This window comes from Motiliproteus sp. SC1-56, assembly GCF_017309075.1.
In the GTDB taxonomy this organism is placed as follows: domain Bacteria; phylum Pseudomonadota; class Gammaproteobacteria; order Pseudomonadales; family Balneatricaceae; genus Motiliproteus.
Window position 1 is genome coordinate 113470 of the sequence record NZ_JAEMGS010000006.1, and the last position, 57671, is coordinate 171140.

52 protein-coding genes and 2 pseudogenes (2 of these 54 only partly in view) are annotated in these 57671 nt (G+C 60.2%); 20 read left to right on the plus strand and 34 right to left on the minus strand.

What is annotated here, in order from left to right:
• Window positions 1-149 carry the final stretch of a phasin family protein gene (locus JGZ97_RS08355; protein WP_207062162.1) on the plus strand. Its footprint begins 205 nt before the window's first position, so the window shows 149 of its 354 coding nt (coding positions 206-354); the start codon falls outside the window, past its left edge; it ends in the stop codon at window positions 147-149.
• Between the two features lie 72 nt (window positions 150-221).
• Here JGZ97_RS08355 and JGZ97_RS08360 read toward each other — a convergent pair whose 3' ends face one another.
• The 3 genes from JGZ97_RS08360 to JGZ97_RS08370 form a co-directional block, all read right to left on the minus strand.
• Window positions 222-431, minus strand: coding sequence for a cold-shock protein (locus JGZ97_RS08360; RefSeq protein WP_207062163.1), 210 nt, complete (start codon window positions 429-431; stop codon window positions 222-224).
• Between the two features lie 199 nt (window positions 432-630).
• The gene (locus JGZ97_RS08365; RefSeq protein ID WP_207062164.1) at window positions 631-2295 is read right to left on the minus strand and encodes a diguanylate cyclase; all 1665 of its coding nucleotides are present in this window, start codon (window positions 2293-2295) and stop codon (window positions 631-633) included.
• Window positions 2296-3900: a diguanylate cyclase gene (locus JGZ97_RS08370; RefSeq protein WP_207062165.1), complete on the minus strand. Its 1605-nt coding sequence runs from the start codon at window positions 3898-3900 to the stop codon at window positions 2296-2298.
• A 300-nt stretch (window positions 3901-4200) separates the two neighbouring features.
• Between JGZ97_RS08370 and JGZ97_RS08375 the strand changes: the two genes are divergently transcribed.
• Window positions 4201-4686, plus strand: coding sequence for a cytochrome c (locus JGZ97_RS08375; protein WP_207062166.1), 486 nt, complete (start codon window positions 4201-4203; stop codon window positions 4684-4686).
• Between the two features lie 13 nt (window positions 4687-4699).
• Here JGZ97_RS08375 and JGZ97_RS08380 read toward each other — a convergent pair whose 3' ends face one another.
• The gene (locus JGZ97_RS08380; protein ID WP_207062167.1) at window positions 4700-6214 is read right to left on the minus strand and encodes a GIY-YIG nuclease family protein; all 1515 of its coding nucleotides are present in this window, start codon (window positions 6212-6214) and stop codon (window positions 4700-4702) included.
• Between the two features lie 318 nt (window positions 6215-6532).
• On the opposite strand from JGZ97_RS08380, the gene JGZ97_RS08385 reads away from it, so the two are divergent.
• The gene (locus JGZ97_RS08385; protein ID WP_207062168.1) at window positions 6533-7486 is read left to right on the plus strand and encodes a M23 family metallopeptidase; all 954 of its coding nucleotides are present in this window, start codon (window positions 6533-6535) and stop codon (window positions 7484-7486) included.
• Window positions 7487-7791: 305 nt separating this feature from the next.
• Entirely contained in the window at window positions 7792-8244 is a 453-nt protein-coding gene (locus JGZ97_RS08390) for a polymer-forming cytoskeletal protein (RefSeq protein WP_207062169.1), read from the plus strand.
• A 66-nt stretch (window positions 8245-8310) separates the two neighbouring features.
• Here the strand turns inward: JGZ97_RS08390 and rraA are convergent, their stop codons facing one another.
• Window positions 8311-8802: a ribonuclease E activity regulator RraA gene (gene rraA, locus JGZ97_RS08395; RefSeq protein ID WP_207062170.1), complete on the minus strand. Its 492-nt coding sequence runs from the start codon at window positions 8800-8802 to the stop codon at window positions 8311-8313.
• 159 nt (window positions 8803-8961) lie between these two features.
• Here rraA and JGZ97_RS08400 point away from each other — a divergent pair, with 159 nt between their 5' ends.
• Window positions 8962-11850: an EAL domain-containing protein gene (locus tag JGZ97_RS08400; RefSeq protein ID WP_207062171.1), complete on the plus strand. Its 2889-nt coding sequence runs from the start codon at window positions 8962-8964 to the stop codon at window positions 11848-11850.
• Between the two features lie 52 nt (window positions 11851-11902).
• Complete coding sequence (locus JGZ97_RS08405) at window positions 11903-12826, plus strand: TraB/GumN family protein (protein ID WP_207062172.1); 924 nt, start codon at window positions 11903-11905, stop codon at window positions 12824-12826.
• Here the strand turns inward: JGZ97_RS08405 and JGZ97_RS08410 are convergent.
• The 4 genes from JGZ97_RS08410 to JGZ97_RS08425 are packed head-to-tail and all read right to left on the minus strand — an operon-like array spanning window position 12765 to window position 15307.
• Complete coding sequence (locus tag JGZ97_RS08410; RefSeq protein ID WP_207062173.1) at window positions 12765-13424, minus strand: HAD family hydrolase; 660 nt, start codon at window positions 13422-13424, stop codon at window positions 12765-12767. The genes JGZ97_RS08405 and JGZ97_RS08410 overlap by 62 nt on opposite strands.
• Entirely contained in the window at window positions 13414-13815 is a 402-nt protein-coding gene (locus tag JGZ97_RS08415; RefSeq protein ID WP_207062174.1) for a phnA protein, read from the minus strand. Before JGZ97_RS08415 ends, JGZ97_RS08410 begins: the two co-directional genes overlap by 11 nt.
• Window positions 13816-13856: 41 nt before the next feature.
• On the minus strand, window positions 13857-14597 hold the full coding sequence (locus JGZ97_RS08420; protein WP_207062175.1) for an ABC transporter permease: 741 nt from the start codon (window positions 14595-14597) through the stop codon (window positions 13857-13859).
• 29 nt (window positions 14598-14626) lie between these two features.
• On the minus strand, window positions 14627-15307 hold the full coding sequence (locus JGZ97_RS08425) for a CoA pyrophosphatase (protein ID WP_207062176.1): 681 nt from the start codon (window positions 15305-15307) through the stop codon (window positions 14627-14629).
• Between the two features lie 155 nt (window positions 15308-15462).
• Here JGZ97_RS08425 and JGZ97_RS08430 point away from each other — a divergent pair, with 155 nt between their 5' ends.
• Together JGZ97_RS08430 and JGZ97_RS08435 are read left to right on the plus strand one after the other, a co-directional pair.
• Complete coding sequence (locus JGZ97_RS08430; protein WP_207062177.1) at window positions 15463-16170, plus strand: DUF445 domain-containing protein; 708 nt, start codon at window positions 15463-15465, stop codon at window positions 16168-16170.
• A 43-nt stretch (window positions 16171-16213) separates the two neighbouring features.
• Window positions 16214-16798 carry a hypothetical protein gene (locus JGZ97_RS08435; RefSeq protein WP_207062178.1) on the plus strand — a complete coding sequence of 195 codons (585 nt, stop codon included), beginning with the start codon at window positions 16214-16216 and terminating at the stop codon, window positions 16796-16798.
• On the opposite strand, the gene JGZ97_RS08440 is transcribed toward JGZ97_RS08435, so the two are convergent.
• The 10 genes from JGZ97_RS08440 to sdhC form a co-directional block, all read right to left on the minus strand.
• Window positions 16795-18456 carry a diguanylate cyclase gene (locus JGZ97_RS08440; protein WP_207062179.1) on the minus strand — a complete coding sequence of 554 codons (1662 nt, stop codon included), beginning with the start codon at window positions 18454-18456 and terminating at the stop codon, window positions 16795-16797. The two genes, JGZ97_RS08435 and JGZ97_RS08440, sit on opposite strands and share 4 nt — an antisense overlap.
• Before the next feature lie 254 nt (window positions 18457-18710).
• Window positions 18711-19583 (minus strand): succinate--CoA ligase subunit alpha, encoded by an 873-nt coding sequence (sucD, locus tag JGZ97_RS08445; protein WP_207062180.1) that lies wholly within the window; start codon window positions 19581-19583, stop codon window positions 18711-18713.
• A gap of 3 nt (window positions 19584-19586) precedes the next feature.
• On the minus strand, window positions 19587-20753 hold the full coding sequence (gene sucC / locus JGZ97_RS08450; protein WP_207062181.1) for an ADP-forming succinate--CoA ligase subunit beta: 1167 nt from the start codon (window positions 20751-20753) through the stop codon (window positions 19587-19589).
• A 120-nt stretch (window positions 20754-20873) separates the two neighbouring features.
• Window positions 20874-22310 (minus strand): dihydrolipoyl dehydrogenase, encoded by a 1437-nt coding sequence (lpdA, locus tag JGZ97_RS08455; RefSeq protein WP_207062182.1) that lies wholly within the window; start codon window positions 22308-22310, stop codon window positions 20874-20876.
• A gap of 40 nt (window positions 22311-22350) precedes the next feature.
• On the minus strand, window positions 22351-23553 hold the full coding sequence (gene odhB / locus JGZ97_RS08460) for a 2-oxoglutarate dehydrogenase complex dihydrolipoyllysine-residue succinyltransferase (RefSeq protein ID WP_207062183.1): 1203 nt from the start codon (window positions 23551-23553) through the stop codon (window positions 22351-22353).
• Window positions 23554-23597: 44 nt separating this feature from the next.
• Window positions 23598-26432, minus strand: a complete 2835-nt coding sequence (locus JGZ97_RS08465) for a 2-oxoglutarate dehydrogenase E1 component (protein WP_207062184.1) — start codon at window positions 26430-26432, stop codon at window positions 23598-23600.
• Window positions 26433-26807: 375 nt separating this feature from the next.
• Window positions 26808-27512 carry a succinate dehydrogenase iron-sulfur subunit gene (locus tag JGZ97_RS08470; RefSeq protein WP_207062185.1) on the minus strand — a complete coding sequence of 235 codons (705 nt, stop codon included), beginning with the start codon at window positions 27510-27512 and terminating at the stop codon, window positions 26808-26810.
• Window positions 27513-27524: 12 nt separating this feature from the next.
• Entirely contained in the window at window positions 27525-29297 is a 1773-nt protein-coding gene (gene sdhA, locus JGZ97_RS08475; RefSeq protein WP_207062186.1) for a succinate dehydrogenase flavoprotein subunit, read from the minus strand.
• A gap of 3 nt (window positions 29298-29300) precedes the next feature.
• Window positions 29301-29657 carry a succinate dehydrogenase, hydrophobic membrane anchor protein gene (gene sdhD / locus JGZ97_RS08480; RefSeq protein ID WP_207062187.1) on the minus strand — a complete coding sequence of 119 codons (357 nt, stop codon included), beginning with the start codon at window positions 29655-29657 and terminating at the stop codon, window positions 29301-29303.
• Window positions 29651-30028, minus strand: a complete 378-nt coding sequence (gene sdhC, locus JGZ97_RS08485; protein ID WP_207062188.1) for a succinate dehydrogenase, cytochrome b556 subunit — start codon at window positions 30026-30028, stop codon at window positions 29651-29653. Before sdhC ends, sdhD begins: the two co-directional genes overlap by 7 nt.
• Window positions 30029-30461: 433 nt before the next feature.
• Here sdhC and gltA point away from each other — a divergent pair, with 433 nt between their 5' ends.
• On the plus strand, window positions 30462-31739 hold the full coding sequence (gene gltA / locus JGZ97_RS08490) for a citrate synthase (protein ID WP_207062189.1): 1278 nt from the start codon (window positions 30462-30464) through the stop codon (window positions 31737-31739).
• A gap of 103 nt (window positions 31740-31842) precedes the next feature.
• Here the strand turns inward: gltA and nfuA are convergent, their stop codons facing one another.
• Complete coding sequence (nfuA, locus tag JGZ97_RS08495; protein WP_207062266.1) at window positions 31843-32436, minus strand: Fe-S biogenesis protein NfuA; 594 nt, start codon at window positions 32434-32436, stop codon at window positions 31843-31845.
• A 177-nt stretch (window positions 32437-32613) separates the two neighbouring features.
• On the opposite strand from nfuA, the gene JGZ97_RS08500 reads away from it, so the two are divergent.
• Complete coding sequence (locus tag JGZ97_RS08500) at window positions 32614-33948, plus strand: MATE family efflux transporter (protein WP_242521622.1); 1335 nt, start codon at window positions 32614-32616, stop codon at window positions 33946-33948.
• A 71-nt stretch (window positions 33949-34019) separates the two neighbouring features.
• Window positions 34020-35186: a cation:proton antiporter gene (locus JGZ97_RS08505; RefSeq protein ID WP_207062190.1), complete on the plus strand. Its 1167-nt coding sequence runs from the start codon at window positions 34020-34022 to the stop codon at window positions 35184-35186.
• 26 nt (window positions 35187-35212) lie between these two features.
• Here JGZ97_RS08505 and JGZ97_RS08510 read toward each other — a convergent pair whose 3' ends face one another.
• From JGZ97_RS08510 to JGZ97_RS18475, 10 genes and pseudogenes are all read right to left on the minus strand, one after another.
• On the minus strand, window positions 35213-36025 hold the full coding sequence (locus JGZ97_RS08510; RefSeq protein ID WP_207062191.1) for a DUF4922 domain-containing protein: 813 nt from the start codon (window positions 36023-36025) through the stop codon (window positions 35213-35215).
• Window positions 36022-36708 (minus strand): cache domain-containing protein, encoded by a 687-nt coding sequence (locus JGZ97_RS08515; protein WP_207062192.1) that lies wholly within the window; start codon window positions 36706-36708, stop codon window positions 36022-36024. The genes JGZ97_RS08510 and JGZ97_RS08515 overlap by 4 nt, the downstream gene beginning before the upstream one ends.
• A gap of 123 nt (window positions 36709-36831) precedes the next feature.
• Window positions 36832-37887: a hypothetical protein gene (locus tag JGZ97_RS08520; RefSeq protein ID WP_207062193.1), complete on the minus strand. Its 1056-nt coding sequence runs from the start codon at window positions 37885-37887 to the stop codon at window positions 36832-36834.
• Between the two features lie 206 nt (window positions 37888-38093).
• Window positions 38094-38888: a tetratricopeptide repeat protein gene (locus JGZ97_RS08525; RefSeq protein WP_207062194.1), complete on the minus strand. Its 795-nt coding sequence runs from the start codon at window positions 38886-38888 to the stop codon at window positions 38094-38096.
• A 226-nt stretch (window positions 38889-39114) separates the two neighbouring features.
• Complete coding sequence (gene serS, locus JGZ97_RS08530; protein WP_207062195.1) at window positions 39115-40386, minus strand: serine--tRNA ligase; 1272 nt, start codon at window positions 40384-40386, stop codon at window positions 39115-39117.
• Window positions 40387-40413: 27 nt separating this feature from the next.
• On the minus strand, window positions 40414-40788 hold the full coding sequence (gene crcB / locus JGZ97_RS08535) for a fluoride efflux transporter CrcB (RefSeq protein ID WP_207062196.1): 375 nt from the start codon (window positions 40786-40788) through the stop codon (window positions 40414-40416).
• Between the two features lie 9 nt (window positions 40789-40797).
• Window positions 40798-42147, minus strand: coding sequence for a replication-associated recombination protein A (locus JGZ97_RS08540; RefSeq protein ID WP_242521623.1), 1350 nt, complete (start codon window positions 42145-42147; stop codon window positions 40798-40800).
• A gap of 11 nt (window positions 42148-42158) precedes the next feature.
• Window positions 42159-42776, minus strand: a complete 618-nt coding sequence (gene lolA, locus JGZ97_RS08545) for an outer membrane lipoprotein chaperone LolA (protein WP_207062197.1) — start codon at window positions 42774-42776, stop codon at window positions 42159-42161.
• A gap of 40 nt (window positions 42777-42816) precedes the next feature.
• Window positions 42817-44316 (minus strand): annotated as a pseudogene (locus JGZ97_RS18470) (DNA translocase FtsK); the annotation flags it as partial.
• A gap of 423 nt (window positions 44317-44739) precedes the next feature.
• Window positions 44740-45315, minus strand: a pseudogene (locus JGZ97_RS18475) (DNA translocase FtsK 4TM domain-containing protein); the annotation flags it as partial.
• A 164-nt stretch (window positions 45316-45479) separates the two neighbouring features.
• Here JGZ97_RS18475 and trxB point away from each other — a divergent pair.
• The 4 genes from trxB to infA all read left to right on the plus strand — a co-directional run bounded on the left by trxB (window position 45480) and on the right by infA (window position 48214).
• Complete coding sequence (gene trxB, locus JGZ97_RS08555; protein ID WP_207062199.1) at window positions 45480-46436, plus strand: thioredoxin-disulfide reductase; 957 nt, start codon at window positions 45480-45482, stop codon at window positions 46434-46436.
• Window positions 46437-46464: 28 nt separating this feature from the next.
• On the plus strand, window positions 46465-47154 hold the full coding sequence (gene aat / locus JGZ97_RS08560) for a leucyl/phenylalanyl-tRNA--protein transferase (protein ID WP_207062200.1): 690 nt from the start codon (window positions 46465-46467) through the stop codon (window positions 47152-47154).
• Between the two features lie 26 nt (window positions 47155-47180).
• Window positions 47181-47891 (plus strand): arginyltransferase, encoded by a 711-nt coding sequence (locus JGZ97_RS08565; protein WP_207062201.1) that lies wholly within the window; start codon window positions 47181-47183, stop codon window positions 47889-47891.
• Between the two features lie 104 nt (window positions 47892-47995).
• Window positions 47996-48214, plus strand: coding sequence for a translation initiation factor IF-1 (gene infA, locus JGZ97_RS08570; protein ID WP_207062202.1), 219 nt, complete (start codon window positions 47996-47998; stop codon window positions 48212-48214).
• 41 nt (window positions 48215-48255) lie between these two features.
• On the opposite strand, the gene clpA is transcribed toward infA, so the two are convergent.
• Window positions 48256-50511 (minus strand): ATP-dependent Clp protease ATP-binding subunit ClpA, encoded by a 2256-nt coding sequence (gene clpA / locus JGZ97_RS08575; protein ID WP_207062203.1) that lies wholly within the window; start codon window positions 50509-50511, stop codon window positions 48256-48258.
• A gap of 26 nt (window positions 50512-50537) precedes the next feature.
• The gene (gene clpS, locus JGZ97_RS08580) at window positions 50538-50882 is read right to left on the minus strand and encodes an ATP-dependent Clp protease adapter ClpS (protein WP_207062204.1); all 345 of its coding nucleotides are present in this window, start codon (window positions 50880-50882) and stop codon (window positions 50538-50540) included.
• 267 nt (window positions 50883-51149) lie between these two features.
• Between clpS and cspD the strand changes: the two genes are divergently transcribed.
• Window positions 51150-51380, plus strand: coding sequence for a cold shock domain-containing protein CspD (gene cspD, locus JGZ97_RS08585; protein ID WP_207062205.1), 231 nt, complete (start codon window positions 51150-51152; stop codon window positions 51378-51380).
• Between the two features lie 116 nt (window positions 51381-51496).
• Here the strand turns inward: cspD and icd are convergent, their stop codons facing one another.
• Window positions 51497-52753: an NADP-dependent isocitrate dehydrogenase gene (gene icd / locus JGZ97_RS08590; RefSeq protein WP_207062206.1), complete on the minus strand. Its 1257-nt coding sequence runs from the start codon at window positions 52751-52753 to the stop codon at window positions 51497-51499.
• A 129-nt stretch (window positions 52754-52882) separates the two neighbouring features.
• Window positions 52883-53599, minus strand: a complete 717-nt coding sequence (locus JGZ97_RS08595; protein WP_207062207.1) for an SIMPL domain-containing protein — start codon at window positions 53597-53599, stop codon at window positions 52883-52885.
• A gap of 702 nt (window positions 53600-54301) precedes the next feature.
• On the opposite strand from JGZ97_RS08595, the gene JGZ97_RS08600 reads away from it, so the two are divergent.
• The 4 genes in view from JGZ97_RS08600 to JGZ97_RS08615 are tightly spaced (at most 33 nt apart) and all read left to right on the plus strand, a layout consistent with a single transcriptional unit that may run on beyond the window.
• Window positions 54302-55153 (plus strand): putative selenate ABC transporter substrate-binding protein, encoded by an 852-nt coding sequence (locus JGZ97_RS08600; protein ID WP_207062208.1) that lies wholly within the window; start codon window positions 54302-54304, stop codon window positions 55151-55153.
• 33 nt (window positions 55154-55186) lie between these two features.
• Window positions 55187-55852 (plus strand): ATP-binding cassette domain-containing protein, encoded by a 666-nt coding sequence (locus JGZ97_RS08605; protein ID WP_207062209.1) that lies wholly within the window; start codon window positions 55187-55189, stop codon window positions 55850-55852.
• Window positions 55849-57345 carry an ABC transporter permease subunit gene (locus JGZ97_RS08610; protein ID WP_207062210.1) on the plus strand — a complete coding sequence of 499 codons (1497 nt, stop codon included), beginning with the start codon at window positions 55849-55851 and terminating at the stop codon, window positions 57343-57345. The genes JGZ97_RS08605 and JGZ97_RS08610 overlap by 4 nt, the downstream gene beginning before the upstream one ends.
• A protein-coding gene (locus tag JGZ97_RS08615; RefSeq protein WP_207062211.1) for a methyltransferase crosses the window boundary here: on the plus strand, window positions 57342-57671 show its 5' portion. It continues 807 nt past the right edge of the window; only the first 330 of its 1137 coding nucleotides appear in the window; its start codon is at window positions 57342-57344; its stop codon lies off the right edge, out of view. Before JGZ97_RS08610 ends, JGZ97_RS08615 begins: the two co-directional genes overlap by 4 nt.

Sequence of the window (57671 nt, forward strand, 5' to 3'; positions counted from 1 at the left end):
AAATGGAAGCCAAGGTTCAGGAAACCGCGGAAAAGGAGCTCAGTGCGCTGGCCGAGGCCCGCGAAGCGATCACCAAGATCATGGAGGAGAGCTACCAGCATCACCGGCGCTTTTTTACCGAGCTTTACCCCAACCCGGACACCCTCTGAACGTCACTCGGAACAAAGCCCAAAAAAAAAGCAGGCTAAAGCCTGCTTTTTTATGAAATCAGAAGCTGACGCTTAAAGCGCAGTGACCTGATCTGCCTGGGGGCCTTTCTGGCCTTCCACTTCGACAAAGCTCACAGCCTGGCCTTCGTGGAGGGTGCGACGCCCTTCACCCACGATGGACCGAAAGTGGACAAAGAGGTCTTTACCGTTTTCACGCTCAATGAAGCCGTAGCCCTTTTCGTCGTTGAACCACTTAACGGTGCCATTTTGCTTTTCAGACATGCTTTTCTATCTCGCCTATTAGTTCACATTGCCCCGGAGCGTCCCGAGAGGTTTAGCTTAGGTATCGGAGGTGGGCAAGGGTACGACGGCAGGGTTCAATTGAACGGTCCACAGGTACACGGTTTGCACAACTTTAATACACTAACAGCTGAACTATACGCCCGGCTTCTTGGTTCCACAACTCGAATCGCCCTCTCATCTATTCCGGGTTGGCCGTAAAAACGCGGTTTCGTCCCTCTCCCTTGGCCTGATATAAGGCCCGGTCGGCCGCCTCGAGCAGCGCTCTCGCCTCGCCTTGCCCTGCGGACACACCGAAGCTGGCCGTCACGCTCAGGCCATCGACGTCAAGACCGGCGATACTGGCCCGCAGCTGTTCAGCGCCGGCTTTCGCCTCGACAATGCCTATCCCGGGCATGATGATCACGAACTCCTCACCGCCGTATCGACAGAAAACATCCACCGATCTCAGCCCCTCGCGAACCCTGGCCGCGACCTCGCAGAGTATGCGATCGCCCTGGTCATGCCCATGACGGTCGTTAAACTGCTTGAAATGGTCGACATCAAAAATCACCAGCGCCAGATCCCGCTGGTAGCGCCGGGCCAGCCGCAGCTCCTGCTCCAGCTGCTGGTCGAAATAACGCCGATTGTAAAGCCCGGTCAAGGGGTCGGTGCGGGACTCGTGCTCAAGTCGCGCCTGCAACACCGTCTCCTCTGTGATGTCACGAATCAATGCCGCCGACCCCAGGGTACGGCCGATGTCATCCCAGATGGTGGCCAACTGCACACTGAGCGTGCGCCGGTTATACTCGATCACGGCCGCCTCCGGCACTTGGGATCGGGCAGCGGCCAGACGCCCATCAATCCACTCAGGATCATCGAACAGGGTACTCAACCCCCCTTCACTGATCTGCGCCGCGCTCTTGCCCAGCAGCTGTTCGGCAGCGGGGTTTACCAGAACCACTTGACCGCGTTCATCCGTCGCCACCATGCCCTCTCTGGCGCCCAGGATGATCGTGGTCAACTTGTTCCGCTCCGCCTGCAGGCCGCTGTAGATTCCGGCCAGCCGCTGGGTCATCTGGTTGAAGCTGTCCACCATCATCGACAGCTCGGCGTGGGGCGGTCGTGATAGCTGCTGGAGAAAGTCCCCCTGCGATACCTGCCGCAGCGCCTGCGTGATCCCCCCCAGCGGGCGAACCAGGTTTTTAACCACGAAGAGCCGGATCACGGCTACGATCAGCAGCAGGATCACGGCCAGTAAAAGCAGCGACTGCAGGCGGCTCAACGCGATATCAGCGTCCACCCGGGCCAGCGAAGTGGTCAGTTTGATGACGCCCAACACCTGCTCCGCTGCGGGGTGGCACTCCTGGCAAACCGGCTCAGAGAAAATCGGCGACAACAGCGTATAAAGCCGCTCGCCATCGCCCCGCTCGTCATAGTACTCCGCTAGTTTGCCGCTGGAGAGAACCTCCCGGAGCTGGTTGCGGTGATTTTGAAGCCGTTCCCGGGGGTTCTCTTGCTCCCGCGGGTAGAACATCTCATAGCCGACCGCTTGATTGACGCGATCAATGGTCCGGTTGTCCGCGAACGCCTCGGAACCGTCCGGGCGCACAACCGCCAGGTCAACGACACCGGGCACCTCGTCAAGACTTTTGGCAAACACCGGTCCCACATCGCCGTACCCGGACAGCATCAGGGTTTTTAGCCCCTGGCGGGTGCTGTCCACCAGTTTCAACAGGGTCCGTTTGTTTTGCGCAAGCACATCCCGCTCTTCCCGCTCACTGTAAAAGCCCACGAGTGAGGCAAGGCCGATACCAACCACCGTACCTATCACCACCAGGACCTTGAGATCGATATGCCTGAACATCTACCCGCCCTGCCCACACTCGGCAAGTTCCACCCGGTCGCGTCCCCGCTCTTTGGCACGGTAGAGCGCCTGGTCAGCGCGATTGAGCAGCACCTCCCCCGAAGGACAACCCGAATCATGACAACTCACCACCCCGATACTGACGGTCACCGGCTCCCCTTCGATCTCTTCCCTGGCGATGGCCGTGCGCAGTCGTTCAGCCAGCGCAGAGGCGCCGGCGGCGTCGGTGCTGGGCAGCAGCACCACGAACTCTTCGCCCCCGTAACGGCAGCAGAAATCCACTTCGCGCATCGTCGCCTGGGTAATACGACCAACGACCTCAAGCACCCGATCGCCCGCGGCATGGCCGTAGCGATCGTTAAACTGCTTGAAGTAGTCAATATCGAACATCAGCAGCGACAGAGGATCCGCGTTACTGCTGGCGCGCGCCACTTCGTACTCCAGCTGCTGGGCCAATGCGCGGCGGTTATGCAGCCCGGTCAAGCCGTCGGTACGGGATAAGCGTTCGAGGCGGCGCTGCAGCTGTTGCTCGTGGGTGATATCGCGGATCAAAACCGAGCTGCCGATAGAGTCGCCGGCTTCGTTAACGATGGTGGTCAACGCCACGTTGAGAATCCGGTCACGGTACTCCACCACCTCAACCGTCTGCGCGGCGCCCGGCGCCCGCTCCCCGTCTAACGCGGCCCCGTCCAGAAGCCCCGCCAGCCCCTCCGCCCGGATACGCTCGGGGTCCTTATCCAGGATGCGACTCACCGCCGGGTTGGTCAGTATGATCGTCCCCGCCGGATCGGTGGCGACAATGCCCTCGCGCGCGGTAAGAATGATGGTGGCCAGCTTGTTCTGCTCGCTTTCCAGCGCCTGGTAGGTACGTTTCAGGTCCCCGATCATGTGATTGAAACTGGCCGCCACCCGGGCCAGCTCATCGTCTCCGAACACCGGCACCTGCCGAGACAGCTGGCCCCGGGCCACCGCCTGCATCGCTTCCGATACGCGAATGATGGGCCCGACGATCGAGCGCCTTACCAGGGTGATGGCGACCGTCAGAATCAACACCAGTGACACGACCAGAATCACCAGCGCATCCAGCCGGGTGCTACGAATATCCTGATTCACCGCATCCAGCGAAGTGGTGAGCTTGAGCACACCGCGAACACCATTTTGTTCTTCGTGGCACTTGTCACACTCCTTGGCGAAGCGGATCGGGGCGAGGAAGGTTAATTGCTCCCCGCCGAGGGCGTTCTGTTCGTAGAAGGAGACGATCGTGCGCTGCGCCAACGCCTGTTGCAGGTTAGGGTCATTCGGTGCCAGTACCGGCACCCGACGCGTCTGACCGCGCCGCAAAAACTCTTCATCACCGCGATAACGGTTTACCGCATCAATGGTCTTGTTATCGCGAAAGGCTTCGTCGCCGTTGACGCGCAGAATGCGAAAGTCGGAGACACCATCCACGGTCTTGAGGTTGTCGGCAAAACTCTGGGCGATATCTGCATACCCTGCCAACATCACCGATTTGAGACTGCTGATCACACTTTGGGTGACCTGGCGCATCGCCTCTTCGTTGTTGGTCTGGATGTTGAGCCGTTGCCGCTCGGAATAGAAAAGCATGAGGGCACTGAGCCCTGCGGTGACACAGAGGGCGAGGATGGCAACCAGTCTGAAGCCCACCCGGTTAGGGAGAAGCCCGGGTTTACCCGCTGTTTGGGTCTGCGATGCGGCGCCCGTCACACGGTACTCTCCACCTCATCTTCGTCAATAGAACCTCCCTACCTCTACCTAGCGTTCCGTTCTGTCCTTGCCGCGTAAATATGACTTATGTTAAGAGTCTATAGAATAATGCGCTATATAAAAACACTTCTTGCCGGCGCTAAACGACCGGCATAAACCCCATAATAGCGGAGTATTGTTATGGACTTACCGGTAAGTGGAAAAAAAGCCCTCAGCCTGGCGCTCGGCCTTTCACTGTTCACGTCCGGCTTGGCGGTGGCCGCCGAGTTTGATGGGAAAAGCCAGATCAAGCTGCGCCAGGGGTTTATGCAGACCCAGAAGCGCCAACTGGTCAAGCTCACCGCCGTCGCTAAAGGGGAGGCTGAATTCAACGACGCCGCCGTCCAGCGAGCCGCCAACATGCGCAATCTCGCGCTGATTATTCCCGACGTATTCGAGGTCCCGTCGGGGTTGGACCAATTTGAAGGCACCCGGGCGCTGCCCAAGATCTGGCAGCAACCCGACGAGGTGAAAAAGCGGATACGGCGCCTGCGGGCCGAGACCGCGCGCCTGGTGGAAGTAGCGCTAGAGAAAGACCCTGAGGCGCTCGCCCAGCAGCTCAAGCGAGTGGGCGGCGCCTGCAAGAATTGTCACGACAACTTCAGAAAACCCTTGAAGAAACCCTGAGAGTCTGTTGCCCTCACAGGCCGGAACGGATACTAAGGGTCTTACGCCCTCCTCGCCCCGCCTCGCTCAGGGCACTGCCAATGGCCCCCAGGGCTTTGGTTTTGCGCCGGTGGACGACGGCTTTCCGTCTGTCGGTTTTCTCCAGAACCCGAGGCGCTTCCCCATCCGATTTAGCGGGGGCCACCCAGGCCCTCACCGGGGTGCTCGCTTCCTCTTCGGCTGACGTTTCAACCCTTTGAGCGTCCAGCAAGGCCCCGAGGCCTTTCAATCCGTTGACCATGCGCGCCTCCTGGGCCGCCATCTCGTCGGCAGAGGGTTCATCGTCAGCGGAAGACGCGGGATGCGCCTGGGCTCCGCCCGTCGGTGCGATTTCAGGCGCTGACGCGGAAGCAGGCGCGGGCCTGGGCGCAGGCGCTGCCGCCGGCTTGTCTCCCGTTTTCTGCTCAGACACCGGTGACCGCCGGTGAGCCTCCCGGTTCGCCACCTTGCCAGCCCCCTGTGCTTTGAGCTGGCTCAACAACGCGGTAATTTCCGCCTGCAGGGCGTCAAAGCCACCCTGCTCATTGCTGCTTGCAGCCATTAGTTCGGCCAGTGCGGCCCCCTGCTCATGAAGCTGACGCTGCGCATTACCGAGCGCCCGATTTGCTTCGGCAGATGCAGCTAATGCCGCCTGCGCCTCCCGGGCCCGCTCCTCGGCAACACGCTGCTGCACATCAAGTGCCTTCAGGGCCTGCTCGGACGCTTTTAACGCGCTGCTCAACAGGGCCGTCTGCGAGGCGGCCTGCTGCCACTGCGCCGACAGCGCCTGGGCCTTGTCGAGGGTACGCACCAGCAGCCCGGCCCCGGCCGCCAGCAGCGCCTGGCTCTCGTCGTTTAAGGGGGTAGCGGCGACGGCTGCTGATTGTTCAGGAGCCACTTGTGCATCCTGGTTGTTGGGACGTGCCGGCTTGACACTGTCTTTTTCTACAGTGCCAAGAGCGGGTCCGGCTTGTTCAACCATAGCCCTGGGTTGCTCAACCATAGGCCTGGGTTGCTCATCCATAGGGCTGGGTTGCTCACCCATAGGACTGGGTTGCTCAACCTTGGATCGGGACTCAGTCGGCCTCTTCGCAGACTCTGCCACTGTGGTCGGTTTCTTCGCCGGGCGTTTGGTTTCTGCCTGTTGCTGGACACCGGCGCGCGGCTCGTCTTCAAGATCCTTCATCCAGGCACGGTCAATATCCGCCTGCCGGTGCCGTTTGACTACCGCATCGGTGCGGCCGAATTTGTAGCTGCGCAGCGAGCGGGCCTTGAGCTCCACGGTATGCAGCAGTTCGCGTTCACGCAGTTCGGAGATGTCCTCAGCAAAGTCCAGTTCGGTGATATCAAAGTTGGCCTCTCCATGCTCACGGATCTCCCGATAGAGGGGATAGTCGAGTCCCGCCTCAGCGGCTTGAATATAGAGCTCCCAGCGTTCAAAGATGTCGCTGCGGCATGAACCCACGTAGTTTTGCCCGGAAATTTTGCTGTGAATATTAAAAACGACCACGGGTGACCTTTGCGTTGATGAGTAACGAAGTGGAAAAACGCGCTAAAAAAAGAGGAAAGGTGGCTGATGCCATTTCGGCCTGCCAGTCACGATTAGACGGGACCTGAAACCGAAGGGCGTCCTGCGCTGTTAACGATGAAAGGCGCGCATTATACCGCCCTGAACGGCTATTTAAAGGCTTGACATGCGACCCATAATCCGACGCAGAAGCGATGCCCTACCGACGTATTGAGCAACGCGCACAAGGTGACACTTTTTACGCCTGGGGTATACTGGAACACCCGATGCAACGGCAACAACCGACAGCCCAAAGCGCCCGTGAAGAACCGCCTGATCCTGACACTGACCACCACCCGCGGCTCCCGCCAGTTCTCACTGGGCAAGGTGGGAAAATACCTGTTTGGTCTCTTTGTGCTGATGAGCCTGGCCAGTTTTTTTATCAGCAATGCGTTGCTGGTCAAGACATCGGAAGAGCTCACCAGTCTCACCCAGGATCACCAGCTCCTGGCCAACCTCTATACCGACGCCGTTGACAGCCGTGAATCGGTCCGTACGGAGCTGGACAAACTCGCCAACACCCTCAACGCGGTCCAGGCTGACCGGGCCAAAGTCACCGACGAGCGTGAGCGCTGGCGCCGCCCCCTCAGGGCCCTGGAGCTCGAACTGGGGCTGGAGCCCTCTACTCAGATGACCCTTGAGCGCGGCCGGGAGCTGCGGCGCATCGCCAACGAACGCCTGTTTATGCTCCGCGGGTTGCCCAATGGCTACCCCATCGAAGGGATCGCCCCGAGCGACCGTTTCGGCATGCGCAAGCACCCGGTGACCGGGGAACGCAAACATCACAACGGCATCGACTTCAGTGCCGACCGGGGCACTCCGGTCTACGCCACCGCTGACGGTGCCGTGGAGTACGCCGGTTACCACAAGTCCAGTGGCTACGGAAACCTGATCATCATCAACCACAACTTCGGTTTCAAAAGCTATTACGGCCACCTCAAAAAGCGCGAAGTCAACAGCGGCAGCCTGGTACGCAAAGGCCAGCTGATCGGCTACAGCGGCAATACCGGACTCTCCACCGGCCCCCACCTGCATTACGAAGTACGCTACCTGTTCAAACCCCTGGACCCCCAACCCTTTCTCGACTGGGGAATGGAAAATTACACTGCGATTTTTGAACAGGTGGAGGGCATCAGTTGGGATTCATTACGCCAGTTCGCCGCCCTCACCCTGCCTACGCCATCGCCCGAAGCGCCCTTGGCCGCGTCCCCATGAGCAGCCCCCTGTGGTGACAAGCGGGGTTCACTTTCCCTGCTATATTTTTGCTTTATAGGGTGATCAACCCGCCGTTTTCCTGGCAAGGCCAGTGAATCGCCCCGGCCGCGGGGATAAGGGATATTTGAAGCGGCCGAACGCACCCACAGCTGTTTTTCAGGGCGCCAATGGCCGGTTGCCGGCTGGCTCATTCTCGCGCTTGATCGTTCCCGGCGCCTTCCTTATCATCCCGGTGCCGCGGCATCAGCAAGGCTCTTGCCAGCGCTCACCGCAGCAGCGTTTTTTACCAGCCGATAGGTCTGCCTATGGGAATTCTCAAAAAGTCCAGAACCCCAAAGCCCCCCCGCAGCGCGGTGACGATCATCGCCCAAGGCAACAAGTTCAGTGGCGAAATGAACATCGTCGGCAAGCTGCACATCGACGGTCTGTTCGAAGGCACCATCGCCTCTCTGGACAGCATTTCCGTTGGTCGCCGAGGCGAGGTCCGCGGCCAGGTGAAAGCCCATGAGATAACGGTCTCGGGGCTTCTCGAGGGGGAAGTACACTGCCAGTGCATCACCATCGAAAACGGTGGGCGCGTCCATGGCGTGGTGCACAGCGAGGAGATGATCGTCGCCCGCAAGGGCAGTTTTCTTGGCGAGCGCCTGCTGCTTAACGAAACGCCCAGCCCGGAGGCGGAGCAAAGCGCCACCCCGGGCAATGAAGAGATCGCCAGGCTGCTCGATGACCTGCCCAGCTTTCGTGACGGCAAGCGCTAGGATGCCTCGGACCGGGGATAGACACGTTTGCTTTGGTGATTCGGCACACCCCCCAGGGACTCGCGTTTATTCGTTTTGCAACGAGAGCGGTTCCGCAGCCACCAGCATCCCGTTGTTATCTGCATACAGATAGTGCCCGGGCTCGAAGGTCACACCCCCAAAGGTAACGGCAACATTCAGATCGCCCAGCCCACGCTTCTCTGTTTTCATGGGATGGGCCGCAAGGGCCTTGACCCCGATATCGGTTTCCCCAAGCGCCTCCACATCCCGCACGCAACCCCAGATCACGATCCCTTCCCAGCCGTTGGCGGCGGCCTTTGCCGCCAGCATATCGCCCAACATGGCGCGGCGCAGGGAGCCCCCTGCATCCACCACCAGCACTTTGCCCGCTCCCGGCTCGCTTACCTGCTCGCGCACCAGTGAGTTATCCTCAAAAGCTTTTATGGTGACGATTTGGCCACCAAATACCCGCCTTGCGCCAAAGCTGGCGAATATCGGCGTCACCACGGCGACTTTATCGGCAAAACGGTCGCATAAATCGGGTAATAGATCCTGCATGCTACGCTCCTCTCGGGGTTCAAAGGGGATGATGCCGCCTGCACCTGGCCCTTGCACTACCACTTTAAGCTAGTCGAAGGAGGCGGGATTACGGTCCTGTAGGCGACGAGAACGGGTGAATCCGTTATGCTTTGTCTAACTCAAAGGGACCCCATTGCAATGCGCAACATACTGATCCTTTTAACGATATTGGCCCTGACAGCGGATGTTCTGATCGAGTGGCAGTTGAGCCGGCAATACCGCAACGAGCAGAAACTGCAGGTTGTCGAGCGTGCCAGCCGCGTGCGCGCTCAGCTGGAGGGCACCCTCAACTCCAACCTCTATCTGGTACAGGGGCTCGCGTCTGCCCTGGCAGTCAACCCACAGATGTCCCAAGAAGCGTTTCGCACGTTTGCCGCGGAGCTCTTCGGCTACGAGAACCAACTGAGAAACGTAGCCGCCGCCCCCGACCTGGTGATCCGCTATGTCTACCCGTTGCAGGGTAATGAAGGCGCCCTCGGGCTGGATTTTCGCCGCACACCAAGCCAGCGGGAGACCGCGCTGCGCGCCAAGGAGACCGGCAAGGTCGTGCTTGCCGGCCCCCTGGAACTGGCCCAGGGCGGGCGTGGCCTGATCGCCCGAATGCCGGTATTCACCACGGGTCCGGAAGGCTCCAAACGGTTCTGGGGGCTGGTCTCCGCGGTGCTGGATCTCGAGCAGCTCTACCCGCACACTGGACTGTGGGATGATGAACTGGCGCTGGCACTGCGGGGACGCGACGGCGACCGCGCGCGGGGGACGGTGTTTTTCGGGGAACCGGCCCTGTTTGCGGACGAGGCCGTACTGCTCGACATCTCTCTCCCGTCCGGCGCCTGGCAACTCGCGGCCAAGCCGAAAGAGGGCTGGAAGACGCTGCCTTCCGAGGTATGGTGGGTCCGGATCACCCTGTTGGCACTGCTGCTCCTGAGCGCCTGGTTGCTTTTGCAACGACACCAGCAGCAACGCGCCCTGCAACTGCGTAACGCCAAGTTTTCCGCCACCTTCAACGAATCGCCACTGGGCATGACCATTGCCCGGCTCCCCTCCACGCAGCTGCTCGAAACCAACGATGCCTTTACCGAACTGACCGGTCACTCCCGCCAGGCCTGCCTGGAGCGTCCTATCCACGAGGCACTGCAGGTCGACAAGCACCAGGACCTGCTGGCCGAAGCCCAACCCACCGGTCATCTCAAAGGCGTCGATTTAAAGGGCCGCAACCTCGCAGGCGAAGAGCGCTACTGGCGCTACTTCGCCTGTCGCTTCGAAACCCCTGAGGGGCCCCAGCTGTTGAGTCTGATTCAGGACATCACCCAGCAGACGCAGCTTCACCAGGAGCTGGAGCTGGCGCAGCAGGTGATCGAGAACACCAGCGACGGCGTAATGATCGCCGACGATCAATCCCGCATACTCAGCGTCAACCAAGCCTTTACTCACATTACCGGTTACAGCCGCGAAGAAGCCATTGGACAAAGCACCCGGCTGTGCAAGTCAGGGCGCCACGAAGAGACGTTTTATGCGGCCATGTGGCAGCAAATCATCTCCAAGGGACACTGGTCCGGAGAGATTTGGAATCGCCGCAAGAGCGGCGAAGTCTTCCCCTGCTGGCTTTCCATCAACCGTATCCGCCAGGCGGACGGCGATACCAGCCATTACATCGCCGTATTCTCCGATATCAGCCAGATCAAGCAGGCGGAAAAAGAGCTCACCCAGCTGGCCTATTATGACCCGCTCACCGCGCTGCCCAACCGCGCCCTGTTCCGGGACCGGCTGGCGCAGGAGATTGCCGCCACACGGCGACAACAGGGGCGCTTTGCACTCTTTTTTATCGATCTTGACCGCTTTAAGGATATCAACGACTCCCTGGGCCACAACCTGGGCGACCAGTTGCTCCACGAGATGGCCTGCCGCCTGGCTCGCCTGGTCCGTGAAACTGACACCGCCGCGCGCCTCGGAGGCGATGAGTTCACCTTGATCATGGCCGAGGTCAACCGCCTGGAAAGCGTCACCCAGATGGCCGAACGCCTGCTTTCAACCCTTGGACACCCCGTTTCGCTGGCAGGGCAGGAAGTACAGGTCGGCGCCAGCATCGGTATTGCGCTGTTCCCGGAGGACGGCGATAACAGCGAAAGTCTGATCCAGCACGCGGACATGGCCATGTACCAGGCAAAAAGCCAGGGGCGCAATAACTTTCAGTTTTACACCCACAGCCTCCAGGAGCAGGTGCTGCAGCGCATGGCGCTTGAGCGTGAACTGCGCTTAGCGATCCAGGAGCAACAATTCTGCCTCTACTATCAGCCACAACTGGACCTCAACAGTGGACAGGTGGTCGGCGCCGAGGCCCTGGTCCGCTGGATCCACCCGCACCGAGGCCTGGTCTCCCCGCTCGACTTTATTCCCCTGGCCGAAGAGAGCGGCCTGATCATCCCCCTCGGGCAGTGGATTCTAGAAGAAGCCTGCCGGCAAATGCGCCAGTGGCATACCGACGGCCTGGAGCATCTGCTGGTGGCGGTGAACCTGTCAGCCCGCCAGTTCAGCAGCCCTGAGTTGTTGGACCAGGTACTGCAGGCGCTGCAAGACAGCGGTCTTCCCCCACAGTCACTGGAGTTGGAATTGACTGAAAGCATGCTGGTCGAAGATTCGAAAGGGGCGGCTGCCACCCTGAATCAGCTCCGCGAGCTGGGCGTCCAGCTCAGCATCGACGACTTCGGCACCGGCTACTCCAGCCTCGCCTACCTCAAGCGCTTCCAGCTGGATCACCTCAAAATCGACCAAGGATTCGTTCGGGACCTGACCGTCGACTCTGAAGATGCCGCCATCGTCAAAGCGATCATTCTGATGAGCCGCGGCCTGGGGCTCAACGTGATCGCCGAAGGCATCGAAACGACACGGCAGAAGGATTTTCTGGTAGCCCAAGGCTGCCCCCGTGGGCAGGGCTACCTGTTCAGCGCGCCGCTGCCCGCCGACGAATTTATCGGCTGGCTAAAGAGATGGCAAAGCGACGGGGCGGGCACCATGAACTATCAGATATAAGGAGTTGCGCGAGCTTTTTGCCGGACCCGCGCGCCTGACCGAGGGGGGCTCCATGCGCCTGACACTATCTCTAAGCCTGCTCATCCTGGCCGTCTGCCTGTTCGGCACGCAGGCAAAAGCGGCCCAGAACGCCCCGCTCCTATGGCGCATCGAGGGGTCCCCCCCGTCCTATCTCTTCGGCTCCATCCACAGCGCTAACCCCACGCTGAACGCGCTGCCACCGGCTGTCGATCGCGCCTTCGGCCAAAGCCACGCCTTCTACGGCGAGCTCAGCCTGGACCCCACCACCCTGATGGAAGCCGGCCGCGCGTTCCAGTTGCCTGAGGGCCAGCGGCTGAGCGAGCGCCTGGCCCCGGCCACTCAGGAGCGCCTCAACCGGGTTCTGGCCCGAATAAGCCCCACCCTCAGCCTCTCGGTGCTGGATCGCCTGCGCCTCTGGGCCCTGACCACGACCCTGGTGGTCTTGGATGAAAAGATTCGCTACGACAACGCGCCGATCATGGATCAGCGACTCTACGAGCGGGCGCTGCAGGCGGGAAAACAGACCGGCGCGCTGGAAACCGTCAGCGAGCAGGCGGGGGTATTCGAGGCGCTGGACTGGGATGAGCAGTTGCAATTGCTGGAGGCGACCCTCGCCTACATAGAACAGGCCCAGGCGCAAGACCGTCCACTCCTTGCCGAAACCTACCGCGTTTACCAAGCAGGAGACCCGGAGGCCTTTCTCGACTTACTGGATGAACAGATGGAGGTGCCCCTGCTGCTCAAGCTCAAGCTGCGACGGCGCCTGATTGACGAGCGCAACCGGCGCATGGCCGAGCGCATCCAGGGGTTGCTGAAAACGGCTCCCCATACCCCTTTCTTTTTTACCATTGGGGCTGCCCATTTTGCCGGTCACCAGGGCGTGCAACGGTTGCTCAGGGAACGCGGTTTCTCGGTCGAGCGGGTAAAGGCTCAAGCGTTCTCAAGATCCGAGTAAGCTCTTTGAAGTGGTTGATCCGCAGGTCAGTCAACTCCGGCCAGTGACGGGCGGGGTCATCCTGAAAATGCACGGTGCCGATGCCGGCCCGCACACCCGCCTCCAGATCGAAGCAGTAATCACCGATGATCAGACACTGCTGCGGGGGCGCCTGCCAGTACGCCAGCAGGCGGTGAATTCCGGCAGGATCCGGCTTGGGGGGCGCGTCATCGCAAGCGAGTATGCAGGCGGGGGCGAACAGGTGATGCACCCCCAGGCGATGCAATGTTATCTCCACTGCTGCCCGGCGATTGCGGGTCAGGATGGCCAGTTCCACTCCCCGTTGTTCTAGCACCTCCAGCAGGGCCAGCACCCCCTCGTTGGCTTCGCTGCGCCGGGCCAGATCCCGTTCGATGGCATCCAATGCCCCTGATAGCGCCTTTCGCCGCGGCGCCGGCTGAGCCTGAATGTACTCCAGAATACCCTCGTCGGAAGGCACGCCCAGTTGCCGGCGAATGGCAACAAAATCATGCACCGGCCGGGTCAGAGTCCCGTCCAGGTCAAAGATCCAGTAGGGACGGGCCAAGAGCGCGGCGGCCGAGAAGGTGTCAGAGCTCAATCTTCTCCGCCCAGCTGGCGACCTCTGGGGGCAGATAGAGTTCATCAAGCAAAGGCGGCACCCAGTCGGCACGATTTTCAAGGTATCGTAGCAGGTACACAGCCAATGCCTGCACCGCCGGAATCGGGGTCCACACCGTACGGGCCAGGCAGTGCCAATGGTCCGGGTCCCGCTTACGTGGCGTCTTTAACTGTTCCAGGCAGGTGTCGCAAACGAAGAGGCAGTGGTCGATGTCCGGTTCCGGGGGAATCGGCGGGACCTCGAACACGACGAGCTTTACCCCGCTCGCTTCACAGAGTTCGCACTTGGCGCCAGAGCGGCGAATCAACTCCTTTCCGAACTGATTCAACCCCTGATGACGCTGCTGGTGATGGTGCAGCCCCTTTGACATGGCCTTCCCCGGTGATTTTCCTCTAGTTTAGCGCAGGGCGATCACTCTCTAGCCTCCGCCGTCGTGCTCCGCCAGCCCAGGTAAGCGGCCCGGCTGAACAGCAGGAACAGGGCCGATGCCCCCCCGGCCGCCCCCAGCATCATCGCCATTACCATGATCTGGTAACGGGCGGCGATCAGAGGGGAGACGCCCGAGAGAATCTGCCCGGTCATCATCCCCGGCAAGGAGACGAGCCCTACCGCGAGCAGCGAGTTGAGCAGGGGAATCAACGAAGCCCTAAAGGCGACGGCCCGCGCCTTGTCGTACGCATGCCCCGCAGCCAGCTCGGCGGCCATGCGTTCGGCTGCCAGACTGACCGTGTTCATGGCATTGGCGAAGATCATACCTGCCAAGGGTACAAGGTAGCGCGGTGAGTACCAGGGCTCCAGCTCCAACACTCCGACCGCGATCACGAAAAGATTGACCCCGCCGGCCAGGCCAATGGCCGCCAACGCCTGGCGGTAGAGCAGGCGGCGCTGGGCCTCAAGGGAGGTCAGGGAAATCCAGCTGGAGGCAAACAGCATCACCGCCAACACCAGGATGATCACCCAGCTGCGATCGGCAGCGAAGATAAAATTCAAGCAGTAACCGATCAGCAGCAGCTGGATCAGCATTCGCCCCAGAGCATACAGCGCCTTGCCAGGCTCCACCTGCCAGCGATAGCAGATGTAGAGCACGGGAAAGACGGGCAGAAACGCCAGCGCGAGGTTGAAAAAACCAATGGTTTCCACATTACCGTTCACCCCGCCACCCCTCTTCGGTTAACCGCTCCCTACTGGTGCCGCAGGCTATGGTGGGAGCGGTCGTTCAAGGGGCCCTCCTTGCAGAGCTGCTGCTTCAGGTTGACCAGCATCCCGGCCGTAGCCCCCCAGATAAAGTACTCCCGGTAAGGGACCGCATAAAAATAGCGTTCGCGGCCCTGAAAATGACGGTGGTGCCGCTCGTAGCGGCTTTCATCAAGCAGGTAGGCGAGAGGCACCTCAAACACCTCGGCCACCTCACCCGGATCGAGCTTTAGCCTGACCGGAGGCTCAATCAGCCCCACCACCGGCGTCACGACAAAGCCGGTACGGGTGATGTAGTCATCCAGCAGCCCCAGCACCCGCACCCGTTCGGGCGCCAGCCCCACTTCCTCCTGGGTCTCACGCAGAGCGGCGGCCACCGGACCACCGTCGTGCGCCTCCAGACGCCCCCCGGGGAAACTGATCTGACCGGGGTGATGCCTGAGATGTTCGGTGCGTCGGGTCAGCAGGACGGTCAGGGCATCGTCGCGGTTGACCACCGGGACCAGCACGGCAGCCGGGAAAAATCCGCGTTTGGAATGCCGTACCGGCTGCATATCCGGATTGAGCTGATGATCGCCGCGATAACATTCGTAGCGCTCCACAGCACCGTCGAAACGACGCGAAGGCCCGGCGCGACGAAAAGACTCCAGCAGCTGCTCCCGATTCATGGCAATACCCTACCCGTTCACCCATCACCTGTCGACGCCTAGCCCTGTCAGTATGGCCCACGCGCTGGATGCCCGGGTCCGACGGACCGGCCCCGTTGCGAGACTTCGGCGCCCCCTGCTATGATCCCGCGCGGCTGCCAGAGAAGGAAAGAACCATGAACAAAAGCCTGCTGACCAACGGAATCGCCTGCCTTGCACTGCTCACCGGCGCTGTATACAACTACCCGGTGCTGCTATCGATCGGGCTGTTCGCGCTCTCCGGTGCCGCCACCAACTGGTTGGCGGTACATATGCTGTTCGAGCGGATGCCCGGGCTTTACGGTTCCGGCGTCATTCCGGCGCGCTTCGAAGACTTCAAGCGCGGCATCAAAACGCTGATGATGGAACAGTTTTTTACCGAGGCCAACATCGAGCGCTTTCTCGCCGCCGACAACGGCAACCAGCCTGACCTTCACCTGGCCCCGGTAATCGACAAGCTCGACTTCTCCCCCACCTTTGACTCGCTGATCGAGGTCATCGAACGCTCCTCCTTCGGCAGCATGCTGAACATGGTCGGCGGCGTCGCCGTCCTCGAGCCCTTACGTGACCCCTTCGTGGCACGGATGAAATCCTCGGTAGAGGCGATGACCCGGGATGAACGTTTCGTGCGGCTGCTCAAATCCGAGCTGGAAAGCCCTGATGCCATGGCAGAGATCGGCGGCAAGATCGAACAAATTGTGGAACAACGCCTGGATGAGCTAACCCCTGAGCTGGTCAAGGAGATCATTCAGCGAATGATCCGAGAGCATCTGGGCTGGCTGGTGGTATGGGGCGGCGTTTTCGGTGGTTTAATCGGCCTGCTGGCGGCCCTGGCCGGCTATTGAGCCGTTAAGTCGTGCCCCTCAACCCAACGTGGAATATCACCCTATGAATGATCTCTTGCCTGTTGGCGGCAACACCCGACGTTACCTGAATATCGCGGCCCTGCTGATGATCGCCGCCGGCACCGTGACGCTGCTGCTTCAAAACCAGGAGTCACCCGCCCCTGGTCAAGCTGCCCCAAAAGCTCAGGCGCACCCCGGGGAACCGGCACTGTTCCGGGTTGGTGAGCAGACCTACGGATTCGCCGCGCTGCCCGCAGAATTTCAGGAGCCCATCTACCAGATTCAAAAAATGGCCCATGAGCAGCAGATGCTGGTACTGGAGCAGGCGCTGCTGGACGCCTATATTCGCCAGCAGATGAAGACAGAAGGGGCGGATCGCGAAGCGGTGCTGAGCACCCTGTTTCCCGACGCTGTTCCCACCGAGGACGCCATCCGTCGGTTCTACCTTGAGAACCGGCGCGCCGACACGCCCCCGCTGGCCAAGATCGAGGACCAGATCAAAACCCATCTGACCGCCCAAAACCGCGAAACCATGAAGCAGGCGCTGCTCGGACAGCTGTTGGTAAAGGGTGAAGCGGCAATGCTGCTCGAAGCCCCCCGGCCGCCGCGTACCCAGAAGGCCGATTAGGCGCTGTCGTCTACGACCCGGACTCGGTTGCGCCCGGCGTGTTTGGCCTGGTAGAGGGCCTGGTCGGCCGCTTCAATCACCTCCTCAGGGGTGATTAGCTCACCCGGCTGGATCACCTTCAACCCGATCGAGGCAGTGACCACATCGGCGATACGGCTTCCATGGTGGGCAATGGCAGCGTTCTCCAGCACCAAACGGAATTGCTCGACCTGCCCCACCAGCGGGGTCTGGCCGGGGTCAGTAATCAACACCGCGAACTCCTCTCCGCCGATACGAAACACGAAATCCCCCGCCCGTCGGAATTGCTGGCTCAAGATTTCGGCCACTCTGACCAACGCCCTGTCCCCCCCCCGGTGACCGTAGAGGTCGTTATAGGCTTTGAAGAAGTCCACGTCGATCATGGCAAAACCAACCCGTTCCCCGCCTCGGGCCGCTCGTGCCAGCTCGTTGGCGAACACCTGCTCCAGGTAGCGCCTGTTGAGTAGCCCGGTCAACGGGTCGGTCACCGAAAGCTCAGAGAGCTTTTTCATCCGGGCTTCGTTATAGTCCAGGGCCTGGTTATAGGTTTCGGCCAGAAAATGCAGCTCCGGCATCTGCTGCCAGCGTCCCGAGTCCACCGGCAGACGATTGCGAATGGCGCCGACGATGCTCTGCAGGGGCATCACCAACCGGTAACGTACCAGCACAATAAGCGCCGCCATGAACAGTATCGCCAAGCCCAGCAAGGTGGCGTAAAAACGGACAAAATGGCTCTCGAATGCCGCGCTCCGGCGGCTATCGAAGGTGATCTTGCCGAGAAAATTCAGCGGCAGCCCGCTATCCAGGGTCAACCCCAGGAGGCGAGTATAGATATGGGTGAGCGGCTGGCCCCCGGGAGCCTCGTCGTCTATTCGCGTCAGCCCCCCTGCCCTTGCCGCTTGGCGAAAGCGCCGGTAATCAACTTCCTGGCGCTGGCTCAGATGCCTGTCCACGACCAGCCTGACAGCCCCCCCCACGGCTGAAGCTTGATCAAGCCGGACCAGGCGCTTGCCCCCGCTATCCAGAAACAGCGCCACCTCCACGTCAGGGTGTAGCTTCGCCATGTCGATTAAAGACTCAAAGTAATGGTTGACCTGCGGATCCGTGAACACCACGCCGAGGTATCCCCCGCCGAGCAGCGTTGAATAGGTGGTCAACTGAAACTGGTCCGTGGCCGGGTTGCGGCTGGGGGCGCTCAGAAACACCTGGCCCCTCTCTTCTGCCAGCGCCAGAATTCGGCGGACGTCGGCAAAGGCTGGTGCCTTGAAGTCCAGCCCGAGATCGGGTCCAAAGGTACTCCCTTCGACCAGCAGTTCCTCACTGATCAGCCGAAGGTCCACCTCGAACCCAGCTTGTTGACTGAGTCCCGCCTTGAGTTCATCAAGGGTGGCAGCGTCCTTCCCAAGGGCCTCAAGTGCCGCGGTATGATACTGACGATAAAGCCCGGCGCGCTCGCGTATCAGACTATCGAGTAGCAGGTAGGTATTGCTGAGTTCACCCGAAATAACGCGGTGTAGCTGGGCCTGCCGACGGGAATGGTCAACCCTAAGCTCGTCGATGGCCTGGCCCAAAATCAGATAGGTGGCCAAGCCGAACGTCAGCACCAGCAAAATGAAAAACGTGAGGATCCGACGAGCCATACAACCGAGTTACCCGGTGGCCTCCTTCCCTGTCAGAAATAAGCCTCTGCGAGCGAACGCGTTCCTTGAGGCATTAACCTTGATTCTAGTACGCTTTTTTGCGTTGCACCAGAAGAAAACGAAGCGGCGAAGACACGCCCATCACGCTGTCCCGCCGTGCAATCAGACGGACACTTGGGGCGGGCCGACCTCTTGCGGCGGGCAAAAAAAAGAGCGGCAACGCCGCTCTTTTTCCTTACCGAAAGATCGACGGCTTACCAGCCGGTAACTTCCTTCAGCGCATCACCGATCTGAGCCAGAGAGCGCACGGTCTTAACACCCGCGTCTTCCAGGGCGGCAAACTTCTCGTCCGCGGTGCCCTTGCCACCGGAGATGATGGCGCCGGCGTGGCCCATCCGCTTACCGGCAGGCGCGGTAACACCCGCGATGTAAGAAACCACCGGCTTGGTGACGTTGGCCTTGATGTAGGCCGCGGCTTCTTCCTCAGCCGTACCGCCGATCTCACCAATCATCACGATGGCCTCGGTCTGAGGATCCTTCTCGAACATCTCCAGGATATCGATGAAGTTAGAACCGGGGATGGGGTCGCCGCCGATACCGACACAGGTGGACTGACCGAAGCCTGCGTCAGTGGTCTGCTTGACCGCCTCGTAAGTGAGCGTACCGGAGCGGGAGACGATGCCCACCTTGCCGGGCAGGTGAATGTGACCGGGCATGATGCCGATCTTGCACTCGCCGGGGGTGATGACGCCGGGGCAGTTGGGGCCGATCAGGCGCACGCCCAGCTCATCGCACTTGACCTTGCACTGGAGCATGTCCAGGGTCGGAATGCCTTCAGTGATACAGACAATCAGCTTGATGCCGGCATTGGCCGCTTCCAGGATGGAATCCTTACAGAAAGCCGCGGGTACGTAGATAACGGACGCTTCAGCGCCGGTGGCCTCGACCGCCTCGGCAACGGTGTTGAAGACCGGCAGGCCCAGGTGCTCCTGACCGCCCTTGCCGGGGGTCACGCCGCCGACCATCTTGGTGCCGTAGGCAATCGCCTGCTCGGAGTGGAAGGTGCCCTGTCCGCCGGTGAAGCCCTGGCAGATCACCTTGGTGTCTTTGTTGATCAGAATGCTCATTGCTTATTTACCCTCCGCTGCTTTAACCGCTTGCTGAGCCGCGTCAGTCAGGCTGGTAGCGGCGATGATATCCAGGCCGGAATCGGCCAGTACCTGGGCACCCAGCTCGGCGTTGTTACCTTCCAGGCGCACCACGACGGGCACTTCAACGCCCACTTCTTTAACAGCAGCGATAATCCCTTCGGCGATCAGATCGCAGCGGACAATACCGCCGAAGATGTTAACCAGAACCGCCTTGACAGCATCGTCAGACAGGATGATTTTGAACGCCTCGGCCACGCGCTCCTTGGTGGCGCCGCCGCCCACGTCCAGGAAGTTGGCGGGGAAGCCGCCGTGCAGCTTGACGATGTCCATGGTACCCATGGCCAGGCCCGCGCCGTTGACCATGCAGCCGATGGTGCCGTCCAGGGCCACGTAGTTCAGTTCCCACTTGGCGGCGTGGGCTTCACGCTCGTCGTCCTGGGACGGATCGTGCATTTCCTGCAGATCCTTGTGACGGTAAGTGGCGTTAGAGTCGATGACCACCTTGGCGTCCAGGCAGTGCAGGTTGCCGGCGTCGGTGACAACCAGGGGGTTGATCTCCAGCAGCGCCAGATCCTTCTCTTCGAACATGGTCGCCAGACCCAGGAAGATCTTGACGAACTGCTTGATCTGGTCGCCCTTGAGGCCCAGTTTGAAGGCCAGCTCGCGGCCCTGGTAAGGCTGAGGGCCTACCAGCGGATCGATGGTAGCCTTGAGGATCTTCTCGGGGGTCTCCTCAGCAACCTTCTCGATCTCAACACCGCCCTCAGTAGAGGCCATGAATACGATACGGCGGGTAGAACGGTCAACCACCGCACCCAGGTACAGTTCCTGATCGATATCGGTGCAGGTCTCTACCAGAATCTTGCTGACCGGCTGGCCGTTTTCGTCGGTCTGGTAGGTCACCAGACGCTCGCCAAGCCACTTCTCGGCGAATGCCTTGGCTTCGTCAGGGGTATCAACCAGCTTGACACCGCCGGCCTTACCACGGCCACCGGCGTGGACCTGGGCCTTAACAACCCACTTATCGCCGCCGATGCGCTTGCACGCTTCGGCTGCTTCTTTGGGAGTTTCAACGGCCTCCCCCTTGGATACCGGCAAACCGTACTGGGCAAACAGCTGTTTTCCCTGATACTCGTGAAGATTCATGCTATTGATCCGTTGTGTTTTCAGTCATTGAAAGTCTGTGGCCGACCCGTGCAGCCACCGATGTGAGCACCTTTACAGATACTCGTCGGCCGCCCGGGGGCGGCCGAAACTTGATACCGTTTAGCGCTTTTTGCGATTGGCCACGTGAATGGCGTGGTTGTCGCAGGCCAGTGCCGCTTCGTGAATCGCCTCGGACACCGTGGGGTGGGCGAACACAGTCAGCTGCAGATCTTCGGTGCTGGAGCCGAACTCCATGGCGATCACCGCCTGGGCGATGAGTTCACCGGCCTGGCCGCCGACGATGTGGCAACCCAGGATACGGTCGGTCTCTTCGTCCGCGATGATCTTGACGAAACCCTCAGTGTCGTGAGACGCCATGGCACGCCCGGAGGCTGCGAAGGGGAACTTACCGACCTTGATCTTGACACCCTCGGCCTTGAGCTCCTGCTCAGTCTTTCCGACCCAGGCCAGCTCAGGGTGGGTGTAGATGATGCCGGGAATGCAGTCGTAGTTCATCTGTGCCTTGTGACCGTGGATGATGTCGGCCACCATGATGCCCTCTTCGGACGCCTTGTGGGCCAGCATCGGGCCTCGCACCACGTCACCGATGGCGTAGACGCCAGGTACGCTGGTGCGGCACTGTCCGTCCACGGAGATGAAACCGCGCTCGTCCAGCTGGACGCCACAGTCACCGGCCAGCAGCCCTTCGGTGTAGGGACGACGACCGACGGCGACGATCAGCTTGTCGACCACGATCTCCTGCTCACCCTTGGCGTCGGTGTACTTGACCGTAACTTCCTGGCCCTTCACCTCGGTGCCGGTTACCCGGGCGCCCAGGCGAATGTCCAGGCCCTGCTTCTTAAGGGTCTTCTGGGCGTCCTTGGCCAGGTCCTTGTCACAGAACGGCAGGAACTCTTCCATCGCTTCCAGAACCGTCACTTCGGAGCCTAGGCGAGCCCAGACAGAGCCCATTTCCAGGCCGATGACGCCGGCACCGATGACGCCCAGGCGCTTGGGTGTTTCGGTGATTTCCAGGGCACCCTCGTTGTCCAGGATCAGCCCTTCGGTCAGGGGCGCCGGGGGAATGTTCACCGGCACGGAGCCTGCGGCGATGATCACGTTCTCGGCATCAACAACCTCGGTGCCGCCGTCTTTCTTGCTGACTTCGACCTGCTTGTTGGCCAGCACCTTGCCGGTACCTTCCAGCAAGGTTACGCCGTTGGCCTTGAACAGCCCGGCGATGCCGCCGGTGAGGTTTTTAACGATCTGGTCCTTGCGTTTGATCATGGCCGGCACGTCCATGGAAACATCACCGGTGTGGATGCCGTGCGCCTTGAACTCGCTGTGGGCCATGTGGAACTTGTGAGTGCTGTCGAGCAGCGCCTTGGAGGGAATACAGCCCACGTTCAAACAGGTCCCGCCCAAAACGGTCTGGTTCTGGTCGTTAACCCATTTCTCGACGCAAGCGGTGTTCAGGCCCAGCTGGGCGGCACGGATCGCCGCCACATACCCGCCGGGGCCCGCACCGATTACGACAACATCAAATTTTTGAGACATGTCCGAAGTTTCCTATCAATAACCTTGTGGGTTTGTATCGTTAGACATCCAGCAGCATACGTGCCGGATCTTCAAGCAGATCCTTGATGGTGACGAGGAACTGTACGGCATCCTTGCCGTCGATCATACGGTGATCGTAAGAAAGGGCCAGGTACATCATCGGCAGAATTTCCACCTGTCCGTTAACCGCCATGGGGCGCTCCTGGATCTTGTGCATACCCAGGATCGCGGTCTGCGGCGGGTTCAGAATCGGCGTCGACATCAGAGAACCAAAGACACCGCCGTTGGTGATGGTGAAGGTGCCGCCCTGCATGTCTTCAATGCCCAGCTTGCCATCACGGCCGCGCTTACCGAAATCGGCAATAGCCGCTTCGACATCGGCCAGCCCCATGCCGTCGGTGTCACGCAGCACGGGCACCATCAGGCCACGCTCGGTAGAAACGGCGACGCCGATGTCCTGGTAGCCATGGTAGACGATGTCGTTACCGTCGATGGAGGCATTGACCGCGGGGAAGCGCTTGAGGGCCTCGGTGGCGGCTTTGACGAAGAAGGACATGAAGCCCAGGCGGGTGCCGTTGTGGGTCTTCTCAAAAAGGTCCTTGTACTGCTTGCGCAGTTCCATCACCGGCTTCATGTTGACCTCGTTGTAGGTGGTCAGCATGGCCGCATTCTGTTGCGCTTCCACCAGCCGCTTAGCGATGGTGGCCCGCAGGCGGGTCATGGGCACCCGCTTCTCAACCCGCTCGCCAGCGGCGATCGCAACGGGCGCCGGGGCGGGGGCCGGCGCAGCAGCGGGGGCTGCCGGCTTGTTCTTCAGGTAGTTAACCACGTCTTCCTTGGTCACGCGGCCACCTTTGCCGGTGCCGGGTACCTGGGAGGCGTCCAGGTTATTCTCTTCCAGCAGTTTACGGGCGGCGGGACCGACGCCGGCCTCGCCTGCGTCTTCCGCCTCGGCGGCCGGCGCGGTAGCCGCGGCGGCGTCACCGTTGTTTGCGGCCGGGGCAGCGCCCGCCTCAAACCGCGCGATCACCTCATCGCTGAGCACGGTGTCCCCCTCGCCCTTGATGATTTCGGCGATAGAACCGTCGGCGGGGGCTACCACCTCGAGAACCACCTTGTCGGTCTCGATATCGACGATCAGCTCATCGCGGGAAACCGCTTCTCCGGGCTGCTTGTGCCAGGTTGCCACGGTACCGTCGGCAACGGACTCAGGGAAAGTTGGTGCTTTGATTTCGATTGACATGTCACTTCCTTCTTTATCGTAGTCAGGTGGTAGCCACCAACCTGTTAAGCGTAGATCGCGTCGTGAACCAGTTTTTCCTGCTCTTCCACATGCTGGGACATATAGCCCGAGGCCGGTGCTGCCGAAGCGGCGCGGGCCGAAACCTCAAGGTTCAGCTGCGGGAACAGCCCCTGCAGAACGTGGCGCATGTGATGCTGGCTGCAGTACCAAGCGCCCTGGTTAAGGGGCTCTTCCTGGCACCAGATGACTTTCTCGGTGTTCTTGTAGGGCTCAAGCGCCTGGGCCAGGTCGTTTTCCGGGAACGGATAGAGCTGTTCGATACGGACGATGGCCACATCCTCAACACCGTCGGCTGCGCGTTTGTTATAAAGGTCGTAGTAGACCTTGCCGCTACAGAGCACCACCCGCTTGACCTTGTCCGCATCCAGCGCGTCCACCTCGGGAATCACCGGCTGGAAGTGACCGCTAGTCAACTCATCCAGGGTGGAGATTGCCTGCTTATGACGCAGCAGACTCTTGGGCGACATCACGATCAGGGGCTTGCGCAGCGGACGGATCACCTGACGGCGCAGCATATGGAACACCTGGGCCGGGGTGGTGGGCACGCAGACCTGGATGTTGTGCTCGGCGCACAGCTGCAGGTAGCGCTCCAGGCGCGCCGAGCTGTGCTCGGGCCCCTGCCCCTCGTAGCCGTGGGGCAGCAGCATGGTCAGCCCACACAGGCGGGCCCACTTGTGCTCGCCGGAGGTAATGAACTGGTCAATCACCACCTGGGCGCCGTTGGCGAAATCACCAAACTGGGCTTCCCAGATTACCAGCGCGTTGGGCATGGTAGTCGCGTAACCGTATTCAAAGGCCAGCACCGCCTCCTCGGAGAGGAAGGAGTCGTAAATGGTCATCCGCGGCTGGTCCGCCCCCAGATTCTGCAACGGCACGTAGGTGCTGGCATCTTTCTGATTGTGCAGCACCGCGTGACGGTGGGAGAAGGTACCCCGCCCGACATCCTGGCCGGTCAGGCGTACCGGGTGTCCCTCGGCCAGCAGCGTGGCGTAGGCCATGGTTTCGGCGAACCCCCAGTTAATGGCCATCGCGCCCGCACCCATTTTCTTGCGGTCTTCAATGATCTTGGCGACCTGGCGCTGCACAACGAAACCCTCGGGTACGTTAACCAGTTTGCCAGATAGTTCTTTGATCAGCTCGGGGTCAACCTGGGTATCGCAATGATGCTCCCAGTCATGACCGATATAAGGCGTCCAGTCGACGAAGAGCTTTTCGTTAGGCTCGGTCACCAGGGATTTGGCGACGTGGCGACCATCCTCCAGTGAGCGGCGGTAATCCGCTTCCAGCGCCTTGCTTTCATCTTCGGACACCACGCCTTCGGCGATGAGCTTCTCGGCGTACAGGGTACGGGTGCTCTTCTGGGTCTTGATCTTCTTGTACATCAGCGGCTGGGTCCCGGAGGGTTCATCCGCTTCGTTATGCCCGCGACGCCGGTAGCAGACCAGGTCAATGACTACGTCTTTTTTGAACTCGTTACGGTAGTCCAGTGCCACCTGGGTGACGAAGGCCACCGCCTCGGGATCGTCACCGTTGACGTGGAAAATCGGCGCCTGGACCATCTTGGCGACGTCGGTGCAGTACTCGGTGGAGCGGCTGTCTTCACGCTTGTTGGTGGTAAAGCCGACCTGATTGTTGATCACCACGTGAACCGTGCCGCCGGTCTTGTAGGCACGGGTCTGGGACATCTGCAGGGTTTCCATCACTACGCCCTGGCCGGCGAAGGCCTGGTCGCCATGAATGGTGATGGGCAGCACCAGATCACCGTCAGGGTCTTCACGACGATCCTGGCGTGCCCGCACGGAGCCTTCTACCACCGGAGATGCGATCTCCAGGTGGGACGGGTTGAAGGCCAGCGCAATGTGCACCTCGCCGCCTGGCGTGGTGACATTGGACGAGAAGCCCTGGTGGTACTTCACGTCGCCTGAGGTATCCAGCAGGCGCTTGCCTTCGAACTCTTCAAACAGATCCCGGGGGTTCTTGCCGAAGGTGTTGACCAGTACGTTGAGGCGGCCCCGGTGCGCCATGCCAATGACGACTTCCTTGGCGCCGGCTTTACCCGCCCGCTGGATCAGTTCATCCATGCAGGGAATCAGGCTCTCGCCACCTTCAAGGCCAAAACGCTTGGCGCCGGCAAAGCGGGAGCCCAGGTACTTTTCGAGTCCCTCGGCCGCGGTCAGTCGCTCGAGGATATGGCGCCGGTAATCCGGCTCGAACTGGGGGTGGCACCGTACCGGCTCCAGACGCTGCTGAATCCAGCGCTTCTCCTGCGTGTCGACGATATGCATGAATTCAGCGCCGACGGTGGTGCAATAGGTGCGGTTCAGGTCATCCAGGATGTCTTTGAGCGGCGCTTCTTCCGGGCCGAAAAACAACGAACCCAGCTGGAAGGTGGTGTCCAGGTCTGCCGCCGATAGCTCATGAAAATGGAGATCCAGATCCGGCACCTGCTGTCGCTCCATCAGCCCCAGCGGGTCGATCTGGGCGTGCTGGTGCCCCCGAACACGGTAGGCGTTGATCATGCGCAGAACACGAACCTGCTTCTTTTCGTGCTCGGAGCTGACACTGGCGACAGGCGCGGCATGAGCACCGCGATGCTGATTTTTGGAGAGGTAGAGGAAGTGCTCGCGGATGGTGGAGTGAGGAACGTCCTGAGTCACGGTCTCCTGCACCCGGGGGAGCTTTTCGAACTCTTCGCGCCAGCCCTGAGGCACGGAGTTGGGATCTCGCAGGAAACTCTCGTAAAGTTCTTCGACGTAGGAGAGGTTTCCACCACCCAGGTGGGAGCTCTTCCACATCAGCTCCATGATGCCTTCTTGCATTCTAGATGACCCTGTACATAGGGGACGTGCTGCCGTTAGCTGGACAACCTTGTTTTCACCGACTGACGAAGCGAAAGACCGGGCTTAAGCCAGGCTACTCGGGGAACGCCGCCCCCTTTATATGATTTTCAGTTGTTATCCAGGACCCTTATCGAAAGGCCCCTGGTAGCGTCCGGCGCCAAGTGTACAGCACTTAGCGGCGTGTAAATATAATGCTTTCTACTTACAAACTAAAGCCTTGATCAGGTTTCCGGGGTTACCGAGCCCAGGACCAAAGCCGTAAAAAAACACCGCCCCCAACCGCCCCTCCCGGAGGGAGCTCAAGGGCAAAAAAAATGGTGCGCAAAGCGCACCATTTTTTAATGGCTTAGCGGATCAGGTTGCCTGTTGCAGCAGCATATTCCGGATTTTACCGATTGCCTTGGTGGGGTTAAGGCCCTTGGGGCACACATCCACGCAGTTCATGATGCCATGGCAGCGGAAAACGCTGAACGGATCATCCAGGCCAGCCAGACGCTCACGGGTTGCGGTATCCCGGCTGTCAGCCAGGAACCGGTAGGCCTGCAGCAGACCGGAGGGCCCGATAAACTTGTCCGGGTTCCACCAGAAGGAGGGACAGGAGGTTGAACAGCAGGCACACAGAATACACTCGTAGAGCCCGTCCAGCTCTTCCCGCTCTTCGGGCGACTGCAACCGCTCGATGGCCGGCGGCGGCGTATCGTTGATCAGGTAGGGCTTGATCTTCTCGTACTGCTCGTAGAACTGACTCATATCCACGACCAGGTCGCGAATAACCGGCAGCCCAGGAAGCGGACGCAGCACCAGCTTGTCGTCCTTCACCACCGCCGACAGCGGCGTGATGCACGCCAGACCGTTCTTACCGTTGATATTCATGCCATCGGAGCCACAGACCCCCTCACGACAGGAACGGCGGTAGCCCAGCGTCGGGTCCTTGTCCTTGAGCAGCTGGAGCAGATCCAGCACCATGATGTCTTTTCCACCCGGGATATCGATCTGGATATCCTGCATGTAAGGCGCATCATCAACCTCGGGATTGTAACGATATACACTTACCAGCATGTCATATCCCCCTTAGTAGGTACGCGCCTTGGGCGCAAAGGCTTCAACGGTCTTGGGCGCAAAGTTAACATCACGCTTGCCAACCCGCTTCTCACCGGGGAAGAACAGCGAGTGTTTCAGCCAGTTCTCGTCGTCGCGCTCGGTAAAGTCGTTACGGGCGTGAGCACCACGACTCTCCTTACGCTCCTCAGCCGCAATAGCAGTCGCTTCAGCCACTTCCATCAGGTTCTCAAGCTCCAGCGCCTCGATTCGCGCAGTGTTGAAGGCCTGGCTCTTGTCCTCCAGGTGGGTATTGGCGACACGCTCACGAATTTCCTTGAGCATTTTCAGACCCTTCTGCATGGACTCGCCTTCGCGGAACACCCCGAAGTAAAGCTGCATGGTCTTCTGAAGCTCGCCGCGAACCTCGGCCACACTCTCGCCACCGGTGCTGTTGTTGAGGCGATCCAAACGGGCCATCGCCGCATCGATATCGGACTCGGAGGCGTCCATGGCGGAGTAGCCTTCCTTCAGCGTCTTCTCGATCTGCATACCGGCAGAGCGACCAAAGACCACCAAATCCAGCAGCGAGTTGCCGCCCAGACGGTTAGCACCGTGCACGGACACACAGGCCACCTCACCGCAGGCATAGAGACCTTCGATCTCTTTATCGTTGCCATCGGCATCGACGGTCAGCGCCTGACCGCCCACGTTGGTAGGAATACCGCCCATCATGTAGTGGCAGGTGGGCACCACGGGGATCGGCTCTTTCACCGGGTCCACATGGGCAAAGGTCTTGGACAGCTCGCAGATACCGGGCAGACGGCTGTGCAGCACTTCTTCACCCAGGTGGTCGAGCTTCAGGAACACGTGATCACCATCGGGACCACAACCGCGGCCGTCGAGGATCTCCAGTACCATGGAGCGAGCCACCACGTCGCGGCCGGCCAGGTCTTTGGCGTTGGGGGCGTAACGCTCCATGAAGCGCTCGCCGTCCTTGTTGATCAGGTAGCCACCCTCACCACGACAACCCTCGGTCACCAGCACGCCGGCGCCGGCGATGCCGGTGGGGTGGAACTGCCACATTTCCATATCCTGGGCTGGGAAGCCGGCGCGCAGCGCCATGCCAACACCGTCGCCGGTGTTGATCAGGGCATTGGTGGTGGACTGGTAGATGCGCCCGGAACCACCGGTCGCGAAGACAGTGGCAGCAGCCTTGATGTAAACGGTTTCGCCGGTCTCGATGCAGATGGCGATACAACCCACCACAGCACCCGCCTGGTTCTTCACCAGGTCCACCGCGTACCACTCGTTCAGGAAGGTAGTGCCAGCCTTCAGGTTAGCCTGGTAAAGCGTATGCAGCAGCGCGTGGCCGGTACGGTCGGCAGCGGCACAAGTGCGCGCAGCCTGACCGCCCTCGCCAAAATTCTTGGACTGACCACCAAAGGGACGCTGGTAGATGCGCCCGGACTCGGTGCGTGAGAACGGCAGCCCCATGTGATCCAGTTCGAAAACAGCCTGGGGACCAACGCTGCACATGTATTCAATCGCGTCCTGGTCACCAATATAGTCCGACCCCTTGACGGTGTCGTACATGTGCCAGCGCCAGTCATCATTGGGATCAGCGCTGGCGATGGCACAAGTGATTCCGCCCTGGGCGGAAACCGTGTGCGAACGAGTCGGAAAAACCTTTGTTACACAGGCGGTTTTCAAGCCTGACTGAGCCAACTGGAGGGCGGCGCGCATGCCGGCGCCGCCACCGCCGATTACGATGGCATCAAAGCTAAGCGTACGTAGGTTAGACATCACTTATAATCCCCAAAGAACCTGAACACCCCACACCAGGAAAGCAAACATCGCTGTTCCACAGATCACCTGGAACAGGAAGCGAGGCCCTGTGGGTTTGATGTAGTCAGTGGAGACACTCCACAGCCCGATCCATGCATGAGCCCCGACGGAAAGCAAGGCCAGCAGGGAGAACACGCGCACCCAGGTCTGATCGAACAGCGCCCGCCACTGAAGGTAATCCATGTCGGGATTGAAAAACACGTAGCCGAGGATAAACAGCGTATAAACCAGCAACACGACCGCGGTTGCCCGCTGAATCATCCAGTCATAGAGGCCGCTGCGGCCGAAACTCGTAATCGTAGTGACGTTAGTTACCATACCCAAACCCCCGAAAGAATAACGGCTGCGACACCCGCGCCCAGGGTCACCTTGGCAGCCAGGGTTCCACTCTCCAGCTCTTCGCAGTAGCCGCAATCCATGATCAGATGCTTAACACCGGCGAACAGGTGGTACAAAAGGCAGGACACAAGCCCCCAGGTAATCAGCTTGGCAAAGAAGCTGTTTTCGAACATATCGACAACAGCATCAAAACCCTGCTGAGACTCCAGCGACAGGTCGAAAGCGAACAGCATAAATGCGATCCCGACAAACAGGATCACACCGGTAACGCGGTGCAAAATCGACGATATTGCCGGCAAGGGCTGCTTGATGGTACGTAGGTCTAAATTTACAGGTCTAATTTTATTCACGGCTCTAATTCACACTCTATTGGCCCTGGCTTCAGGGTTGATTAGAAGGACGTGCTGACAGGGAAGCCCGGCTGGTCAGAGTGCGGCAAAACACGCCTACCGGCCTGAACTTAGCGGGACGAGTATACGCATATGCCCTCTGGAAAACAAACGCCCTCCCCCTTCTCCAAAGGTCTAACCCCTTGACCGACAGACACTCCAAACAAACCCAGCCTACAACCAAAAGGGCATTTTTAGCCCCGCACTTTGATGCTAAAAAGCACCATGTTGCGATGCGAAAAAAGCGACTTTTGGTTTAATTGACTTTGAGTTTTTTGACTCTATAGTGGGTACGACTTTGAATCCGAGCCCCTTCGCCCGCCCTTATTTTCGCGGCGGATGCGCTCCCCTGCAGGGTTTAAAAACTACAAATAACGAGATGATAGGAGCCGCTATGGCTGACAAAAAAGCATACCTGAAGGTCGACGGTATCGAGGAGACCATTGAACTGCCCGTGCTGCATGGCACCGAGGGTCCTGACGTCGTCGATGTGCGCGCCCTGGTCAGCAACGGACTGTTTACCTACGATCCCGGTTTTATGTCCACCGCCGCCTGTGACTCAGCCATTACTTATATCGATGGCGGCAACGGCGTACTGCTGCACGGTGGCTACCCGATCGAACAGCTGGCTAATAAGTCAGACTACATGGAAGTATGCTACCTGCTGCTGAACGGCGAGCTGCCCAACGCCGAACAGAAAGAAAAGTTCGTCAACACCGTCAAGAACCACACCATGGTTCACGAGCAGTTGAGCCACTTCTTCAACGGTTTCCGTCGTGACGCTCACCCCATGGCCATCATGTGCGGCGTAGTAGGCGCGCTTTCTGCGTTTTACCACGACTCCCTGGACATCAACGATGCCCACCACCGGGAAGTTTGCGCGTTCCGCCTGATCGCCAAGATCCCGACCATCGCGGCCATGTGTTACAAGTATTCTCTGGGTCAGCCCTTCATGTTCCCGCGTAACGAGCTGTCTTATGCAGAAAACTTCCTGTACATGATGTTCGGCACGCCCTGTGAAGAGTACAAGCCCAACCCCGTACTGGCTCGGGCAATGGATAAGATCTTTATCCTCCACGCCGACCACGAGCAGAATGCATCGACGTCAACCGTGCGTCTGGCGGGTTCCTCCGGTGCCAACCCCTTCGCCTGTATCGCCTCCGGCATCGCCGCGCTTTGGGGACCGGCCCACGGCGGAGCCAACGAAGCGGTACTGAACATGCTCGAGGAGATCGGCGACGCCGAGAACATCCCCGAGTTCGTCGCCAAGGCCAAAGATCCCAACGATCCGTTCCGTCTGATGGGCTTCGGTCACCGGGTTTACCGCAACTTCGACCCCCGCGCCAAAGTGATGAAAATCTCCTGCGACGAGGTACTCAAGGAGCTGGGACTGGAGAACGATCCGCTGCTGAAGATCGCCAAGGAACTCGAGCGCATCGCCCTCGAGGACGAATACTTCGTCGAGCGCAAGCTCTACCCGAACGTCGACTTCTACTCCGGCATCATTCTCAAGGCGATCGGTATTCCCACCAACATGTTTACCGTGATCTTCGCCCTGTCCCGGACCATTGGCTGGATCTCTCACTGGAACGAGTTCCACTCCAGCCCCAACAAAATCGGTCGCCCGCGTCAGCTGTACACGGGTCCGAACCAGCGCGACTACCCGGGCTGATCCCACACCCGCAAAGAAAAAGCTGCCCTCGGGCAGCTTTTTTTATCTCTGTATTTTGTCGCGATACTCACCAAGAAGCTGAGCACAGCCCCCTGGCGACGGGCTACTTGTAATAGGCGTTCTCAGTAACCGAGTGATCGGTGACATCCCGCACCGCCACCAAACCGGGTATTTTGGCCACCAGGGTGCTTTCCACCCCGTCCTTGAGCGTCATATCCACCGCGCTGCACCCCTGGCAACCGCCGCCGAAGCGCAGCACCGCCACCTCGCCCTGCTCCTCTGAGAGCACCTCAATCAAGGAAACCTCACCGCCGTGAGCTGCCAGCCCCGGGTTGATCTCGCTGTACAGGACGTAGTTGATCTGGTCCTCGATCGGACTGTCAGGACTGACCTTGGGGACCTTGGCGTTGGGGGCTTTGATGGTCAGCTGGCCGCCCATGCGATCCGCTGCGTAGTCGACCAGCGCTTCTTCCAGGTACTTGAGACTGTTGGGCTCCAGGTAGACACGAAACTTGGGCAGCTCCATCACCTCGTCCTGCTCGTTCACCTCCTCCGGCCGGCAGTAAGCCAGACAGGTTTCGGCATAGGGCGTGCCGGGCTGGGTGACAAACATCCGTACCCCGATTCCCACGACCTCCTGCTTGGCCAGCAACTCGGCAAGGTAGTCCTGGGCGCTTTCGGTAATGGTAATGTCCAAATTTTGCATAGCTGACTTGTAACCCATTGGTTTGATCGTTTGTTCGACCATTCTATGCCATTCATCAACAAGAATGAACCCTACCCCTTTAGTCAGATATTCCCTCCACTTCCCGCGCCTCCACGGTCAAGGCTTATCTGATAGAATGGCCCGTTTACGCCCTTGAGTGGAGCTCACTTGCAACTAGCCATCGATCGACAGCGCCTGAACGCCATTCTCGCTCTCGGGGTACCCATTATCGGCGGCATGCTCTCCCAGAGCCTTCTCAACCTGGTCGACACCGCTATGGTAGGCGCGCTCGGGGGGCACGCGTTGGCAGGGGTGGGTATAGGCAGTTATGCCAACTTCATGGTGGTAGCCCTCGTCATCGGACTCTCTGCGGGGGTCCAGACCCTCGTGGCACGGCGCCGGGGTGAAGGCCGGCACCACGAAGCAGCACTGCCCCTTAACGGTGGTTTGCTACTGGCGCTGCTGCTCTGCCTGCCCCTGACCCTGATCGCCCACCAGGGCGCCAGCGGTCTCGTCGGGCTTATCAGCGACGCACCTGAGGTCACGGCCGCCGCCGTTCCCTATTTCGAATACCGCACGCTCGCAATTCTGGCCGTGGGACTCAACGTCTGCTTTCGCGGGTACTGGAACGGGATCAACCGCTCGCTGGTTTATCTTCGCATTCTGGTGGTGACCCATCTGCTCAACGTCGCCCTGAGCTACGTGCTGATTTTTGGCGCCTTTGGGTACGCCGGCCTGGGCGCTCCCGGAGCGGGCCTGGGAACCAGCCTTGCGCTTTGGGTCGGCGCAATCCTCTGCGCCCTGATGACAGCGCGCAACGCCCGTCAAAACGGCTTTTTGCGACGCATGCCCGCCATTGACGAGATCGCCGGCATGCTCCGGCTCTCGCTGCCCGTTTCACTGCAGCAACTGATGTTTGCCATCAGCGTGACTATGCTGTTCTGGATCATCGCCCGTATCGGTACCGACGAACTCGCCATCGCCCACGTGCTGATTCACCTGGCCCTGTTTCTCATCTTACCGGCGGTGGGCCTGGGAATGGCCGCCACCACCCTGGTCAGCCAGGCCCTCGGTCGCCGGCAGCCAGAACAGGCCTGCCAGTGGGGTTGGGATATCGTCAAACTGGCAACACTGGTGCTGATGACCCTGAGCGTGCCACTGGTTTTGTTTCCGGAGGCCATTCTGGGGGTGTTCATTCGCGATCCAGCCCTGATCGAGCGCGCCGTGCTGCCGCTACAGCTCACCTGTCTTGCCATCTGCCTGGACACTGCCGCCATCGTTTTCACCCAGGCGCTGCTGGGGGCCGGCGCCAACCGCACGGTCATGGCGGTCACATCCCTTGGACAATGGGGTTTTTATCTACCCCTGGCGTGGCTGGTCGGCCCTTACCTGGGAGGCGGCCTACTCGGTATCTGGCTGGTACAATTGCTTCACCGGGCCCTATCCTCGGTGGTTTTTTCCTATATTTGGGCCCGGCGATCCTGGATTCACATCAAAATCTAACCCTTCGAACGGTGTCAAAACGGAGCCAACAGCTCCCCGACACCCAGTACTAACGGCCAAGGAAGCGACAGATGGAGCAGTCACTGGTTTTCTCCTTTTTCCTTATCTTCACCGGCGCAGCGGTACTGGCTTCCGCCGCACTCTATACGCGGCAGCCGCTACTGGTCGCCTACATTGCCCTGGGAGCCATTCTCGGCCCCTATTGCCTCTCGCTAGTCTCCGACACCCGCCTACTCTCCGATATCTCGGAGATCGGCATTATTTTCCTGCTGTTCCTACTCGGCCTGGACATGCAGCCCAGCCACCTCATCCACATGCTGAAAAAGGCAACACTCGTCGCGGTGCTGAGCTCCATCGCCTTTGCCGTTATCGGCTACGGTACAGGGCTGGCTTTCGGCTACACCCAAACCGAGAGCTTGATCATCGGGGTGGCCGTGATGTTTTCGAGCACCATCATCGGGATCAAGCTGCTACCCACCACCGTCTTGCATCACAAACACACCGGAGAACTGGTGGTCGGCTTGCTGCTGTTGCAGGATGTCATCGCGATCATGGTGCTGCTGGCGCTTTACAGCGGCAGCGCCGGCGACACCTCGCTACTCACCTACCTGAAAACGCTGGCGGCGCTGCCGGTGCTGGTGGTCGCGGCCTTCTGGATCGTCAAGTACGCGATCCTGCCGCTCCTACAACGTTTCGACCGCTTTCACGAATACATTTTCCTGCTGGCCATCGGCTGGTGCCTGGGGTTAGCCGAGGCGGCCCAGTTCGCCGGTCTGTCGGCAGAAATCGGCGCGTTCGTTGCCGGGGTTGCCCTCGCCACCAGCCCCATCTCCCAGTACATCGCCGAAAGCCTCAAACCCCTGCGCGACTTCTTCCTCATCCTCTTTTTCTTCTCCATCGGCGCCAGCTTCAACCTAGCGCTGGTGGATGAAATCGCCCTGCCCGCCCTGGCGCTGGCCGCGCTGATCCTGCTCCTCAAACCGGTAATTTTCCGCTTCTTGCTGATGCGGATCAGCGAAAGCCGCCAGCTGGCGTGGGAAGTCGGGTTTCGGCTGGGACAGATCAGCGAATTCTCATTGTTGATTGCCTACCTTGCGGCGGGTAACGCCCTGATCGGCGACGAGGCCTCGCATGTGATCCAGGCCACCGCTATCCTGACTTTCTTGGTCAGCTCCTATATCGTGATCTTCAACTATCCATCCCCCATCGCAGTTTCCGACCGTTTACGTCGGGACTGAGCATTGTGCCGGGACGGGTTTGAAGGTCAGCTGAGGGTTCTGAGCAGGGGCGCAATGCCCTCTCGTTTCAGCCACTGCAGGGGCTCGCGGTTGGCCAGCAACAGCGCGCCGGCAAAACCCAGGGCGTTGACCGAAAGCCCCCGGTAACGCTCTTGGCGGCGCGGCACGAGAATTGCCCACTGGCGGGTAACCAGCAGATTGTAGGGGCCGAGCAATCCCCGGGCATTCGGCGCCAGACCGAGATCAATAAGCGCCTGATCATAGAAAGCCTTCAACGGTGCGGCTCCGGGCACGCCATCAAATGATAGGTAACGGTGAGTAAACGGCAACGGCCGCCCCCGGGCCAGCCATTTATCGACCGGAAGTGGCCCCAAACTGTGCTCCGGGACAAGCTGCAGGTGCCGGTGAGGCTGGCTGGCCCCGGCCCCTGGGCCCCCATTGAAAAAGCCCAGCCCCGGCATCTGCTCGATCGCCTTCAACAAGACGTCGAAATCGGCTTCCTCAAGCGGGGCTTGCTGCGGCTCAAACTGCCGAGTGACCAACAGCAGATGGTCCTCAACGACGTTGAACTTGTTCAGCACACAGCGGTACCGGCTCCCCATCTCGCAGACCAGCAGCGCAGGCTCAGGATTGAGAAACGGGTTGTGCACCTGCGTCTGCGCGCGGGCAAGGCGGGTAGAGACACCGTGCTTCTTGGCCAGGCTGGTGAGGATCCGGACCTGGAACGGCCAGTTCGGGTCCGCTATCAGCAGCCGTTCCGTTTTAATTGACTCGAGCGCGCCGCTGGCGAGAGCCCGTCGGCTGGTCTCCCGGACGCGCTCGACCAGCCCGCCGCTCATCGGGTCGGGCGCTGCTGCTGGAAAAGGGTTCGCTGGTCCCTGGGCAGAAGATCGCCCCGGAAACCGAACCAAAAGAGCGCCAGCACCGCCAACAGAATCAAACCGATCGCCCCGAGGGTTCGCACTTCCACCCAAAACGCCCGGTCAATGTCATCCACGTACACCCCCGAGCCAATCCCCCAGCCCCAGGGTTTGAAGCCGATCACGTAGCTGACCTTCGCCAGCGGCTCGGCAGAACCGGGTTTGGGCCAGTGATAATGCAAGTAGCCAGACCCCTGCTGGCGAAGCAGGACCGCCAGACGCCCGTGCAGCGGGGTTTTACTGCCCGGGTCCAGGGTAGGCAACAACTGTCCGACCAGTTCGGGCTTAATGGGGTGCATCAGAAAACGGGCATCGTAATCGGTCACCCAGAAGTAATCATTACTGGCGTGACGCATCTCTTGCAGGGCCGCTAGCGCAGACTGCCTAGCCCGCGCCATGGCCATATCACCGCCTGCCGCGAGCTGGTAGTAATTCGCCACCCGCAGATAGCCCTCGCGCACCGTCTTCGCCAACTGTTCGGTGCGGTCAGCGATCAGCGCGTCCCTGACGCTCTTCAAGCCATAGCCCGTGCCAACGATCAGCAGCGCTAATACCAAACAGCTCCCCACGAAGCTGCGCGAGCGCACGCGAAGTCGAACCATTTCTTCCGCTCCCTGAAATCAACGCCCTATACTAGCGCCCTCTAATATCCGGGGCCAACCGTTAACCCGCCCGGGGGACGCCTTTTCCAAGCCTGACCAGCCTGCCGATGCCGCGGCGGGGCGCTAAGAAGCGCAGCTCAGCAACGCGACACCCTGTCGGTACCCGAGCCCCCCGTTGGCATGCAGCACCCCGCCGTGCTTTCCCTGGGCCCTGATTTCGGCGCAGAGATCCACCAGTCCGTTCAACGCCGGGTTGTTCCAAGGCGCGCGCGCCAAGTTCATGCCGCCAGTGACGGTTACCGGAAGTTTCTCCAGCAGCTCTGGCAAACAGGTCAGGTTCGACGCGATGCCGGTGCTGAGCAGAAAAGCCATGGGAACCACCGGGTAGCAGCTGTAGACCTCCAGCAGCAGGCGCTCGTCTTTGACGGCTGCGGCGACATCGACCCCAGCCTGCGCGACACACTCATCAAAAGCCTGTTGCAGGTGTCGGTAATCGCAAATGGCCTCCATCGCGCCGGGGCCATCCTCCGCCAGCAGCCCCAGCCCCACCCCTTTCAGCAGCAGCGGTAGCGCCGCCGGTTTGAGCGCCTTCAGCACGCGGTCATTACACAACAGTACCCGCCCCTCGAAATCGACTACCGGATTGGCGCAATCCACGCCCCGAAACAGCGGCGTCACCGGTTCCAGCCAGCGCGCCGCCGGCAAGCGATGCACCGGATGACCGGCCTTCCGGTAGGTGCGAAGATAGTTTTGATAGAGGGCGTCCCGACAACGGATAAAGAGATCACGGTCCCCGCCCTGACGCTTGATAAAGCACTCGGCCAGATCGTTGTAGGCCTGGGTCAGCGGGCAATCCGGGCCGTAAATCGCCATCCGCTCAAGGCGCTCCTCGCGGCTATAACCGCTGGCCAAGGGCTCATGGCCGCTGATCACCACCGCCTCGACATCGCCACCCACGATCAGTTGCCGCGCCCGCGCCAGGGCTTCCACCGGCGCACAACCACTGCGAAAATGATTCGCCGCAAGAGGACTGTGCCAGTCGGTTTTGAGCGGATCTATCGTCAGCGTCTCCACTGCAACGCCCTGTGTCTTTAACCGCTGCTCAATCGCTAAGCAGCCGTCCAGGAAGCCCTCCCCGTTAACAATTTTTTCTGCGGCGACGATCCAGGTGTTCGACATCAGGGAAATCCCTTAAAAAAAATCGTCATGCTAGCAAGTTGCCCCGGGCACATCAATCCAGGCCATTCTCACGCTGAGGCAGCGACGCTAAAGGGGAACACAACCTCCCGGAGAGGGGGATGGGTTAATACGCATCCCTGCGTACTCTGGTGTTGCAGGTAAGGAAAGGAAAGCTATGCAGGCCAATGGGGGGAGCGGCGCGCGCTTCAGCTTTCGTCAAAAATTTTTTGCCGCCGCTCTTCGACGATACGCTGAGCTTCCGCAAGCTGCTGTTCCGAGAGCATCGCCGCCACAGCATCCCGCGCCTTGAGTGACTGCTGGTCCCCTCCGGCGACCGCCAGGCTCCACCAGCTGTAAGCCTGCAGGTAATCCTTGTCGACCCCTTCGCCCTTGAAGTGCATCAGGCCGAGGGATATCAGGGAGTCAACATAGCCTTGGCCGGCGGCGCGGCGGTGCCATTTGAGGGCCTCGGTGTAACGGCGGGGAACACCTTTGCCGTTGTAGTAGAGGGTGGCCAGCTGATACTGGGCCGGCGCCAGGCCGCGTTCGGCCGCGTGCCGCAGCCAGAGGGCCGCCTGGGCGAAATCGGGCGCAATTCCCAGGCCGTCGTGGTAAAGCACGCCTAGACGGTACTGACCCAACGGGTCCCCGCCCTCGCCGGCCTGGCGGTATAGCGAAGCCGCCTGCCGGTAATCACGGGCAACCCCCAGCCCCTGCTCGTAGAGGGTTCCCAGCATCGACTGGGCACGGGGTAGTTTTTGCGCGGCTGCCTTACGGAACCAGTAGGCCGCCTTAACCGGGTCGCGCTCCGGACCCTGCGCACTCAAATAGACCAGTCCGAGGTCATACTGCGCACTGGCGTTGCCCTGGATGGCCAAGGATCGCCAGGCTTTTAGTGCCGTCGTGTGATCGCCCCGCTCGTAGGCCTCCAGCCCTTCGTAGAAATCCCCCCATACCGGCAATGAGACCAGCATCAGCCACGGCAGGATTTTTAACTTCATACGCATTCCTTGACAGCCTTACTCCGGGGTACAGAGGATAGATAGCGTCCGTTCGGAACAACTCAACGTCACTTCGCAGAAGACTAGCACGGGGACCGGCGTTAATGAACGATCGAGATCAAGGGTTAAACGCCTGACGCCCACCCCATCGCGGAAAAGTGCAAGGCACATAACGCAAAAGAGGCCCTGTGGGGCCTCTTTCAGAATACAGGACTCGTCCCGGTCATCAGATCTCGCTTACGCCACCCATGTAAGGCTGCAGCGCTTCGGGTACCCGGATGCGCCCTTCTGCGGTCTGGTAATTTTCCAGAATCGCCACCAGGGTCCGCCCCACCGCCAGGCCCGAGCCATTCAGGGTGTGCAGCAGCTCCGGCTTGCCGGTTTCCGGATTACGCCAGCGTGCTTGCATGCGACGCGCCTGGAAATCGCCCATGTTGCTGCAGGAGCTGATCTCCCGGTATTTTTGCTGCCCCGGTAACCAGACCTCCAGGTCGTAGGTCTTGGTGGCGGAGAAGCCCAGGTCGCCGCCGCAGAGCACCACCACCCGGTAGGGCAGCCCCAGCTTCTGCAAGATGGCCTCGGCATGGCCTGTCAGCTCCTCCAGGGCCTCCATGGAACGGGTCGGCTCCACCATCTGCACCAGCTCCACCTTCTCGAACTGGTGCTGGCGGATCATGCCCCGGGTATCCTTGCCGTAGCTCCCCGCCTCGCTGCGAAAACAGGGCGTGTGGCTGGTAAACTTCAGCGGCAGGGCGGCGGCATCGATGATCTGATCGCGGCCGATATTGGTCACCGGCACTTCAGCCGTGGGAATCAGGTAGAAGTCATTCTCGCCGGGAATCTTAAACAGGTCCGCTTCAAACTTGGGCAGCTGGCCTGTGCCCCGCAGGCTGTCGGCGTTCACCAGGTAGGGGACGTACACTTCCTGGTAGCCATGCTCCTGGGTCTGCACATCCAGCATGAACTGGGTCAGCGCCCGGTGCAGCCGCGCCATGGGACCACGCATGACGGCAAAGCGCGAACCGGTAATGCGGGCCGCCGTTTCAAAATCCAGCAGGCCGTCGCGGGCACCCAGGTCCACGTGGTCCTTGGGGGTGAAGTCCAGGGTTGTCGGCTCACCCCAGGTACGCACCAGGACATTGTCATCCTCGGTTTCGCCGGCCGGCACCGAGCTATCGGGAACGTTCGGCACCCCCATCAGGAGCTCGTCAAGCTGGGCCTGGACGGTACGAAACTCACCGGCCAGCGACTCCAGAGACTGCTTGATGCGCTCCCCCTCGGCTTTCAGCGGGGCGATATCCTCGCCGGCCTTGGCCGCCTGTCCGATCTTCGCGGCCTGCTGCTTACGCTGGCCCTGCAGCTGCTCGGTTTCGCTCTGCAGGCGTCGCCGCGCCGCTTCCAGCTCGTTGAAGCGCTCAACGTCAAGGCGGTAGCCTTTTTTGACGAGCGCCTGGGCCACGGAATCGATATCACTACGGAGCAGTTTCGGGTCAAGCATGGGAAGTAAAAAGCCTTATCTTGGGGTTCACAACAACAGACGGAAAAACCAGATGCCAGCGGCCAGCGCCGCCACGCAGCAAAGAACGCTCAATAATATATAAATTGCCGCCGGGATGATATGACCCTCCTGTATCAGGGTCACGGTCTCCAGCGAGAAGGTGGAGAAGGTGGTGAAGGCCCCCAGAAAGCCTACCATCGCCAGCTGACGGAACTCGGGAGGCCACTGGGATTTCTCGATGATCAGCACGAAACAGGCCCCCATCAGCAGCGAGCCGAGCACATTCACCGTCAGCGTGCCCAACGGCAGGTAGTGGTCGGTATTGTTGACCACAAAGCCGCTGAGCCAATAACGCGCCAGCGCCCCCAAGGCGCCCCCCAGGGCGATGTAGATCAGGTGCAAAAGCCCCTCCTACTCCTCATAGCGGCGGCGCCCGCTGTTACGATCCAGTTCGGCCAAGTGACGCAGCTTCTCCCCGATCTTGATTTCAAGCCCCCGCGGTTCAGGGTGATAGTAACGGCGCTGGTGCACCGCCTCCGGCAGGTAACACTCGCCGGCCGCAAAGGCGTTCTCTTCATCGTGGGCATAGCGGTACTCCTTGCCGTACCCGAGCTCCCCCATCAGGGCGGTGGGCGCGTTGCGCAAATGCGGCGGGACTTCATAGGAGGAATCTTTGGCAACATCAGCCAACGCTTGGTTGAAGGCCCGGTACACCGCGTTGCTCTTGGGGGCGCAGGCACAGTAGACCGCCGCCTGGGCGATGGCGCGGTTGCCCTCGGCCGGGCCCAGGCGCTCGAACGCGTCCCAGGCGTTCAACGCCACCTCCATGGCCCGGGGATCGGCATTGCCGATATCCTCGGAGGCGATTGCCAGCAAACGCCGAGCCACGTAGAGCGGATCACAGCCGCCGTCGAGCATGCGGGCGAACCAGTAAAGGGCGCCGTCCGGGGACGAGCCCCGCACCGACTTGTGAAAGGCCGATATCTGGTCATAAAAGATATCCCCCTGCTTGTCGTATCGGCGGCCCGAGGCCTGCAGCACCTCCTCCAGCACCTGGGTATCGATGCGCTCCCCCTCCCCCTCGGAGCGGGCCAGATCCGCGGCGATTTCCAGCAGGTTAAGCGCACGGCGCCCGTCACCGTCCGCGGCGCGGGCCAACTGCTCAATACTGGCATCGTCAATCTGCAGGTCCCGCTTACCCAGCCCCCGCTCCGGGTCGGTCAGGGCACGGCGGATCAGCTGCCCCAGGGTGTTCTCGTCGAGACTCTTGAGCAGGTAGACCCGTGCCCGGGAGAGCAGTGCGCTGTTGAGCTCAAAAGAGGGGTTTTCCGTGGTGGCGCCGATAAAGATAAAGGTGCCCTCTTCGATGTAGGGCAGAAAAGCGTCCTGCTGGGACTTGTTGAAGCGGTGAACCTCGTCGACAAACAACAGGGTCTTGCGTCCGGACTGGGCGCGTAGCTGCTGCGCTTCGGCCACGGCCTGGCGAATCTCCTTGACCCCTGAAAGCACCGCGGAAATAGTGGTGAAGTGGGCGTCGCAACGCTCGGCAATCAACCGCGCCAGGGTGGTCTTGCCCACCCCAGGGGGGCCCCAGAGCACCATGGAATGGGGCAGCCCCTGCTCAATGGCGGTGCGCAACGCCTTACCCGGCCCCAGGATATGCGCCTGGCCCGCATACTCATCCAGCGTCGCGGGCCGCATGCGAAACGCCAGGGGCTGGTACACGTCAGGCCCCTGATCGGAAAACAGATCCACTGCCATACTCAGCCGCCCTACTCCACGATCAGGTCAACACCGGGGGGAACCTCGAAGGTAAACACCTCCGCTGACAACGGCGGATTGAGCTCGACATTGTCGAACAGCAGGCTGGTTTTCTGACCCAGGCTGTCCTCGAGCTGCATCTCCCGGGGCACGCCCGCCTCCAGGTAGAGCCGCATCACCACAAACTGGGCACTGTCGTCTCTGGGCCGCAGGCTGAAGACCCCGCTCTCTCCCTCGGCCGGCCCCTGGATATCAAACGCGTTGTCCAGCGCAGAGAGATCGCCGCTGAGCAGCAGTGCCGGGGTATTGGTCAAGCGCTGATCCAGAGACTGCTGGGTGACCTGCTCCAGGTCTTCGTCGTAAAGCCAGAGCTGCTCACCGTCAGATACCAGCAGCTGGGGAAACGGTGCCTCGGTGCGCCAGCGAAAGCGCCCGGGGCGCTGCAGGCTGACCTGCCCCCGGCTCTCCTGAAGCCGGGTTTCACTGCTGTCGAGCACCAACTGTTCAAAATCGGCGCTCAGGGATTCGAACCCGGAGAGCAGGCGATTGAGGTTTTCGGCAGGCGTCGCGCCTGAAGCAGCCCCGGCCCACAGCAGGGCCAGCAGCCCCAGGAAACGGTACCTAGTCATCTCGCTCCTTAGTCATCTCGCTCCTTAGTCATTTTGCTCATCAGGCCTCCACCGGGGGCGGGGCCAACACCTCGCGGCTGCCGTTGTGGGCGGCTTCACTCACCACTCCCGCGGCTTCCATGGATTCCACCAGCCGCGCGGCCCGGTTATAACCGATTTTCAATTTGCGCTGCACCGACGAGATCGAGGCGCGCCGGCTCTGGGTCACGAAGGCCACCGCCTCGTCGTAAAGCGGGTCGTCCTCTTCTTCAAACAGTCCGCCGGTGCTGCCCTGGGTATAGTCGCCATCCACAGCCCCCTGCAGAATCTCTTCAACGAACTCCGCCGGTCCCCAGGCCTTCCAGGCCTCGACCACCCTGTGCACCTCCTCGTCGGCCACGAAGGCCCCGTGCACCCGCACCGGCATGCTGGAGCCGGCGGGCAGGTACAGCATATCGCCGTAGCCGAGCAGGTTCTCGGCGCCGCTCTGATCGAGAATGGTGCGAGAATCAATCTTCGAAGAGACCTGAAACGCGATCCGGGTCGGCACGTTGGCCTTGATCAGACCGGTAATGACATCCACGGAGGGACGCTGGGTGGCCAGGATCAGGTGAATCCCCGCCGCCCGCGCCTTCTGGGCGATACGGGCGATCAGCTCTTCCACCTTTTTGCCGACGATCATCATCATGTCGGCAAACTCGTCAACCACCACCACGATATAGGGCAGCGGCTCCAGCTCAGGCGCCGGGGCGCCGGGCTCCAGCCCCTCCTCCTCCGGGTTCCAGAGCGGGTCGAAAATCGGTTCTCCCGCCGCGCGCGCCTCGCGAAGCTTGTCATTGAAGCCGGCCAGGTTGCGCACCCCGAGCTTGGCCATCAGCTTGTAACGGCGCTCCATCTCTCCGACACACCAGCGCAGCCCCGTGGCCGCCTCCTTCATGTCGGTGATCACCGGCGTAAGCAGATGAGGAATTCCGTCGTAAATGGAAAGCTCCAACATCTTCGGGTCGACCATCATCAGCCGCACTTCGTCGGGGGTGGCCTTGAACAGCAGACTGAGCAGCATGGCGTTGACCCCCACCGACTTACCGGAACCGGTGGTACCGGCTACCAGCAGGTGGGGCATCTTGGCCAGGTTGACCACCACCGGGTTGCCGGCAATGTCATTGCCCAGCGCCAGGCTGAGCTTGGCGCTGGCCTTGCCGTAGGCGTTGGAGTCAAGGACCTCGCTGAGGCGCACCACCTCGCGGCTTTCGTTGGGAATTTCGATGCCCACCACCGACTTGCCGGCGATGACCTCCACCACTCGCACACTGAGCACCGCCATGGAGCGGGCCAAGTCCTTGGCCAAATTGGAAATTTTGCTGACTTTCACCCCGGGGGCGGGCTGAATTTCAAACCGGGTGATCACCGGGCCCGGATTCACTTCGACCACCTCGGCCACTACCCCAAAGTCCTTGAGCTTGGCCTCCAGCAGGCGCGACATGGACTCCAACTGCTCGGCGCTGTAGCCCAGCGCCTTCTTGCTTTCAGCCGGATCCAGCAGGCTCAGGTCAGGCAGGGACCTCTTCGCAGGCGGCGGGGTGGGCGCCCGTCGCGTAGCAGGACGGGTATCAGGCACGTGATCACCGTCGAGCTTCGTCTGATGGGCTTCTGAAAGCGGTACGATTTTCAGCTCGCTGCCGGCCGGTTTGTCATCGCTCCCGCCCTGATCATCAATGGCGCTCAGCGCGTCCTCGGACCAGGGCGCGTCGTCAGTGGCCGCACCCAGATCCAGCGTATCCAGTGCTTGCAACTCCGGCTCCCATCGTTCGCCCGGTTCTTTTTGGCGGTTGCCGGAATTCACCGCGGGGGGATCACAGGGCTTATCCGCCAAGGATACAGACGCGGATTTTTCTTCGCTGGCGAAACGCGGTCGCGGGCTAAAGCCCCTTCCCAATCCAGCCCGCTTCTCCCAAACCGCCAGTAGCGCCTGACCAATACGGTCAGCCAGCACCGTCCAGGAGAGGTCGGTAAAGAGGGTGATGCCCAGCAGCAAGACCACCATCAGCACCAGGGTACCGCCGGGAAGACTGAACAGGTTGACGCTCAGATCAGCCAAACTCAACCCGACCATGCCGCCGGCGGAGAAAGGCAATTCAAACCATCCCCTGGCGACGTGCAGGCTGGCCAGGGCCGCGCCGGCCAGGAGCAAAAGCGCCGCTCCCAGAGTGCGTAAGAACAGGTATGGCAGCATCACCTCCAGCCCCTGCCCCCGTCGGCGCAGGAACATCACCGCCCGATACCCGAACATCAGCGGCACAACGAAACTCAGGTAACCCAACATGGAGAAGCAGAAATCGGCCAACCAAGCGCCGCTGTAGCCGGCGGCGTTCTCGACCCCGCCGCCATAACCCAGGTGGGACCAACCGGGGTCCCGGGCGTCAAACGTCGCCAGAGACAGGAGCAGGAAGGCGCAAAAGCCCACCAGCAGGATCAAGAGCCCCTCTTTGGCGATACGCGCCAGGAATCGAATAAAGACTTCCCGCTCGGTGCTGCTCAAACTGCGCTTCTCCAAGTTCATTAGAAAAAGGGGAAAATACCATATTCACGACCTCTCTCGCACCGCCATAATTCAGGACGGGGACTATTTCAGCGGAGTGCCGCTGCTGGACCTGTTACCCGAGCCTGCTTTTGCTTTAAGATATCGCAATTGCACAAACCCCACCTTTCAGTTCGAGAGAGACCATGAGCGACACTAAGCACTCCCGCTTGATCATCCTGGGCTCCGGCCCGGCCGGTTACACCGCAGCCGTCTACGCTGCCCGCGCCAACCTCAAGCCGCTGCTGATCACCGGCATGCAGGCAGGCGGCCAGCTCACCACCACCACCGATGTGGACAACTGGCCCGGGGACGACGAGGGGGTACAGGGCCCGGAGCTGATGCAGCGGATGCAGCGCCATGCCGAGCGTTTCGAGACCGAGATCCAGTTCGACCACATCAACGAAGTGGCGCTCAAGGAACGTCCGTTCCGCCTGCAGGGCGACAGCGGCACCTACACCTGCGATGCACTGATCATCGCCACCGGCGCGTCGGCGCAGTACCTGGGGCTTGATTCCGAAGAAGCCTTCAAAGGCAAGGGAGTAAGCGCCTGCGCCACCTGCGACGGATTCTTCTATCGCAACCAAAAAGTCGTGGTCATCGGAGGCGGCAACACCGCCGTGGAAGAGGCGCTCTATCTGTCCAACATCGCCTCCGAGGTAACCCTGATCCATCGTCGCGACAGCCTGCGGGCGGAAAAAATCCTGCAGCAGAAGCTGCAGGAAAAGGTCGAGAACGGCAACATCAACATGGCCTGGAACCACGTCGTTGAGGAAGTCCTCGGTGACGAAATGGGGGTCACCGGCGTCCGGGTGCGCGACACCCAGAGCGGAGAAACCCGGGTCATCGACACCATGGGCGTTTTTGTGGCCATCGGCCACAAGCCCAACACGGACATTTTCGACGGGCAACTGGAGATGAATAACGGCTACCTGACGATCAACAGCGGCCTCCAGGGGAATGCCACCCAAACCAGCATTCCGGGTGTCTTCGCCGCCGGCGACGTCGCCGACCAGGTATACCGTCAGGCGGTCACCTCAGCCGGATTCGGCTGCATGGCCGCCCTCGACGCCGAGCGCTTCCTGGACGACCAGGAGGCCTGACAGCGACCAGGCAGGGATCACCCCACCTATGACCTCCATCCCCTGGCTCAGCCCGGGAGGCACCGATTTCCCCCCCGCCTCCCGGGCGCTGGACGATCCCAACGGGCTGCTGGCCGCCGGCGGAGACCTAACGCCAGCACGCCTTATCGAAGCCTACAGAGGCGGCATTTTTCCCTGGTTTGACGACCAGCAGCCGATCCTCTGGTGGAGCCCAGACCCGCGCTGCGTGTTGTTTCCGGAGCAAATGCACATCTCCCGCAGCCTACGCAAAAGGCTGCGGCGCGGGGATTACAGGGTCACTCTCGATTCCGCGTTCACTGAGGTCATCGGCGCCTGCGCACAGCCGCGCCAGGACAGCGAAAGCACCTGGATCACGACCCAGATGACACAGGCTTACACTGAACTGCACCGTCGCGGCATTGCCCATTCGGTGGAAGTCTGGATGGGGGATAACCTCGTCGGCGGCCTCTACGGGCTGGCCATGGGCCGCCTGTTTTTTGGTGAATCCATGTTCAGCCGCGGCCGCGACGCTTCGAAAATCGCACTGGTACGATTGGTCGAACAATTGCGCCTCTGGGGTTATCATTTGATTGATTGCCAAGTTTACAGCGACCACCTGGCATCACTGGGGGCCACGGAAATCCCCCGCAAGCATTTTTTGGAAATTTTGAACCGGGAAGTGGATGCCCCCGCCGAGCACGCATGGGCATTTGAATAAAGAGCCCCGGAGGGGCACCCAGCACCGTGACCGATCTGCGCGAACTGCAATTTTACGCCACTCCAGAGCACCCCTGCAGTTACCTGCCCAGGCGCCAGGCCAAGACGCTTTTTGTCGACCCCTCGGCGGAACTCGATCAGTGCAATTACAGCCTGCTTTCTGACCTGGGCTTTCGTCGCAGCGGCCCGCATATTTACCGCCCCCACTGCGAAGGCTGTAGCGCCTGTATTTCTGCACGCATTCCGGTGAACCTGTTCCGCCCCAACCGTGGACAACGGCGAGTATTGCGCCGCAACCAAGACTTGGAAATGCGCATTTCCGAACCGCACTTCTCAGAGGAGCTCTACCAGCTCTATCGGCGCTACATCACAGCACGTCACGCCGATGGCGATATGTACCCGCCCAGCCCCGAGCAGTTCGACTCTTTTCTGATCCGCTCCAACCACCACACGCGCTTCTATCAGTTGCATCACCATGAGCGACTGGTGGCTGTAGCCGTGATGGACCAGCTCGACCAGGGCTTGTCGGCTATTTACACCTTTTTTGAACCTGAAATGGCACACCGCAGCCTCGGTCAGTACGCGATTCTGCGCCAGATCGAGATCACCCGTGAGCATAACCACCCGTTTCTCTACCTGGGTTACTGGATTCGGGGCTGCCAGAAAATGGCCTACAAGACCAACTACCGCCCCATCCAGCTGCTCATTAACGGACAATGGGTTCACTGTGGTGACTAGGGAGCGAAATAGGTTCAAAAGACTTTGCGAAACTGCGCTAAATACGGCAAAATACCGCGCCTTAGCAAATCCCTAGAGTCAATGGCATCAGAGGTAACCCCTGAATGGCAAAAGAAGATTGCATCGAAATGGAAGGGGTCATCGTCGACACGCTTCCTAATACCATGTTCCGGGTAGAGCTCGAAAACGGCCACGTGGTCACGGCCCACATCTCTGGCAAGATGCGTAAAAACTACATCCGTATTCTAACCGGCGACAAAGTCAAAGTTGAGCTGACCCCCTACGATCTCTCCAAAGGGCGCATCGTCTACCGCTCCCGCTAACCGCCGGCACCCGGCCGGCGGTCTCAGAGGCGAGGTAGCCTTCAGGCTGCCTCGAAGACGAACTCCAGTTTTCCGTCCTGCTCGGTTACAACAACCACCCCTCCCTTCTCGGCAAGCACCCCGAACAGCACCTGCTCGGCCAGTGGCTTTTTGATCTGCTCCTGGATCAGCCGTGCCATTGGGCGCGCACCCATCTTGTCGTCGTAACCGTGCTCAGCCAACCAGTGACGAGCTTTCGCATCCACGTCCAGGTGCACCCGCTTGTCATCAAGCTGGGCCTGCAACTGGGTGAGAAACTTGTCGACCACGCCCTCGATCACCTTCATATCCAGGGACTTGAACTGAATGATTGCGTCCAGACGGTTGCGGAACTCGGGCGTGAACATCTTGCGAATGGCTTCCATCCCATCGGAACTATGGTCCTGATGACTGAAGCCGATGGAACGCCGAGCGATCTCCTCGGCCCCCGCGTTGGTGGTCATCACCAGGATTACGTTACGAAAATCAGCTTTGCGCCCGTTATTGTCGGTAAGCGTGCCGTTATCCATCACTTGCAGCAGCAAGTTGTATACCTCGGGATGAGCCTTCTCAATCTCGTCCAGCAACAGCACGCAATGGGGGGTCTTGGTGACCGCCTCGGTCAGCAGGCCACCCTGGTCATATCCCACGTAGCCCGGGGGCGCCCCGATAAGCCGGGAAACGGTGTGCCGCTCCATGTATTCGGACATGTCAAAGCGCACCAGCTCGATACCCAGAATCGTCGCCAGCTGGCTGGTGACTTCGGTTTTCCCCACCCCTGTCGGACCAGCAAACAGGAATGAACCGACCGGTTTCTGTGGCTCGTTTAGACCGGCCCGGGAAAGCTTGATCGCCGCCGCCAAGGTGGAAATAGCCTCATCCTGCCCAAAGACCACCATCTTCAAGTTCTCTTCCAGCTTGGCCAGCGCCTTTTTATCGGATGCGGATACGCTCTTAGGGGGAATCCGCGCGATCTTGGCGACAATGTCCTCGATTTCCGGCACATCGATGGTTTCTTTTCGCACCTCGTCGGATTTCAGCTGCTGGTAGGCCCCAGCCTCATCGACAACATCGATCGCCTTGTCCGGCATATGCTTGTCGTTGATGTAGCGATCGGCCAGTTCTGATGCCGCCTTCAGGGCCTCATCGGTGTACGTCAGCTTGTGGTGGTCCTCAAAGCGCGACTTTAACCCCTTGAGGATTTGATAGGTCTCATCGACGCTGGGCTCGAGCACATCGATTTTCTGGAAACGACGAGCCAATGCCCGGTCCTTCTCGAATATTCCTCGAAACTCCTGAAATGTGGTTGAACCGATGCAGCGCAGCTCGCCGGTACTGAGCAGCGGCTTCAGCAGGTTCGAGGCGTCCATCGCCCCGCCCGAGGCAGCGCCTGCACCGATGATGGTATGTATTTCATCGATAAAGAGAACGCTTCCCTCTTTTTTGCTGATCTCGGCCAACAACCCTTTCAAACGTTTTTCGAAATCCCCCCGGTACTTGGTACCTGCCAGCAGCGCACCCATATCCAAGGAGTAAACCACACTGTTGGCGACAACCTCCGGCACTTCCCCTTCGATAATCAGTTTGGCCAGCCCCTCAGCGATCGCCGTTTTGCCCACCCCGGCTTCACCTACCAGCAGCGGGTTGTTCTTGCGCCGCCGGGACAGAATCTGAATCACCCGCTCCACTTCGGCCTGGCGACCCACCAGCGGATCAATGCGCCCGGTGGCCGCCAGCTCATTGAGGTTGATGGCATATTGGCTCAGCGGGCTGGATTCCTGCCCCTCCTCCAAATCGCTCTCGACCTGCGGCTCGTCATCGTCATGGGCGTGAGAATTGTCCACTACCTTGGAAATGCCGTGAGAGATGTAGTTGATTACATCGATGCGCTCGATGCCCTGCTGATTGAGGGCGTAGACCGCCTGACTCTCCTGTTCGCTGAAAATCGCCACCAGCACGTTGGCACCGGTCACCTCCTCCCGGCCGGAGGACTGCACATGAAAAACAGCCCGTTGCAGCACCCGTTGAAAACCGAGGGTCGGCTGGGTGTCTCTCTCAATATCGTCGGCGGGAATGAGGGGGGTAGTCGACTCCACAAAGGCGTTGAGGTTAGCCCGTAACTTGTCAATATCGATACCACAGGCGCGCAACACATCGACCGCCGACTGGTTGCTCAGCAGCGCCAGCAGCAAATGCTCGACTGTCATAAACTCGTGGCGTTTGTCCCGGGCTTCCTGGAACGCCACGCTAAGCGTCATTTCTAGTTCTTTGTTAAGCACGACTTACAGCCTCACAGTACCGTTTACTACGCCTTATCCACTTCGCAGAGGAGGGGGTGCTGGTTTTCTCTTGCATATTGATTCACTTGCGCGGCTTTAGTTTCCGCTATGTCCCGCGGAAAAATGCCGCAGACACCCTTGCCCTGAGTATGCACTGCCAGCATGACCTGGGTCGCTTTTTCCTGGCCCATGGCAAAGAAAACTTTCAGCACCTCCACCACAAACTCCATCGGAGTATAGTCATCGTTAAGCAGGATCACTTTGTACATCGAGGGCGGCTTCAGCTTGGGCTTGGCTTGCTGGGTCGCCACCCCCCCACTTTCCTCCGGAGCCCCCTGCGGGCCACACTTGATCAGGGTCCACTCTGTCATCTTTACAACCTATCAACGTCGTCTACCGGTTATGATAACGCCCCCTAAAACTGGACGCACCCTGCTGGACAACGCATCTCTCCCTAAGCCTAGAAAACTCGTGCCTGTTTGCAACGCCACCCCGCCCCAAACGGGCGTTCCAATTTACAAATATTTTACATTTGACGAAACCGCGTAGTTGAAAATCCTGGGGGACGGGACCAAAATTTCTTAGACCGTACCGAGCGCAAGCTCACATCTGTTGCTGCAGTACTAAAGGAGTTTTATATGCATTCAGGGAAAGTGAAGTGGTTCAACAACGCCAAGGGATATGGGTTCATTCTTTCAGATGTGTGCGACGAGGATCTGTTCGCACACTACTCTGCTATCCAGATGGACGGTTACAAAACCCTCAAGGCCGGACAGCCGGTGGAATTTGATACCAGCCCCGGTCCCAAGGGGACGCACGCGGTGAACATCCGCCCGGCCGAGGGTAGCAAGCCCTACCACGACGCCTAACAGCCCCAAAAAACCAGAACGCCAACCAAAAAGCCCCCACCCAACCAAAAAACCAGCCGAACAGGCTGGTTTTTTGGTTGCTGCAGGTAAGCGCTAATGCCTTACATGCAAGGGAGTTACATATTTTCGATCACTGCCTTGCCGAATGCAGAAGAGGAGAGCAAGGTGGCGCCGTCCATCAAGCGTTCAAAATCATAGGTCACGGTTTTGTTGGCGATCGCACCGGCCATCCCCTTCAGGATCAGGTCGGCAGCCTCCACCCAGCCCAAATGCCGAAGCATCATTTCCGCCGACAGAATCAACGACCCAGGATTCACCTTGTCCTGGCCAGCGTACTTGGGGGCGGTCCCGTGAGTGGCCTCAAAGATAGCAACCTCGTCGCTGAGGTTGGCACCGGGAGCAATCCCAATGCCACCGACTTCGGCGGCCAGGGCATCGGAAAGATAATCACCGTTGAGGTTCAAGGTTGCAATCACCGAATATTCCGCCGGACGCAGCAGGATCTGTTGCAGCATCGCGTCGGCAATCACGTCTTTGATCACAACCTGGCTTCCGGTCTTTGGATTCTTAAACGCGCACCAAGGCCCGCCGTCCAGTAACTCGGCGCCAAACTCGTCCCGCGCCACCTCATACCCCCAGTCCTTGAAGGCCCCCTCGGTGAATTTCATGATGTTGCCCTTGTGCACCAGGGTCACAGACGGCTTGTCGTTGTCAATGGCGTACTGGATCGCCTTACGCACCAGCCGTTTGGTCCCTTCCTGCGAAACGGGCTTAACACCGATGCCGCAATTTTGCTCAAAGCGAATCTTGGTAACCCCCATCTCCTCCTTCAGGAACCTGATCACCTTGTCCGCCTCGGCGCTGCCGGCCTTCCATTCAACGCCGGCGTAGATATCCTCAGAGTTCTCCCTGAAAATGCACATGTCGACATCCGCGGGATTGCGGACAGGGCTCGGGACGCCGGTAAACCACTGCACCGGCCGCTGACAAACGTAGAGATCCAGCTCTTGCCGTAACGCCACATTGAGCGATCGGATACCGCCCCCGACAGGGGTCGTCAGCGGCCCCTTGATCCCTACGCAAAACGCCTTGAAGGCCTCCAGCGTCTCCTCAGGCATCCAAGTATCAGCGTCGTAGACTTCGGTGGCTTTCTCCCCAGCGTAAACTTCCATCCACTGTATCTGACGCCCCGGGCCATAGGCTTTTTCTACCGCGGCATCTACCACCTCGATCATCGGCGGGGTAACGTCGCAGCCGATTCCGTCCCCTTCAATGTAAGGTACGATCGGCTTGTCCGGCACGTTAAGGGACCCATCGGCGTTACTGGTTATTTTTTCACCTTCGGCAGGAACCTGAATGTGTTGATACGCCATGCTTCGCTCCATGTGCTTGTTATGATTATTCTTGAACACAACAGTATATACTCGCGCCGTGCCCACTGCAGGCACAGCGAGCGTGAAGCCCAGGGTCACCGGTAAAAGAACCCGCCCCTTGGGGTTCGCTTACGGTTGCGCCTCATACACTAGCTGAACCTGGGCGCTCACCTCCACTTGCGCGGCACTGAGCGCGGGGCCTGCCGGTGCGCTCATCGACTGGATCGCGGCCTCACGCGCGATCGGCACAACCGGGCCTGAAGGACCGTTTATCACCAGCGAACGAATCTCCCCCAGCCCCAGACCCGCCGCGTCACTGGCCGCCTGTGCCTGTCGTTTGGCATCTTCTACGGCCTTACCAATCGCTCGCGTCCGGGCCGCCCCGCTGTCCGCCAGCGTATAGCGCAGACGCCCCACGCCGTTCGCCCCGGCATCTACAGCCGCCTGAATCCAGACACCGACCTGGTCCAGCCTGGCGGTTGTCACCGTCAGCTGGTTGACCACCACATAACCTGCAATCGTGGGCTTCCAATCCGCAGCCGCCCCCGGAGGGCGGTGCGACCACTGAGGCCGTATCGAAAACCCACTGGTGGCCTGCTCGCTTTCACCCAGCCCGGCCGCCGCAAGCGCCTTACGTACCGCTTCCATCACCTGATTATTCGCCGCCAACGCCGTTTCCGCCTGGGGCGCACTGCGCTCCACCCTCAGATCAAACACCGCCTGGTCGGCCGGCACCTGCAGATGGGCCCGACCGGACACCGATATTTCTGCCCCCCGAGCCGGGGCCAGCACCACAAATGCAAGAACAATAAAGCCCCCGAGGCGGGCTAAAAGACAATTGATCATCTATCCGGATCCCATTCACACGACTGTAAAGTCGCATTATAGCGACTCTCGCCAGCCACTCCTGCTCCCGAAACCCAGCCATTGAAAAGAGCGACCGCTACGCCCCCAACCCGCTTGACATGGCTGACGATTATTCACACCTGATTTTATAGAGGGAGAGAGTCAGGCAGCGCCACAAAACCAACCATTGATAAAACTCAAGCAAGCCGTATGATATTGTTTTTAAATACTTTATTCTGTTTGGTTAAATTTTAACCAAACAGAGACCAAGAGCGACTCCAAGGGGGTGCGAGGGCCTTACCAATAACTTGCCCACACAGTTATCCACAATATCTGTGGAAACTCGCTGCAAGCCTGCATGATTCGTGGTGCCGGGGTTCGCGGAGGGGGAGTGGTGAGAACAAAAAAAGACCGCCCAGCATCCTAGTTGAGCGGTCTCTCTATTGTCCTTTGCTGCAACTTACACCGGCGGTCCGTTCCAGTGTCAGATCCTTCTGTTTCCGTGTTGCACAGCTCCATCATGGACTGGATTCGCTTTCAAAGCTCTAGGAAAACTTCCTATTTTTACTATTAACTGCGCAGTTTAGAGAACAGCCGTTCTACTCCTATCCTTAAGCTCCCCCCTTAAGGATCCTAGGTCTCGGCTTGTTTATCCCCATCATATCCCTACAATAAGGCTCCCTTTGAATTAGGTCTGCTCCCATGTTCTTTCGTCGCTTCTTACCCCTGTTACTGTGCTTATCCCTCAACGGTCACGCCGCCACCTTTACCTTTACCGCAATCCCCGACCAGGATGAAACGTTACTGCGCACCCGGTTCGGACAAGTGGCGGATTACCTCTCGCAGCGCCTGGGCACCGACGTTGCCTATGTTCCTGTTAAGTCATACGCTGCGGCCGTCGGCGCATTTCGCAATAACCAGGTCCAGCTGGCCTGGTTCGGTGGTCTCTCCGGCGTTCGCGCCCGCCAGCTGGTTCCGGCTTCAGAAGCGATCGCCCAAGGGGAAGAAGACCGGTCATTCCAAACCTATTTTATCGCCAATACCCGAACCGGCCTCGAGCCAACCGAGGACCTCTCCACCCTTTCGGGAGACCTCAGTTTTGCCTTTGGCTCCAAAGGCTCCACCTCGGGCCGGTTGATGCCCGAGTTCCACCTTCGCCAGCAGCTGAGTAAAGCGCCTCAGGATTGGTTCCATCGCGTGGGATTCAGTGGGGATCACAGTCGCACCATCGCGCTGGTCCAGTCCGGCGCCTATGACCTTGGCGCGGTCAATTTCAAAGTTTGGGAACGGGAGCTAAAGGAAGGCCGGATCGACACCGACAAGGTGAAAGTCATCTGGAAAACCCCACCCTACCCTGATTACCAGTGGACCATCCGCGGCGATGTCGACGCCACCTGGGGGGAAGGCTTTAAAGCCAAAGTAACACGCGCCCTGCTGGAGATGGATGATCCGGCACTGCTGGCCGCTTTCCCTCGCTCGGGATTCATTCCCGCACGTAATGCGGATTACCAGCCGATTGAGGCGGTGGCCCGGGAACTCGGTCTGGTTGATTGAACGGCGGTCGGCATCGCCCTGTGAAGCGCCTCCATGGTTTGCACACCCCTTATTCAGCTGCGCGAAGAACAGGTCGGGTATGGACCCGACCCGGTCCTTAGAGACCTCGACCTGAGCATCGCCGCGGGCGAGAAGGTCGCACTGATCGGCGAGAGCGGGGTCGGTAAAACCACCTTGCTCAAGCGCCTTTACAGTCTGGTTTGCGAGCATGCAGCACTCTGCCCCCAGCAGCTGGGCCTGGTACCCGAGCTCAGTGTCTACCACAACATTTTTATGGGCAGGCTGGACCAACATGGCTTTTGGTATAACCTGCTGAACCTGGTCCGGCCCCGTCGTCGTGACCGGGAAGCCATTTTCAACCTGGCCGCGGAACTCGGGCTGGAACCCCAACTGGACAGCTCCGTGGATCAGCTATCAGGGGGACAGCGCCAGCGAGTGGCGCTCGGTCGCGCACTTTACCGCGCCAGCCCCATTTTTATCGGCGATGAACCGGTTTCGGCGGTCGACGAATTTCAGGCAGAGCGCCTACTGGCACTGATCAACCGCCGTCACGAGACCGTGGTGGTGGCCCTCCATGACCAGGCCGCAGCGCTGCAGCACTTTGACCGGTTGATCGGACTCCGGGACGGCAAGATCGTGCTCGACGCACCCAGCGCTGAGCTGAGCCTTGCCGACCTGGCCCGCGTCTACGAGCAGTGAGCGGGGCAAGCAATAACACCGGGCGCCGGCTTAAACGCCTCAGTTTCGGTTTCGTCCTGCTGGCCTGCCTGGGCCTTTTATTCACCGATATCGAAGTCGTTACCAGCGAGCCCTGGGGCGAGCTGGCCCGCATCGGCATCGGCCTGCTGACGCCGGACTTTCTGGCTACCGAGGAGTTGGGCAAGGCACTGCTCAACACCCTCGCCTTTGCCCTGGTGGGCGTGGTAATCGGCAATGGCGCCGGTTTCCTGCTGGCCCTGGTCTTTCACTGGCCGGGGGTGCGCCAGACCTGCGCCTTCGTCCGCGCCATTCACGAAATTTTCTGGGCACTGCTGTTCCTGCAGGTTTTCGGGCTCTCCACCCTCACCGGGGTGCTGGCCATCGCCCTTCCCTATACAGGCATTTTCGCCAAGGTCTACGCGGAGATCCTCGAAGAGAGCGACCAGCGCCCCTGGCGGTGCCTGCCGCCGGCCACCGGCTGGCTGTCAGGGTTTGTCTACGCCCGCCTGCCCCGGGCCTTTCAGAATCTCAAGCACTACAGCCTCTATCGGCTCGAATGCGCCATCCGCTCCAGTGCAGTGCTGGGCTTTATCGGGCTGCCCACCCTGGGTTTTCACCTGGAAACAGCATTCAACCAGGGGCTCTATTCCCAGGCGGCCGCCCTGCTGTACCTGTTCTTCCTGATGGTGGCGTCCATTCGGCTGTGGATGCGGCTGCCCCTGCTACCCGTTTATCTGCTGGCAGCGATCGGATGGCTGCCCTGGAGCCTCCACTTCTCTTCAGAGCTGTGGGTTCATTTTGTAACCTGGGACCTAGTGCCGGCCCCATTACGTGGCGAGTGGGGTTCGCAAACCCTCTCGTCGCTGGGACGCTGGCTGACGCCACTGGGCGAACATGCACTGCTCGGCGCCGCCAACACCCTGATCTTAAGCCTGGTGGCGCTGGTCGGCAGCGGATTGTTGGCCCTGGGCCTCTTTCCGCTGGTGTCACGCCTGTTTTTCCGCCTTCCCGGTCGCAGCCTGGGCAATGCACTGCTGATTGTACTGCGCACCATCCCGGAGCTGATTCTGGCGTTCGTGTTCCTGCTGGTGCTGGGCCCTTCGATGTTGCCCGCCATTCTGGCCCTGGCGCTGCACAATGGAGCCATCATCGCTCACCTTATTGGCCGCCAGAGCGACAGCCTGAAACCGCTCCTACCCGGTCCGGGGTCCGGGCGCTACTTCTACGAGGTGCTGCCTCGAATCTACCGCCCGTTCCTGGCCTTCCTCTTCTACCGCTGGGAGGTGATCATGCGGGAGACCGCGATTCTCGGTATCCTTGGGGTGTACACGCTGGGTTTTTATATCGACTCGGCGTTCGAGGCGCTAAGGTTCGACCAGGCTTTTTTACTGATTCTCATGACCGCACTGCTCAATCTCTGTATCGACGCCCTGTCACGCGCACTGCGCCGTCGCCTGCGCCTCGCCGATACCCCGCAACAGGTTAACCCATGACCGAGCTTCTTCAGGCCGCCCAAGGGCAGTTCCAGCTCAGCCGTTACCCGCTTCAGGCCCGCGATCCGCTCCGCGCCTGGGATGCCGCCGACGAACTGATTCTTCACCACCTGGCCGAGCAACCGGCGCCGAGTGAGCCACCCGCTACCCTGATCCTCAATGACAGTTTTGGCGCACTGACCACCGCGCTTCACGCCTGGCATCCGCAGATGCAGTCGGACTCGGTGTTGGCCTGGCGGGGCACCGAGGCCAATCTGCGCCACAACGGGCTAGATCCGAGCTCAGTGAAGCTGCTGAGCAGCCTCGACACCCCCCGGGGCCCCCTG

What these genes read in the sequence shown, in the direction of transcription:
- JGZ97_RS08600 (WP_207062208.1), top strand. Translation starts at nt 54,302, where the DNA reads ATGTTCTTTCGTCGCTTCTTACCCCTGTTACTGTGCTTATCCCTCAAC.
- JGZ97_RS08415 (WP_207062174.1), bottom strand. Translation starts at nt 13,815, where the DNA reads ATGTCAAAGGGGCTGCACCATCACCAGCAGCGTCATCAGGGGTTGAAT.
- sucC (WP_207062181.1), bottom strand. Translation starts at nt 20,753, where the DNA reads ATGAATCTTCACGAGTATCAGGGAAAACAGCTGTTTGCCCAGTACGGT.
- JGZ97_RS08440 (WP_207062179.1), bottom strand. Translation starts at nt 18,456, where the DNA reads ATGGCTCGTCGGATCCTCACGTTTTTCATTTTGCTGGTGCTGACGTTC.
- sdhD (WP_207062187.1), bottom strand. Translation starts at nt 29,657, where the DNA reads ATGGTAACTAACGTCACTACGATTACGAGTTTCGGCCGCAGCGGCCTC.
- JGZ97_RS08375 (WP_207062166.1), top strand. Translation starts at nt 4,201, where the DNA reads ATGGACTTACCGGTAAGTGGAAAAAAAGCCCTCAGCCTGGCGCTCGGC.
- JGZ97_RS08365 (WP_207062164.1), bottom strand. Translation starts at nt 2,295, where the DNA reads ATGTTCAGGCATATCGATCTCAAGGTCCTGGTGGTGATAGGTACGGTG.
- trxB (WP_207062199.1), top strand. Translation starts at nt 45,480, where the DNA reads ATGAGCGACACTAAGCACTCCCGCTTGATCATCCTGGGCTCCGGCCCG.
- JGZ97_RS08470 (WP_207062185.1), bottom strand. Translation starts at nt 27,512, where the DNA reads ATGCTGGTAAGTGTATATCGTTACAATCCCGAGGTTGATGATGCGCCT.
- rraA (WP_207062170.1), bottom strand. Translation starts at nt 8,802, where the DNA reads ATGCAGGATCTATTACCCGATTTATGCGACCGTTTTGCCGATAAAGTC.
- JGZ97_RS08360 (WP_207062163.1), bottom strand. Translation starts at nt 431, where the DNA reads ATGTCTGAAAAGCAAAATGGCACCGTTAAGTGGTTCAACGACGAAAAG.
- JGZ97_RS08540 (WP_242521623.1), bottom strand. Translation starts at nt 42,147, where the DNA reads ATGGCAGTGGATCTGTTTTCCGATCAGGGGCCTGACGTGTACCAGCCC.
- JGZ97_RS08505 (WP_207062190.1), top strand. Translation starts at nt 34,020, where the DNA reads ATGGAGCAGTCACTGGTTTTCTCCTTTTTCCTTATCTTCACCGGCGCA.
- JGZ97_RS08520 (WP_207062193.1), bottom strand. Translation starts at nt 37,887, where the DNA reads ATGTCGAACACCTGGATCGTCGCCGCAGAAAAAATTGTTAACGGGGAG.
- icd (WP_207062206.1), bottom strand. Translation starts at nt 52,753, where the DNA reads ATGGCGTATCAACACATTCAGGTTCCTGCCGAAGGTGAAAAAATAACC.
- sucD (WP_207062180.1), bottom strand. Translation starts at nt 19,583, where the DNA reads ATGAGCATTCTGATCAACAAAGACACCAAGGTGATCTGCCAGGGCTTC.
- aat (WP_207062200.1), top strand. Translation starts at nt 46,465, where the DNA reads ATGACCTCCATCCCCTGGCTCAGCCCGGGAGGCACCGATTTCCCCCCC.
- cspD (WP_207062205.1), top strand. Translation starts at nt 51,150, where the DNA reads ATGCATTCAGGGAAAGTGAAGTGGTTCAACAACGCCAAGGGATATGGG.
- sdhA (WP_207062186.1), bottom strand. Translation starts at nt 29,297, where the DNA reads ATGTCTAACCTACGTACGCTTAGCTTTGATGCCATCGTAATCGGCGGT.
- JGZ97_RS08525 (WP_207062194.1), bottom strand. Translation starts at nt 38,888, where the DNA reads ATGAAGTTAAAAATCCTGCCGTGGCTGATGCTGGTCTCATTGCCGGTA.
- JGZ97_RS08510 (WP_207062191.1), bottom strand. Translation starts at nt 36,025, where the DNA reads ATGAGCGGCGGGCTGGTCGAGCGCGTCCGGGAGACCAGCCGACGGGCT.
- JGZ97_RS08400 (WP_207062171.1), top strand. Translation starts at nt 8,962, where the DNA reads ATGCGCAACATACTGATCCTTTTAACGATATTGGCCCTGACAGCGGAT.
- odhB (WP_207062183.1), bottom strand. Translation starts at nt 23,553, where the DNA reads ATGTCAATCGAAATCAAAGCACCAACTTTCCCTGAGTCCGTTGCCGAC.
- JGZ97_RS08595 (WP_207062207.1), bottom strand. Translation starts at nt 53,599, where the DNA reads ATGATCAATTGTCTTTTAGCCCGCCTCGGGGGCTTTATTGTTCTTGCA.
- JGZ97_RS08435 (WP_207062178.1), top strand. Translation starts at nt 16,214, where the DNA reads ATGAATGATCTCTTGCCTGTTGGCGGCAACACCCGACGTTACCTGAAT.
- JGZ97_RS08370 (WP_207062165.1), bottom strand. Translation starts at nt 3,900, where the DNA reads ATGCTTTTCTATTCCGAGCGGCAACGGCTCAACATCCAGACCAACAAC.
- lpdA (WP_207062182.1), bottom strand. Translation starts at nt 22,310, where the DNA reads ATGTCTCAAAAATTTGATGTTGTCGTAATCGGTGCGGGCCCCGGCGGG.
- clpS (WP_207062204.1), bottom strand. Translation starts at nt 50,882, where the DNA reads ATGACAGAGTGGACCCTGATCAAGTGTGGCCCGCAGGGGGCTCCGGAG.
- JGZ97_RS08430 (WP_207062177.1), top strand. Translation starts at nt 15,463, where the DNA reads ATGAACAAAAGCCTGCTGACCAACGGAATCGCCTGCCTTGCACTGCTC.
- JGZ97_RS08515 (WP_207062192.1), bottom strand. Translation starts at nt 36,708, where the DNA reads ATGGTTCGACTTCGCGTGCGCTCGCGCAGCTTCGTGGGGAGCTGTTTG.
- JGZ97_RS08405 (WP_207062172.1), top strand. Translation starts at nt 11,903, where the DNA reads ATGCGCCTGACACTATCTCTAAGCCTGCTCATCCTGGCCGTCTGCCTG.
- gltA (WP_207062189.1), top strand. Translation starts at nt 30,462, where the DNA reads ATGGCTGACAAAAAAGCATACCTGAAGGTCGACGGTATCGAGGAGACC.
- JGZ97_RS08465 (WP_207062184.1), bottom strand. Translation starts at nt 26,432, where the DNA reads ATGCAAGAAGGCATCATGGAGCTGATGTGGAAGAGCTCCCACCTGGGT.
- lolA (WP_207062197.1), bottom strand. Translation starts at nt 42,776, where the DNA reads ATGACTAGGTACCGTTTCCTGGGGCTGCTGGCCCTGCTGTGGGCCGGG.
- JGZ97_RS08425 (WP_207062176.1), bottom strand. Translation starts at nt 15,307, where the DNA reads ATGAATCGGGAGCAGCTGCTGGAGTCTTTTCGTCGCGCCGGGCCTTCG.
- infA (WP_207062202.1), top strand. Translation starts at nt 47,996, where the DNA reads ATGGCAAAAGAAGATTGCATCGAAATGGAAGGGGTCATCGTCGACACG.
- JGZ97_RS08390 (WP_207062169.1), top strand. Translation starts at nt 7,792, where the DNA reads ATGGGAATTCTCAAAAAGTCCAGAACCCCAAAGCCCCCCCGCAGCGCG.
- JGZ97_RS08605 (WP_207062209.1), top strand. Translation starts at nt 55,187, where the DNA reads ATGGTTTGCACACCCCTTATTCAGCTGCGCGAAGAACAGGTCGGGTAT.
- serS (WP_207062195.1), bottom strand. Translation starts at nt 40,386, where the DNA reads ATGCTTGACCCGAAACTGCTCCGTAGTGATATCGATTCCGTGGCCCAG.